Source organism: Synechococcus sp. H55.7 (assembly GCF_047462395.1).
Taxonomy (GTDB): Bacteria; Cyanobacteriota; Cyanobacteriia; order Thermostichales; family Thermostichaceae; genus Thermostichus.
Genome location: NZ_JANSJD010000011.1, coordinates 55,736 through 108,978, shown reverse-complemented (window position 1 = coordinate 108,978; position 53,243 = coordinate 55,736). Strand labels below are relative to the sequence as shown.

The following is a 53,243-nucleotide window of genomic DNA, read 5'->3' as shown; positions in this document are numbered from 1 at the left end:
AATACATCCAGAATCAGTCAGAGGGTGCTATCCATCCCCACCGTATAGACGGTGGGGAATTCCGCACCTTACGTTAAGGCACTTGCCAAGCCCGTCGGTGGTAATCCTCTAATTGAGCCCAGGGATCCGCAGCCGCTGCGGGGGCATGGCCGTGGTTGTGGTGATGGTGATGGGATCCCTGCCCATGGGAATGATGGTCATGATGATGGTGGTGGTGATGGGATCCCTGCGCGTGAGGGTGATCCTGATGGTCATGGTGATGAGTATGCCCCACTCCCAGCTCTGCGCTCACCGCCAGGCGAAACTTGCAGAGGTGGCAGTTCATTGGGGTTTGTCCCTGGAGGGCTTCCTGCTCCAGTTGCTGCAGGCTGTGCAACACCGTATCCACAAGACCCAACTCCGGCAGCATCAGCCACTCGATCTCGGGGTGGCAGCGTCGCCGCTCTTGCACTGCTGCCTCGATTTTTTTCACCAGCACCCCTGTGAAGAGAAAATAGGGCAGCACGATCACCCGGCGCGGCTGCCAGGACAAGGCCCGCTCCAAACCCACCGGCAGGCGGGGGTGGGTGATGCCGATAAAGCAGGTCTCTACGGCGGCCAACCCCGACCCTTCCCAGAGCAGCCGGGCCAGCTTACAGGCTTCGGCGTTGGCTTCGGGATCGCTGGAGCCGCGACCGACAAACAGCAACACCGTTTCCGCCCCTGGGATCTGCCGCGGTTGGGCAGCCAGCAAAGCGGCCAAGCGATCTCGCAGCAGTTGCAAGATCTCGATGCGGATCCCCAGCGGCCCCCCGTAGTGGATGCGCAACTGCGGGTGGAGGGCCTGCAGGCGATCCAGCTCCACGGTCACGTCGAACTTGTTGTGGCGCGCCCCAAACAACAACAGCGGCAGGGCCACGATCTCCTGCCACCCTTGGGCCAAGCATTGTTCCACCCCCTGGGCGATGCTCGGCTGCGCCAGCTCCAAAAAACAAGGGATCACCGGCCGCTGGGGGGTGAGGGATTGGTACGCTTGGGCCAACTCCAGAAAGGCTTGCTGCCCCTCCGGGTCGCGGGATCCATGGCCGATGAGCAAGAGGGGCAATGGAGGAGAAGGAAACTGCCCAACCGCAAGGGGAGGGGAAACAGGGAGGGTATTCAACACAAAAAACTCCGTTCCTTGTGAATCGCAAGGGGTACAGGACAAGGGCAGGTGGGTGTTCTGGCTGAGGGAGGGATCCCATCACAGTTGCGTCACAGTGGCGGATTTGCACCGCGCTTTCCCCAATCTGCCCGAGCCTCTTAGGTTAGCTTGCCGCTTGCTCTTCACCAAGCCCCCCTGGGGGGATAGCCCCGGCCCCCTACCTTGATCCCTAGCTCCCCTCTCCCTCAGGGAGAGGGGCTGGGGGTGAGGGTGCCTCAGGGAGAGGGGCTGGGGGTGGTCGCGCTAGCGGCGCGGAGCGCTTGGGTGCCTCAGGGAGAGGGGCTGGGGGTGAGGGCTGGGAGAGGGGTTGGGGGTGAGGGCCGAAAATGCCGCAGCCGCAGGGCATTAGCCACTACAGAAACAGAGCTCAAGGCCATGGCCGCCCCCGCCAGCATGGGGTTGAGCAACCAGCCGGTGAAGGGGTAGAGCGCCCCGGCGGCAATCGGGATCCCGAGGGTGTTGTAGATAAAGGCGAAGAAGAGATTTTGGCGGATGTTGGCAAGGGTGGCGCGGCTGAGTTGAATGGCGGTGACCACGCCCCGCAAATCGCCGGCTATTAGGGTAATGTCGCTGGCAGCTATGGCCACATCGGTGCCCGTCCCGATGGCGATCCCCACATCGGCTTCTGCCAGTGCCGGCGCATCGTTGATGCCATCTCCCACCATCGCTACCGGGTGTCGGGGCCGTCTGAGCTGGCGAATGTAGGCTGCCTTTTGCTCAGGACGGACTTGGGCGATCACCCGGCGAATGCCTGCCTGCCGAGCAATGGCCTGGGCAGTGGTGGGGTTATCCCCGGTTAGCAGAATCACCTCCAGGCCCATCTCCTGCAGCTGGCGCACCGCGGCGGGGGAGGTGGGTTTGATCGGGTCGGCAATGGCCAACAGCCCCACCAGACGATGGGATTGCGCCACGCCGATCACCGTTTTGCCCTGGCTTTCCCAGGTCTGAACCCGCTCCGACCAAGAGGGATCCCACGGGATCCCCAGCCAGCTCAGCCGACCGATGCGCACCTGCTGCCCCTCCACCCAGGCTTCTGCCCCCTCGCCCACTTTTGCCTGAAAGTGCTGGGCCGACGGGATTGAGATGCCTTCGGCTTTGGCTTTTTGCACCACCGCCTGGGCCAGCGGATGTTCCGAGTATTGTTCCACTGCTGCTGCCAGGCGCAACAGGGCTAGGGGAGAAGAGCCTGGCGTCCAGATATCGGTGACGCTGGGACGGCCCTCGGTGAGGGTGCCGGTTTTGTCCAAGACCACCGTGCGCAAGCGGTGGGCCAATTCCAGGCTATCGGCGCTTTTTACCAGGATCCCCAATTCCGCCCCCCGCCCCGTCGCCACCATGATCGAGGTGGGGGTGGCCAACCCCAGCGCACAAGGGCAGGCGATGATCAGCACCCCAATGGTGTTCACTAAGGCCAGCGTCGGATTGCCCGCCAGCCCCCACCAGAGGACAAAAGTTAGAATGGCTACCCCGATCACCGCCGGCACAAACCAGGAGGTCACCCGATCCGCCACTTGTTGAATGGGGGCCTTGGATCCCTGGGCCTCCTGCACCAGGCGCACGATCTGGGCCAGAAGCGTATCTTTGCCCACCCGCCGCGCTTCCATCACAAAGCTGCCCGTCTGGTTGAGGGTGGCCCCGATCACCTCATCTCCTGCCGACTTGCTCACCGGCAGGCTCTCGCCAGTTACCATCGACTCGTCCAGGCTGGAGGATCCCTCTAGAATGACCCCATCCACCGGCACCTTCTCACCGGGGCGCACCCGGATCCGATCCCCCACCTGCACCGCCGCAATCGGGATATCCTGCTCCACCCCGTCGCGGATGACCCTTGCCGTTTTCGGCTGCAACCCCATCAGCTTGCGAATGGCTTCGGAGGTTTGCCCTTTGGCCCGCTGCTCCATCCACTTGCCCACCAGCACCAGGGTGACGACCACCGCCGCCACTTCGTAATACACATCCGGGTGCAGGCCCTGGCGATGAAAGAAGTCGGGGAAAGTCGTCGCCAAAAGGGAGTAGAAAAAAGCAGCGCTCGTTCCCAAAGCTACCAAGGTATTCATGTCCGCCGAGCGCCGTTGCCAAGCCGCCCAGGCGCCACGATAAAAGTGCTGGCCCACCCAAAACTGCACCGGCGCCGTCAGCAGCAACTGCAACCACGGATCCTGCAGCCAGGGGGGCAGGCCGGGGATCTCCCGTCCCAGCATCATCGGCAGGGATCCGATCAGCAGCACCGTGCTGAGGCCCACTCCTATCGCCACCTTCAGCTTCAATTCCCGTTCCGCCACCCATTGGGCGATCCGTTCTGTGTCGTCCGGATCCGACTGTTGCCAATCGTCTTCGACCAAGCGCGCCCGATACCCCGCCTGCTCCACCACCCGGATCAATGCTTGGGGATTCACCAGCCGGGGATCCCCGCGGACGATGGCCTGCTCGCTGGCAAAGTTGACCGTTTGGGCTGTAACGCCCCGCACGCGACTCAGGGCCTGTTCAACGCCGGCAGCGCAGGAGGCACAGCTCATACCCTGGATGGCCAAGCGCCAAGTGCCGCCAGCAGATGAAGCGGACAGGCCGGGGGCAGCGGAATGGGAACCAGAATCAGACATGGCTGTCCTCAGAGCAAAAATTTAGGTAGTAAAGAAAAAGCGACGCAAAAGCTCTCTTCCCCCCCACAAGGGGAAAACCCCACCTCTGAACTCTGTCCTGCCGACGCCGCCGGGCAGGAAAAAATCGCTAGGCCGGCGGATAGCCCACTTGGGCAAGCACCTGCCGCCAGTCGCTGTCGGCTCGCTCAGACGTAATCCGCACCTGCTTGGTCTTGGGATCCGCTTCCACTTGGGCCTGGGGATCCCGTTGCCGCACCGCCTGCGTGATGGTATCTACACAAGCCGCGCAGGCCAGCTTGGGCACCGTCAAAACAACTTGCATCCTGGGAAGCCTCCCCAACCCACTGCCACCTGCTTGATGCTAAACCTTCCAGTGGGCTGGAAGGTCAAGAGGGTGGCTGAGGTTCCTCTATGTTCCAGCGGTAATCCACCTGATAGCCCCGCTGTCGCCACTCCTCCTCCAGTTGCAACTGTTGGGTCAGGGCTTTGCGCAAAGAGTTGATCAGCTCTTGCGTGCGGGCTCGATTGCCAAAATCCTGTTCCTCCACAGTCGGAAACGTTTGCCGCTCCAGAACCCGCAGCAGAAATTCGTAGTGGACGTGAGCTGGCACAGGAATACGTTTCATCGATCTAGGCCATTCTTGGGATCCATTGACAATCCTGGGTTTACTGGGGTGACAACAGGGAGCGGACGGCTTGGCCGGGATCCGGCTGCGTTACCAGCGCTTCCCCCACCAGCACGGCGCGCACCCCCCAGCTCCGCAACTGCTGCAGATCGGCAGGAGAGTGAATGCCGGATTCGCTGACCACCGGCAGATCGCCCAGGCGATCCCGGTGGGCGGCCAAGAGATCCCGCGTCGTGTTCAAGTCCACCGCAAAGGTTTTGAGATCCCGATTGTTGATGCCGATCAACACCTGACCTTTGGCCTGGTGCAGTTGCGGCAAGCCCAAAACCCGCTGTAACTCTTGGCAAGTGTGCACCTCCAACAGAGCTGCCATGCCCAATTGCTGGATCAGCTTGAGAAAATAGCCCAAATCCGCATCCGAGAGAATGGCAGCAATCAACAGCACCGCATCCGCCCCCAGAGTACGCGCCCAGAGGATTTGGTAAGGGTAGAGGATGAACTCCTTGCACAGGATGGGGATCCCGACTGCCTGGCGGATCTGGCGCAGATACTCGCCGCTGCCCTGAAAAAACCGCTCATCCGTGAGCACCGACAGGCAACTGGCTCCCGCCGCCTCGTAGCTTTGGGCAATGGCCACCGGATCAAAGGGATCGCGGAGAACCCCACGGCTGGGGGAGGCTTTTTTTACCTCGGCAATCAGAGAAACCGGATGAGGAGATTGGGTGAGGGCCGCCACAAAATCCCGCACCGGCGGCGCTTGATCCAGTTGCTGCTGCAATTGCTTCAAGGGGAGCTGCTCCCGCTGGCGCTCCACCTCCTGCTCTTTGTGCCAGATGATCTCCTCTAAAATGTGGCGCGGTTTGGCTTCCGGCGCTGTTGTCTGGTACACCTGAGAGGCGACGACGACCGGCGGGGCAGGAGAACGCCGACGAACGGCCAGCGGCTCACCTTCTAGCTCCATACCACCCCTGAACAGAACTCTACACCTCACCCTAGACTACTCTAGTGCTCTGCGGTCGGTTTGAATAGCTACCCCGAATATCCCCAAACCGCCTCTGGCAAAGGTGTTTCTTTTACCCTATGGTTGAGTGTAGAGCTGAAGCGCTGCCCAGAGCGATGTGGAATCAAAATCAACAGTAAACGTAGTCGAGAAGCTTGACGCAGCCTCTTGCGCTCTGGGGAGTTTTGCTCCGGCAGTCGTTCCGTCCCTCTTTTTTGCCGATCGTGGGCAAAGGCTCGGCTGAGCAGAGTTGGGAAGATTGCTGTCCATGCTGTTTTGAAGGAGTTCAGGCGTGCTGTACCTAGCAGAGCTATCCAAGCCGATTGGGTTTGCTAAGTCATCTCTGCAATTGCTGGCCAAGCAGCAGCAGGACAACACCTGGGTGGCCGTGAACGAAGAATCCATTACCCTGGAAGGCCGCATTGCCCAAGAGGCCGGTCGCTTCAAGGATGGGGCCTTGGTACTGGCGGAAATCTCCGGCAACCGTCAGGTTGCCCGCATCAACGAAGCCGCCCGTCAACTGGTAACCTACCTGCAAAATTTCAGCCGTTTGCAGGACAAAGCCCGCAGCCAGGAAGAGGAGATCGAAGTTTGGAAACAGTCTCTCACTTTTCAGGCGCATGAGCTGACTCGCCGCGAGATGGAATTGGCAGCCCAAGAAGAGGAGGTGCGGCGGCTGTACGAGCAGTACAAGGGCGTGGAGGAAGAGCGCAAGCTCCTGGACAGCCTCAAAGAGGAACTGGCGACCCAGCAAGCCTACCTGGCCGAACAACAGCGCCTGATCGGGGAACAGCGAGAAGCCCTGAACCGGCAGCGGCAAGAGTTGCAAGCTCAGTTGCAAGAGGCCCGCTCCAGCCGTTTGGGGGAAGCAGAAGCAGCCCAGCTCCAGGCTTTGATGCGGCAGCTTCAGGAGAGCCTGCATCCGGCCGGGGATCCCTTGGCGCTTCTGCACAGCCTAAAAAGCCAGGTTCAGCAGCAGCAGGAGCACTTGAATCAAGAGATTGTCCAATTGGAGGCAGAACGTCAGCAGGCCCAAGCCCGGCAAGAGGAGCTGGATCGGGACCACCGCGCTTGGCAAGAACGCCGCACGGCTTGGTGGGGATCCCGACAATCCCTAGAACAAGGTCAAGCGGAATGGCAAGCCCGGCAGGGATCCCTGCGAGCCTATCAAGAGCACCTGCAGAGGATCCTCCAGCAGTTGCAATCCCAAGAGAGCTTGTTCCAAAAAGCCTATCGTCTGGTGCAGGAGTACGACTTCATCGTCGATGGCAGCAGCAATGGCGGGCCAGGTGCCTCAGGGTCGGCGATCTCGGTGGAGGAGCTGGCGGCCTTGGTGAGCCAACTGCGTCGCGATTATGAGCAGCGGGCAGCCCAGGTTAGCCAGCAGCGGGCGGAGCTGGAGCAAAACCGGCAGACCCTGCGGGAGCTGCAAGAGCGGCTGGCCACCGCCTCTCCCGAGGAGCGGTTCGATATTGAAATGGATATTGACTACGCCCAGTCTGCCTGCAGCGCCCTGGAAGAGGCCCTGGCGCCCCAGGAGAAAAACCTGCAGCGGGAATACGAAGAGCTGGCCCGCCAGGAAGCCCGTCTCAGGCAGCTTCAGAATCAGGCTGCCGCCCCGGTTCAAGTGGATATCGGGCCGATCCTGGAGCAGATCGGCAGCCAGAAGCAGGATCTTCTTCAGGAAAAAAACCGTCTGCAAACCCTCGTTCACCAACTGGAATCCTCCCTGGCCTCTCAACAGGAGCAACTGGCCCGCCAAGAGCAGGAATTGCAGCAGCAGTGGCAACAACTGGAGCAGGAGGAGAGATCCCTGCGGGCGCGCACCCAGGCGATGGCCGAAACCTGGGGCCGCCTCAACCACCTGCAGGCCACCCTCTACCCCGAGCGAGATCGCTGGGCGGAGTTGGCAGGAGAGTTGGCGCAGTTGGAGGCGGAGCTGGGCCAACACCAGGCGAGAAACTCCGCGGCCCACGCCCACGTCCAACAGGTCCACTCTCTTTTGGCTGCCCTCACTCAGGCTTGAGAGGGTGGGGAGAGCCGGCTCCAACGGATCCCTTCTGTTTCGGCGCAGGATCTGCAGTCTTAACGAAGAGAACAAATCTGGTAAAATTCGGTAGCATCCTGCAGCCATTGAGGCTCCCAGCTTTTGGGCAGGGGAACTGCAGAGCTTGTTGCGCTTTGCTCCGGTTCTTGCTTGCGGTTGCCAAGGACATTCCAATGTGAGGTCGGCTCGTGCGAATTGCGGTTGATGCGATGGGGGGTGACTATGCTCCCGAGGAGATCGTCAAGGGTGCCTTGCTGGCCCATCGACAGCTTCGGGTCGGGATCGCACTGGTGGGTTGCCCGGATTCCCTGAAGCCCTTTCTGCCCCAGCCCTTGCCCGCCGGGATCACCCTTGTGCCCGCTGAGGACAAGGTGGGCATGGCAGAAGAGCCCTTGATGGTGCGCAAGAAGCCCAAAGCCTCCATCAACGTCTCGATGCAACAGGTGCGGGCCAACCAGGCGGATGCGGTGGTGGCCGCCGGCAACACCGGGGCAGCGATGGCTGCAGCTTACCTCAATTTGGGCCGACTGGGGGGAATCGACCGTCCCGCCATCGGCGCTCTTTTGCCCACTTTGAAGGGCAAGCCGGTGCTGCTTTTGGATGTGGGCGCCAACGTAGACTGCCGGCCCCGCTTTTTGGAACAGTTTGCCCGCATGGGATCCCTTTACTGCCAGTGTGTGTTGGGGATCGAGAAGCCGCGGGTGGGCCTGCTCAACATCGGCGAGGAGCCCAACAAAGGCAACGACTTGGCCCTGGCTACTCACCAGCGCTTGAGCCAGTTGCCAGGGATCCACTTTGCCGGCAATGCCGAGGGGCGGGACGTGCTGACCGGGGAGTTTGACGTGGTGGTGTGCGACGGCTTTGTCGGCAATGCCCTGCTCAAGTTTGCCGAAAGCGTCGGCCAGGTGATCACCCAGGTGCTGCGGGAGGAGCTGCCCCGCGGTTGGCGCGGCAAGCTGGGCTGCTGGCTGCTGCGGCCCAACCTTAAGCAGGTGAAGCGGCGCATGGACTATGTGGAATACGGCGGCGCTCTGCTGCTGGGAGTGAACGGCATCTGCGTCATTACCCACGGCAGCTCCAAGGCGCCGATGGTCTACCATGCCATTCGTTTGGCCAAAGAAGCGGCGGAGCAAAAAATCCTGCAGCGACTGCAAGCGGAAATGGCCGATCCTCGCGAGTCTCATCTCAGTTCCGAGCGGCGCGCCCGGCCTTTTCAGTCTGCCTCTGACTGCAGCTCAGAGGTGCTGCCTCTGCGACCTTTGGATCGGGTGGAAGGATAGCGTCCATGCCCAGCAATGGCCTCCCAACGGTGCGGCTGGTGGGGGTGGGGGCTGCCCTGCCGGAGCCTTGCCTGAGCAACGAAGACCTCAGCCAGATTGTGGAAACTTCCGATGAGTGGATCTGGCCCCGCACTGGTATCCGTCAACGCCGTATTCTCCCTCCCCACTTGAGTTTGGTGGACTTGGCGGCTCAGGCGGCAAGGGCCGCTCTGGATCAAGCCGGGATCCCGCCCCGAGAATTGGATTTGATCCTGCTGGCCACTTCCACCGCCGTCGATCGCTTCGGCTCGGCTCCACAGGTACAGGCGGCGCTGGGGGCAACGGGGGCGGTGGCTTTTGATCTGACGGCAGCCTGCACAGGGTTTGTGTTTGCCGTGGCCACAGCAGCGCAGTTTTTGCAAACCGGTCTGTACCGGCGGGCGCTGGTGGTGGCGGCGGATGTCCTCTCCCGCACGGTGGATTGGGCGGATCGCACCACCTGTGTCCTGTTTGGGGATGGGGCGGGGGCGGTGGTGCTGGAAGCGGGGGAAGCGGGAGCTGGCGGCATCCTCGGCATTGAGCTGCGCAGCGATGGCAGCGGCAGCGAGCTGCTCAGCTTGTCCATGGCCACCGAGGCCAGGCCCCTGGTGGGATCCCTGCAGGTGGGTCAATACCGCTGCTGCCCCATTGCCATGAATGGCCGCGAGGTGTACAAATTTGCCGTCCAGGTGGTGCCGGAGATTATCGAGAAAGCTCTCTTTCGGGCCGGGATCCCGGCGGAGGCGGTGCAGGGGTACTTTATCCACCAGGCCAACCAGCGCATTCTCGATGCCGTGGCCAAGCGCTTGCAGTTGGATCCACAACGGGTGGCCAGCGTCCTGGAACAGTACGGCAACACCTCCGGCGCTTCGGTGCCGATTGCCTTGGCCACCTGGATCGACCAAGGACGGTTTAGCGCTGGCGATCTGGGGGTGATGGCGGGCTTTGGCGCCGGCCTCACCTGGGGAGCGATTGTCTTTCGTTGGGGGAAATGAATTGATGACCGTTGCCTGGATCTATCCCGGCCAGGGATCCCAAGCGGTGGGGATGGGAAAAGACTTACAAGATTGGCCAGGGGCGGCCCAGAAGTTGGCTTGGGCCCGCGAGATGCTGGGATGGGATCCCTTGGCGCTGTCGGAAGCGCAGATCCATCAAACTGTCTACACGCAGCCGGCTTTGTTTACGGTGTCGGCCCTGCTGACGGACTATCTCTATGCCCAGGGGCAGGCTCCCGCCTGCACAGCCGGCCACAGCTTGGGAGAATATAGCGCCCTCTACGCCGCTGGGGTATTTGATTTTGAGACTGGCCTGCGGCTGGTGGCGCTGCGGGGCCGATTGATGGAAGCCGCAGGGGATCCGCCGGGCAGCATGGCGGCGGTGATGGGGTTTGATCGCGACAAGCTGGAGCACCTGTGCCAGATGATCCCTGATGTCACCCTGGCCAACGACAACAGCCTGGATCAGGTGGTGATCAGCGGCTCGGTCGAGGGGGTGCAGGCTGTTTGTGAGCAGTTGCAGGCCAAGCGCACCGTTCCTCTCAAAGTCAGCGGCGCCTTTCACTCGCCCTTGATGCAGGCTGCTGCCGATGAGTTTGCCCATACCTTGCGCGCCGTTGACTTTCGGCCCCCACGGGTGCCGGTCTACAGCAACTGCAACGCCACCCCCAGCCGGGATCCCGCGGTTCTCAAGCAGGCGCTGCTGTCCCAGATGACCGCCCCTGTCCGCTGGCGAGAGACAGTGCTGCAGATGGCTGCCGACGGCATCCAAGAGGTGTGGGAAATCGGCCCCGGCAATGTCCTGACGGGCTTGGTGAAGCGAACAGTGCCCACCCTGGCGCGGCGCAACATCAGCAGCCTCGACCGCTGCTAAGGGATTCCACCGGCAAGCGACCCCGGGCCGGGATCCGCCCCAGCAACACCTGGAGCAGCGCCTGCAGCGAGACAGGGGTAGAGCCATAGCAGGCCAAATAAACCGGGATCTGGGGCAGGGCAAAGGCATCGTAGGGGGATCCCAAAGCCAACCCGATCACCTTTTCGGGAGGAAGGGATCCCAGCAACTCCCTCTGAAGTGGGTAACGAAATAGATCAAGGGAGCCCACCAGCACTTGGTCAGCTCTTGGCGCCCTTTGCAGGGTTGTTTGCCAATCCTCAGGGGTAGGCTCTGGGCTGATCTTGAGAATTTGAGCAGCAGGCCGGGCGTTTTGGAGAAGATCCCCCAGAAGAGGCACAGGAGTGATGAGCAGCGGGTCGGGGGCCAAAGGGGGCAGGGATCCCCGCAGGAGCGTGATGCTGTCTTGAGCGATTTGGCGGGCCAGCGCTTGGTGCTCTTCCAGGTCGGCAGAGGGGAAAGGGGGGCAGGGGGATCCCAGTCCGTAGCGCCGCTTCAAGTTCAAAATCCGCTCCACCGACCGATCCAATTGTTCAACTGACAAACGCCCAGCGCGAAACTGTTGCAGCAGATGGGCGTAGGCTTCTTTTTGGATGGCCGGGCTAAAGCCGGGATCAGCCCCAAATAGGAGCACATCGGCCCCTGCCCGGAAGGCCAGTTCTGCCGCTTTGGGAATGCCATAGCTGCGGGCAACGGCCCCCATGGTCAGGGAATCCGTCAGAACAAGCCCCTTGAACCCCAGCTTCTGCCGCAACCAACCCGACACCACCTCAGGATCCAGCGTCGCCGGCCGCAAAGACTGCGTCCTGCTGTCGCGTTCGCGGAAGCGTCGCGTAGCGCTAGCGGATCCCAGGGCCGGCATCACCACATGCGCCGTCATCATCGCCTCTGTGCCTGCCCGGATCAAAGCCTGGAACGGGCGCAGCTCCGTGGCCTGTAGCGCCTCCAGAGGGCGATCCACCCGCGGCAACCCCAGGTGGGAATCGAGGTCGGTGTCCCCATGGCCGGGAAAATGTTTGGGCGTGCAGAGGATCCCGGCTTGCCGGTAGCCACGCCACAGGGCCAGGCCATAGTCCGCTACCTGTTTCGGATCCGACCCAAAGGCGCGGATGCCGATAATGGGGTTGTGGGGGTTGCTGTTCACATCCACAACGGGGGCGAAGTTGAGGTTAAACCCCAAACTTTTCAGCTCCGTTCCCACCGCACGGGCCATCGCTTCCGCCTTCGCCAGGGATCCCGCCGCTGCCACCGCCATGGCGCTGGGAAACACGGTTACCCCCTCGGTGAGGCGCGCCACCGGCCCCCCTTCTTGATCAATGCCTATCCACAAGGGGATACGGGCTTGTGCTTGAGCTGCGGCAATGAGTTGGGCTACCTGGGGCAACGTTTGAATGTTTCCGGCAATCGAATAGAAGATCAGACCGCCCACGTGGCAGTTCCGGATCATCTCCTCGAGGGCAGGGGAAAACTCGGCTCCCTCAAAATAAACCAGGAACAGTTGCCCAACTTTTTCCTCAAGGCTCCAAGCCCTGGGATCCACTTCGGCGGCAGGAAAAGAGATCGGGCGTGTCAAAGCAGATATCCTTCGACGTCACTGTTAAAGGATCGGGTTTCCAGCCAGGGCTGACAACTGCACACCAGGTGGCGATCTCCGTAGGCGTTGTCGATGCGGCTGACGCTGGGCCAGAACTTACGGTCTTTGACCCACGGGAGGGGATAGGCGGCCAGGGAGCGAGGGTAGGGGCGATCCCAGTGATCGGTGACCACTACCTCGGCGGTGTGGGGGGCAAGTTTAAGGGGGTTGCGCACGGGATCCATCTCGCCCCGCTCAATGGCAGCAATCTCCTGGCGAATGGCAATCATTGCCTCGCAGAAGCGATCCAGCTCTTCTAGGGATTCGCTCTCAGTGGGTTCCACCATCATTGTCCCCGGCACTGGCCAGGAGATGGTGGGGGCGTGGAAGCCGTAGTCCATCAGCCGCTTGGCTACATCCTCGACCTCAATGCCGGCGCTTTTCTTGAGGGGGCGCAGATCCAGGATGCACTCGTGGGCCACCCATCCCCCTGGCCCTTTGTAGAGCACCGGGTAGTAGGGATCCAGCCGCTTGGCGATGTAATTGGCGTTGAGGAGGGCCACTTGGGTAGCTAGGGTGAGGCCGGCGGATCCCATGAGGCGGATGTAGGCCCAGGAGATGGGCAGGATGCTGGCGCTGCCCCAGGGGGCGGCGCTGACCGGGCCGTTGCAACCAGGCAAAAACGGGTGGCCGGGCAAATGCGGCAGGAGATGACGGGCAACGGCAATAGGCCCCACCCCCGGCCCGCCGCCGCCGTGGGGGATGCAGAAGGTCTTGTGCAGGTTGAGATGGCAGACATCGGCTCCCAGCTCCGCAGGACGGCAGAGGCCCACCTGGGCGTTGAGGTTGGCCCCATCCATGTACACCTGCCCCCCGGCCTCGTGGATTATCTGGCAAATCTCGCGGATCCCTTCCTCAAACACCCCATGGGTGGAGGGGTAAGTAATCATCAGGGCAGCCAGCCGTTCCCGGTGCTGCTCCACCTTGGCCCGCAGGTCTTCGAGGTCGATGTTGCCGGCCCTGTCGCAGGCCACGCTCACCACCTGCATCCCGGCCATGACAGCGCTGGCGGGGTTGGTGCCATGGGCGGAGGTGGGGATCAGGCACACCTGGCGCTGGCTTTCCCCGCGGGCCTGGTGGTAGCGACGAATGGCCAGCAAGCCGGCATATTCCCCCTGGGATCCGGCGTTGGGCTGGAGGGAGACGCCGGCAAAGCCCGTGATCTCTGCCAGCATTCGCTCCAACTGGGCAAAGAGGGTTTGATAGCCGCGAGCTTGTTCCAGAGGCGCAAAAGGATGGAGCTGGGCAAACTCCGGCCAGGTTATGGGCAGCATCTCGGCTGTGGCGTTTAGCTTCATGGTGCAGGAGCCCAAGGGGATCATGGAGTGGACAAGGGAGAGATCCCGGCTCTGCAGGCGGTGGATATAGCGCAGCAGCTCCGTTTCCGAGTGGTAGCGGTTAAACACCGGATGGGTGAGGTAGGGGGTGGTGCGCAAGAGCTGAGGCGGCAGGCTTTGGTGGGGATCCGAACTCAGGCCTTCGGGATCCCAGGCTGGCTCCTTGGAGCCAGCGAAGATTTCCCAGAGATCGCGCAGATCTTGAGAGGTTGTGGCCTCGTCCACGCTGATCCCCAGGGTAGTCTCGTCGATCCGCCGCAGGTTGATGCGCCGCTGGGCGGCCCGCTCTTGGATCTGGCCGACCTGTTCGGGGGACTCTGCCTTCACCCAAAAGGTATCGAAGAAATACTCTGGCCCCACCCTGTAGCCCAGATCCCGGATCCCGGCGGCCAGGTGATGGGCCTGGCGATGGATGCGTTCGGCAATTTGCCGCAGGCCGCGCGGGCCGTGATAGACGGCATACATGGAGGCCACCACCGCTAAGAGCACCTGGGCGGTGCAGATGTTGCTGGTGGCCTTGTCGCGGCGGATGTGCTGCTCCCGCGTTTGTAGGGCTAGGCGCAGGGCCGGCCTGCCCTGGGCATCTTGGGAGATCCCCACCAGCCGCCCCGGCAGCAGCCGTTTGTGGGCCTCGCGGGTGGCAAAGTAGGCAGCGTGGGGGCCGCCGTAGCCCAGGGGCACCCCAAAGCGCTGGGTGGATCCCACCACAATGTCTGCCCCCCACTCCCCTGGCGGTTGCAAGAGAGTCAGGCTGAGCAAGTCAGCAGCTACGGCCACCACCATCCCTCTTTGGTGGGCCTGCTCCACCAGCTTGCGGTAATCCCGGATCTCTCCATAGGTGTTGGGATACTGCAAGAGCACGCCAAAGCCGTTCCCAAGCTCAAACTGGGAAGGATCTGCCACGCGCACCTGGATCCCCAAGGGTTCTGCCCGCGTCTGCACGACGGCAATGGTCTGGGGATGGCAGCCGCGATCCACCCAGAAGACCTGGGATCCCTTGCCTGCCAGGGCGTAGGCCAGGCTCATAGCCTCAGCGGCAGCAGTGGCTTCGTCCAGCAGGGAGGCATTGGCGATCTCCATGCCTGTTAGATCGATCACCATCGTCTGGAAATTGAGCAGGGCCTCTAGCCGCCCCTGGGCGATCTCCGCCTGGTAGGGGGTGTACTGGGTGTACCAGCCGGGGTTCTCCAGAATGTTGCGCTGGATCACCGGCGGCGTCAGGCAGTTGGAATAGCCCATGCCCAAAAAGGAGCGCCACACCTGGTTCTGGGCCGCCATTGCCCTCAGTTCTGCCAACACTTGCTGCTCACTGCTGGGGGATCCCAGGTGCAGGGGTCGGCTGCTGCGAATCGCCGCCGGCACCGCCTTATCCACTAATTCCCGTAGAGAGCTCAGCCCCAAGGCCTGCAACATCTGACGGATTTGCTGGGCGTCCGGCCCGATGTGCCGCCAGACGAAGAGTTCTCTTTGCTCTAGCAGCTCCAGCTCTGGATCGACGGCAGAGAGAGAGGGGCTGAGGGGATGGAGGATGGTGGAGTCGGACATGGGGCAAAACAAAAGCGATGAGCAGTTGGTCAGCCGCCAAAAGGCTATTCCCCGATCATAGTTGTTAAAAATTGTTTCTGACGGGATCCAAATCTGAATCTGGGTCTCGATTCGGGGTAGCGGGGATGAGACACTGAATGGTCGGAGAATGTTAGCGACCTATCCCCTGAGCGTTGTCATGACTGCTTTCAACCTTGTCTGCAAAGGTGGTGCTATGCGTCGGCTGTTGTCTGCTTTGGTGTCTATCCTGTTGATGCTCTGTCTGTGCTTGGCCCCCTTGGGGATCCCGGCCGTGGCGGCAGAGCTTCCGCCGGTGAAACATCTTGACACTCCCATCGATGTGAACAACACCATCCTGCGCAACTACCGCCAGTTGCCCGGCTTCTATCCCACCCTGGCCCGTATTCTGGTGAAAAATGCTCCCTACAACAGCCTGGAGGACATGTTGCAGATCCCAGAATTGACGGAGCAGCAGAAGGCCTTGATCAAGGCGAACGCGGAGAACTTCGTGTTTGGGGAGTACCAAGAGGGGGCCAACCAACTGGAAAACCGCATCAACCAAGGCTACTACGGCTGATCCCGGCCAGCCAAGGGATCCCATGGCCTACGACAACGTCTGCAAGTACCTGGTAGAGTGGTTTCCCGACTCCTTTGCCCGCTGGCTACTGGGATCCCCGGTTCCCTTGGCCCAAATCCAGCCAACAGAGCTCTCCAGCGAGCCCATCAGAGCCGATTCCCTCATCCTCTTGAGGGCCCAAAACTTGATCCTGCACCTCGAATTCCAGACCGATCCGGATCCCGAGATCCCCTTTCGCATGGCAGACTACTGCCTGCGCCTGTATCGCCGCTATCCTGCCCAGGAGGTGCGGCAGGTTGTCGTCTACCTGAGAAAAACCCAGTCGGAACGGGTGTACCAAACTTCTTTCCAACGGGGATCCCTATCCCATGGACACCAGAGGAAATTAGCAGGGTGCTGGGAGGTTTGTCTGTGCGGGAATCGGTGATCTACCAGATGTGGCGGGCAGAAGCCCTCCAGGAAGGGCGAGAGGAAGGCCTGAAACAAGGCCTACAACAGGGTCTACAGCAGGGTCTGCAACAGGGTCTGCAGCAGGAGGCAGCTCGGCTGACTTTAAATCAACTGCGGCGCAAACTGGGGCCCTTGCCCGAACACCTATCTGAGACCCTTTGTCACCTGCCCACTGAGCAACTGGAAGCGCTGGCGGAGGCATTGCTCGACTTTCAAACCCTGGCCGATTTAACCCAATGGCTCAGGAGAACCTTATCAAACTAGTCTTGTTAAACTTGCCATCTAGCGATCCCAGGCCAGCTTCTTTCAGCCAAGTGGGCTCGATGAAGCAGCCCCAGGTTTTGATATGTGGCTACCACGGCTACGGTAATGCCGGCGACGAGGCCCTGTTGCTGGCTCTGCTGCAGCAGCTCCGGCAGTTGCCCAACCCCGTACAGCCGGCGGTGCTTTCTCCCTGCCCTGCGGAAACGGCTGCCACCTATGGAGTGATGGCCTGCCCGCGCTTCGATGGATGGGCTTTGCGGCGCTATCTGAGGCAGTCTCAAGCTTTTATCTGGGGTGGGGGCAGCCTGCTGCAGGATCGCACCAGTTGGCGCAGCCCGCTCTACTATCTGGGGTTGATGCTCTGGGCCCAGCGGCGGGGGCTGAAGACCTTGGCGTGGGCCCAGGGGATCGGCCCCTTGCAGCGGGGCTGGATCCGCGAGCTGGCCCGCCGGTCTCTAGCAGGTTGTACGGCCATCAGTGTGCGCGACGCCGTTGCCTCCCAATGGCTGCGAGACTGGGGGATCCCCCATCAGGTGGCCCCGGATCCGGTTTGGGGCCTGCCCGCCAAAACCCTGCCGGAGTGGGAAAGATGGCCTCAGCCCCGCATTGCCGTGGTCTTGCGGCAGCATCCCCAGCTCACTCCAGCGCGACTTGAGACTTTGGCGGAAGGCTTGAGGCGCCTCCAGGTCTCGACGGGGGCCTATCTCCTTTTGCTGCCCTTCCAACTGGCTCCTCCCAGATCCCCCGACCTGGGGCCAGACTACCGCCTAGCGCAACAGCTGCAACAGCGCCTGCCCGGCCCCAGCCAGGTGTTGGAGATTCGGGATCCCCATCTTTTAAAGGGGGTCTTTCGGGGGGTGAAATTGGCAATCGTTATGCGCTACCACGGCTTGGTGATGGCGGCGGCTGAGGGTTGCGCCTGCTTTGGCCTCAGCTACGATCCCAAGGTAAAAACGCTACTCGGGGAATTGGGCATGCCCGGCTGGGATCTCGAGGCGATCCCAGAGGATCCCGAAGCTTTGCACCGGGCTTGGCTGGCTTGCTATGCCGACGGACCGGCCCTCAGCCCTGACCAAGTGGCCGTTTGGGTGGAGCGATCGGCCCAGCACGCCCAGTTGCTGAGGCAGCACTTGCCTTAAGGGAGAGGGGGGATCCCAAGCTCCTACCCCCTTGACCGAGGCAATGGCGGCGCAAACCACGCTCTCTAGAGCTGGGGAGAGCATCAACTGAGAGTCTTCCCCGCTGCCAGTGTGGATTCGGGCAGCCGTTCTTATCGGAATTCGCCCTACGCTGGAAATAGGCTCCTCCCATGAGTGCCAAGATGCAACCCTGTACCCGCCAACAGATCTTGATCGGGATGGGCCTCACCAGCCTGATCCTGGCCCTCATCGCCGGCCTCTGGATGTGGCTGGGATCCCTCCGCGTGCCCTTTTGCTGGGATCCGCTGGCCGTCGCCTGGGGAGCGGCGCTGGGGCTGGGGGTGGCGCTGCTTAGCGGCGGGGCTTACTGGCTTTGGCCGGCCTATCGCCGGGCGGCTTCCGCCTACTTGCACCTGGTGGCGGATCCCTTGCAATGGCGGGATATCTTCTGGGTGGGGGTGCTGCCGGGCTGGAGCGAGGAATGGCTGTTTCGCGGCGTGCTGATGGGATCCCTAGTGGCCAGCCCCTTGGGGTGGACAGGCGGGATCCTCCTGAGCGGCCTCTTGTTTGGGGTTTTGCACTGGCTAGAGTGGCAGGGTTGGCCCTATGCCGTCTGGGCCAGCGCCGTGGGCATCCTCCTGGGGCTGGGCGTGTGGCTATCGGGAAACCTGTTGGTAACCATCGTCGCCCATACTTTGGTTAACTGGATTGGGGTTTGCCTCTGGAAATGTTCTGCCCTGCCAGCCGAATCCTGAAGTGCTCGACGTCGCCGCCCCCCTCTCCCTCTGGGAGAGGGGTTGGGGGTGAGGGGAAGGAGCAATGAGTAAGCCCTTTCTGGGACTGCGGCTGGGGCCATCCTTGCTGCTCATCGGCCTAGGGGTATACGGCTACCTGCTCTGGCTGGGCCGATTTCAATCAGAGCGGCTGATCTTTTTGCCCCGCCCCGCCAGCTACCAGGATGGGGACGCCATTCTCAAGCTCACCACCGCCGATGGCCTGCAGATTTCGGCAGTCTACCTGCCCAATCCCGCAGCCACCTATACCCTCCTCTACAGCCACGGCAACGCCGAGGACTTGGGGGATATCCTGCCGCGCCTGAGGAAGCTGCAGCAGGGGGGGTTTAGCGTCTTGGCCTACGACTACCGCGGCTACGGCACCAGCGAAGGGATCCCTTCCGAGGCCGGCGCCTACAAAGACATTGAAGCGGCCTACGCTTACCTACTAGCTCAGGGGATCCCGCCGGGGCGGATTTTGCTTTACGGACGCTCGGTGGGAGGTGGGCCCTCAGTTTACTTGGCAGCCCAAAAGCCGGTGGGTGGCTTGATCCTGGAATCCACCTTTGTAACCGCTTTTCGCGTCTTGACCCGCATCTCCCTGCTGCCTTTTGATCGCTTCGACAACCTCAGCCGCATTGCCCAGATCAATTGTCCGCTGCTGATTTTGCACGGCACTCAGGATCGCTTGATCCCCTTCTGGCATGCCGAAGCCCTTTACCAAGCAGCACGGGATCCCAAGCGTTTGGTGCCCATCGAGGGAGCCGATCACAACAACTTGCTCCAGGTGGTCGGGGAGCGCTACCTGCCCATCCTGCACCAATTTGTGGCCGATCTGGTGGATCCCAACCTTTTCCTGGACAATCCGTAGATCCCAGCGGGTTTGAATAGCGCTAGCCTAACAGCCTGTCCTGCTCCAAAGACAGAAGTGGACAAGCGTGAGGATTTTTAAGTGACTTTTTGACCCATCAGTTCTTGCAACAGGTTCTGCGCCGTTCCCATATAGCGCAGCACATCGGGATGATGGCTCCAGAGCAGGTCGCTTTCGGGGAAAACCTCCAGCGAGAACATGCCCTGCACGGCTCGCAGATAAGGCAGCAGGACAGTGTAGCTGGCCGGGGTGAGCTGAAAGCGCAGCGCCTCGCCCAAAAGCTCCAGCATCTGCCGCACCAGTTTCCACTCCACCTTCAAAGGGGGGTACAGCATCACACAAAGGGGAAACAGCTCCTGCTGCACAGCCATCACACTGCCTTCTAAGGCACAGAGGCCCAGGTACACCTGGAACATCTCCACATCGCGGATGCTGGAGATCCGCACTTCCAGATCCGCCAAGAGGCCGCTTTCACAGTGATAGTTCGGAAAACGCTGCGCCACCTCAGCACAGATAGACTCTGCCACACCGGTAATCAGGGGCAAGAGCTCTTGCACGGCAGCCAGGGGGGCGGAAAAGGTATCGCCTGCATGGGCGGCGGCATTCTCATACATTCTTTGTAGGGGCATGTACAGGTGGTCGTCCATGACCTTCAAGTAAGGTTGGAAGAGGCCGCGCTCCTGAGGTGACAAGGCTTGCGAGACCATTTGCCCCGTGTAGTGGAATTGCATACTTAAAAAGCCCAGCACCCGCGGATCCCGTTCACTGTAGCGGGCCCGCAGCCGTCCACAGAACGGCGCGATCTTTACCGAAAAGCGGGCCGGGGAGAGGCCCTCCCCCCAACTTTCCGCTGCCTTTTCAAATAACTCGCGGGAATCCTCGGCAATTTGCCAGGGATCGATCAAGTCCGGATCCAGCCGCTGCCTCGGGATTTCAGCAGCCAAGAGCCGCTCCGTCTTGGCCCAGGCCTGGGAGCTGGCAAAGCGCAGGGATCCCTTTACTTTGTCGGCTAATTGGGTACCTGGCAGCTCGCCCAAGGCCGCCTGTGCCCGCAACTTGTCTACATATTTTTGGGCCCACAGGGTGGCCAGGCTGTAAGGTGTAGCTGCTTCTGGGCTTTCCATCGATCCCATGACCTCAGCAGAGAACCTAGATTCTGTTGTCTACAATACCCCTAGCACGCCGCCGTTGCAGCCTGTAAGGAAACTACAGAATGTTAAGACTGCCCACAACAATTGTTCACATTAGGAAAGGGCTTCTCACCTTGCGGACAAGTTGGCGATGATCTTAAAATCACCTAAAATCCGCTCGGAAAAGTGGAGTTTTTGTGGCAAAATAGACAGCAGACGGATCGAGCGCAAGGATCCGGATCCTGACCTCACCGGACTGAACCCTTTACTGAGGAGAAAGAGCGTATGTCTCTCCGACTTGGCGATACGGCTCCCAATTTTACGCAAAAGTCCACCCACGGCGAAATCGACTTCTATTCCTGGGCCGGGGATAGCTGGGTAGTGTTGTTCTCCCACCCTGCCGACTACACGCCGGTCTGCACCACCGAGCTGGGTACTGTTGCCAAGCTGATGCCCGAATTTGAAAAGCGAGGGGTGAAGGTGCTGGCCCTCAGTGTGGACGATGTGGACTCCCACGTTGGCTGGGTGAAAGACATTGAGGAAACCCAGAACGCTACCTTGACCTACCCAATTTTGGCGGACGTTGACCGCAAGGTCTCGCAGCTCTACGGCATGTTGGATCAAACCAACCTCAACCAAGAAGGGCTGCCCTTGACGGTGCGCTCGGTGTTCGTTATCGATCCCAACAAGAAGATACGCCTCATCCTCACCTATCCGGCCAGCACGGGCCGCAACTTCGACGAGCTTTTGCGGGCCATCGATGCTCTACAGTTGACGGATAAGTACAGCGTCGTCACCCCTGCCGACTGGAAAGACGGCGACGATGTCATTATCCCGCCTTCGCTGAAAGATCCGGAAGTGCTCAAAGAAAAGTTCCCGAAAGGCTACAAGGAAATTAAGCCCTACCTGCGGGTCACCCCTCAGCCCAACAAGTAAAAGTCTCGGCAATCCAACCGATTGGTGATCGGCTCGATTGGGATCCCCTCTTGGGGATCTTTTTTTGGCGGGAAACCCCGCACCCTATCCTCAGGATGGCTGTCGGGATCAGAGCCAGGGCGCTGGGGGAATGCCCTATGGGAAGATACGATAAGGGTGACAGTTCCGGCAAGCCCCGCTTCAAGGTACCAAATCACTAGGCGTGAGTCGGGAGTATGTCACATCCGACCAATCTGGATCAGATGACAGCAAGCCGAGGCTGGGCTCGCTTGGGGATCGATGTGGGCGGCACCTTTACCGATCTGGTGCTCTTGCAGGATGGCCAGATTCAGACGGCGAAGGTGCTCTCTACACCTAGCCCTGAGGAGGGGGTCTTGGCAGCGCTGGACAAGCTGGGTGCGCTCAAAGGGGGGCTCTGGGTTGACTTGTTCTGCCATGGCATGACGGTGGCCACCAACGCGCTGCTGGAGCGCAAGGGATCCCCCACCCTGTTTCTGACCACGGCGGGTTTTCGCGATGTGCTGGCCATTGGCCGTCAAAACCGCCCCTCTCTGTATGACTTGACGCAGCCCAAGCCGGAGCCGGTGGTACCCCGCCACTGTTGCCTGGAGGTGAAGGAGCGTTGCAGCGTGGACGGGGTGTTGGAGCCGCTGACCGAGGAGGAGATCCGCCGCGTGATCCAGGCGGTGGGCGAGCGGGTGCGGCAGGACGGGATCCGCGCCGTGGGGGTGGGGTTTTTGTTTTCCTTTCTCTACCCAGAGCATGAGCAGCGGCTGGGAGCCGCTTTGAAAGAGGCTTTCCCTGACTTGCACGTTTCCTTGTCTTGCGAGGTAGCGTCGGAGTTTCGGGAATACGAGCGCTTCAGCACCACCGCCCTCGATGCCTACCTCAGCCCGGCGCTGGCGGGCTACCTGCACCGCTTGGATTCAGGATGTCGAGAGAGAGGGATCCCCCAACCCTTGATCATGCAGTCTTCCGGCGGGGTGACCTCGATTGCCCAGGCGGCGGCCCACGCTTCGGTGGCTTTGCTCTCGGGGCCGGCAGGTGGGGTTTACGGGGCGGCCTATCTGGGTCGCCTGAGCGGCTACCTCCACTTGCTCAGCTTCGATATGGGGGGAACCAGCACCGATGTAGCCCTCATCCAAGATGGGATCCCTCAGGTCAGCCCGTCAGCGGTGGTGTGCGGCCTGCCGGTGCAGCAGCCCCAAATCGATATCCACACCGTCAGCGCCGGCGGCGGATCCCTGGCCTCTTTGTTGCCGGGCGGTGGGCTGCAGGTGGGGCCGGAGAGTGCCGGCTCCAACCCCGGGCCGGCCGGCTACGGCCGAGGGGGAACGGCTCCCACGGTGACCGATGCCAACCTCTGGCTGGGGTACTTGCCGGATGGCGGTCGGTTGGGCGACTCCGTCCAGTTGCGGCGGGAGCTGGCGGAACAAGCCATAGCCACGCTGGCGGATCCCTTGGGCTTGAGCTTGCAGGAAACTGCCGTTGGCATTCGCACCCTGGCCAACGCTGCCATGTCACGGGCCTTGCGGGTGATCAGCGTGGAGCGGGGCTGGGATCCTGCCGATTTTGCCCTGCTGGCCTTTGGTGGAGCTGGGCCCATGCATGCCTGTGCTCTGGCGGAAGAGCTGGGCATCCGCAAGATCTTGATCCCGGCTGCCTGTGGCGTGCTCTCGGCACTGGGCATGGCTTTGGCCGATCTGCGGCGGGACTACCGGCGGGCTATCCTACAACCCTTGCAGCGGCTGGCGTCGGATTCAGGGGGATCCCTGCTAGCCCAGTGGGCAGAACCCCTGATCCGCCAGGCCCAAGCCGACTTACAAGAGCCGGCGCTGCACTTTAGCTTGGACTTGCGCTATCGCGGCCAGTCTTTCGAGCTGGAGATCCCGGTGCACCTGTCAGAGCCGATTGCTCGCCTGGAACAACAGTTTCACCAGGCCCACCGGCAGCGCTATGGCTGGCAGGATTCGGCCCAGCCGGTGGAGGCGATCCAGTTGCGTCTGCGGGCGGTGCAGGCTCTGCCCACCGTGCCTCTGACTGCACCTTGCCCTTTGCCAGGGGATCCCCTCAAGGGGCGGCGAGAGGCCTGGATGGGCGGCCAGATGCGGTCAGTGCCGGTCTACGATCGGCAGCGCATGGGTGTGGGGTTTCAACTGCGCGGGCCGGCGATCGTCGAGATGCCGGAGGCAACTGCGGTAATCGACGCCGGTTGGACGGCTGCCATTGACGCCGTGGGAACCTTGGTCTTGAGCTGCGGATGAACTCATCTCTCACGTTGGGAGAGAGGTGAGGGCTGGCTGGGAAAGGGCGGACGATGGGACTCGAACCCACGAATGGAGGATCCACAATCCTCTGCCTTAACCGCTTGGCTACGCCCGCCAGGATTTCGGGTATCTAGCTTAGCATGGGAAAAACGGGACTGAGCTACAAAGTCGAAGCACCCCAAAATGCTACCCAAAGCCGATTTACTGCAAGGGGCAGAGTATCGAGAAACCCTGGCACGGGTCTTGGATTGGGGAGACCAAGCCCTCAAAACCTGGCAAGTGGTCTGGAGCGACTTCCTTTCCCCACCCGAACTAGCCGAGGTGCAAGCTCGGCTGCGCAACTTGACCGAACTCCAAGTGTGGGCTTGGGGAGGGTACCCCCAGGCAGAGCGCCAACGCTTGGCCCTGGCTCGCTCTGAAGTGAGTCTGGAGGTCGGGGATCCAAAGCCCGATCAAGAAGGGATCCCCTTGGCCGCCCTGCAGATTCAAGGCAACTTCCTGTTCGACCCGGCCACCCACCGGGATTTTCTGGGAGCCTTGTTGGCAGCCGGCATCGCCCGCGAGAAGGTGGGAGACATCCTCGTGTTGGGAGACTCAGGTGCCCAGGCCATTGTGGTGCCCGAACTGGTGGACTATCTCAGCCTCAACCTGACTCAGGTGCGCACGGTGCCTGTCAAAGTGAGCCGGATCCCTCTGAGCCAGTTGAAAGTTCAACCCCCCCGCGTCAAATCCATCACCAGCGTGGAAGCCTCTTTGCGCTTGGATGCAGTGGCCTCAGCCGGGTTCGGCATCTCCCGCAGCAAGATGGTGGAAGAAATCCAACGGGGGGAAGTGCGGGTCAATTGGAAGCCCATTACCCAAGCCAGCTACACCGTTGGCCCTCAGGATTGGATCGCCATTCGTGGCCGCGGCCGGCTGCAAATTGAAGAGGTAGCCGAAACAAAGAAAGGCCGCTTTCGAGTCCAAATGAAGCGGTATCTCTAGGTTTTTTCTGGCCTGAGCTTGGGCAGATCCTTAGCTACAGGAAAATGCTCTAGAAAAAAGAGAAAAAAGCCCAAGGATAAAGCAAATACTCTAAGTAAAACAACTTCCAGATCAGTTGATAATAACCAACGATCGCATCTCGGCGACTGAGATCGAGGTGGACACCATAGCCTAAGAGGATCCCCAGCCCTAACAAATGACCCATCAACAGCCAGAGGCCGTTGCCCGCGAGGGGCAAGGAGATCCCCACCCCGATAAACCCCAGATAGCAAAAGGCCAAAATGGTGATACAAAACCTTGAAATCCGCTCTGGCCCAAAGCGCAATGAGAAGGTGGCAATGGCAAACTGGCGATCCCCCTCCATGTCGGGAATATCTTTAAAAAGGGCGATCACCAAGCCGAAAATCGACATAAATCCCGTTAGCCAAACAATCGGAGCAGAAAGCTCGACCCTTCCTTGCATCACCTGCTGAAAATGGCTGTAAAGGCCCAAATTGACGATCAAACCGCGCACGCTGTAAATGCAAGCCGAGGCCGCCAGCGGAAACCGCTTCAAACGCAAGGGGGGCAACGAATAGGCCGTGCCGATCCCATTGCTCAACAGCACCGTCAGCAACAGGTAAGGGATCCCAGCCGCGGCCAGCAGGAGGGACGCCGCCCCACAAGCCACGACGATCCCCAGCCCCTGTCGCCAACTCAGGCATCCGGCAGCCAAGGGCAAATGGGGTTTGTTGACGCGATCGATTTCCACATCCGTCAGTTGATTCAAGCCGACGATGTAGACGTTGGCCGCCAAACAGGCCGCCCAAGCCAAGCCCAATTGGGGCAGCGCCGAGAGAACCGGTTGCAGGGATCCGGCAGCCACGAACCCCGCCAACAGGTAGAGGCCCAGCACGCTGGCGCTGGTGCCATAGACGGTGTGAGGCCGAGCAAAACGCCAGAGAACTTGTGGACGCAACATTCAAAAAAGCTAGGGAGAATCTTTCAAGAAAGAGGCCAAAGCTGCCCAGCGGGGATCCACCGCCGGCGCGGGAGATTCCACCCCAATGCCCGGACAATCGGGACGGCAGGGCAACTGGCGGGGCATCTGCAGATGTAGGTGCTGGTACATCCAGTCTTCGACATCCAGCTCACCATTGCAGGGCAGGCTCTCCAGCAGATCTGCTTCGTCTTGCAATTCCAGCTCCAAGGGCAGAGGCTCGGAACTGGGCTCCCGGATCAGGATGATCTCCTCAACTGCCAGATGCAGCCGGTGGTTAAACTGCTGTAGGCAACGGTGACAGGTGAGAGTCACAATGGTGTGGGCTTCGGCACTGACCTCGAGAAAGTGGCCCCGATGGCTGACTTCTAGGGATCCCTCGACAGGGGTCAAGCTCTCAAAGCCCGCAAAAAATTGCTTGAACTGCAACGCCTGGGTCTGACCTGGCATCTGCCGCAGATCGGATAGACGAATGGGCCTTAACATCGCGCCCCCTCCTTCGCACGTTTTGGGTAGCAGGGATCCCTGTTGTCAGGGTAGCAAGAGAGCGCAACGGGTCGCGGCCCAAATTTTCAGGACGAGGAAGCCAGTCGGATCACCAGACGACGGTCGGGCTCTTTACCACGGCTGAAGGTTTCCAAATCGGCGTAGGCAGGGTCTTTCAGCAGCGTGTGGATCTGCCGCCGCTCAGCAGCCGAGAGATCTGGAAACTCGTATTCGCGGCCACCGGCTCTCACCTTTTCCACAGCAGCAGCCACCAAAGCCTTCAGCTCCTGCAAACGCCGCTGACGATAGCCGTCCAGATCCAAAATATAGGGCTGCTGCTGGTCTTCCGGCAGGTTGAGGTTGAGAAGGGTGTTGGCCAGGTATTGCAACGCATCCAGCACCACAGGAGAGCGCTCTTCCTCCAGACCGGCCTCTTTGGAAGACGGCAAGGGCGATGCAGACACCTTGGAGAGCAGGAGTTGCTTCTGATCCGAAGTCAAAGAAGCCGCCTCGATTTCCAACACCTCACCCACCACCCGCACCTCCGCGGCGATCCCCATGGCCATCAGCACCTGCTGCAACCACTGCTTGGCTCGCTCTTGGTTGGCCACAAAGGTGGACTTGCTGGGGGAGTCAGATTTCTTAGCGGCAGATCCCGTAGAAGACTTAGGGCGGCTCATCTTGGGCAGCTTCCAACGTTGAAAGTGAGCTATCAACACTCAACAAGTCCACCCCAGCAGCTAGGCTTCCCTAGGGCTCAAAGGGCAGGGATTCACGGCCTTCCTTGGCTGCCCTGGGCTTGCTCGATTTCTCCACTTCCTTGGCCTCCACCGCTATTGTCTGGGCAGCCCGACGGCGCTCCTCTTCCACCAACTGCTGCAAGTTCTCCGGCAATGGCTCCCGCGAGAGCAAGAAAGTCTGCACCGTTTGGAAGATGTTGGAGACGAGGATGTAGAGCAAGACCCCCGCCGGCAACGGGAAAAACAGGAACATCGCCGAGAACAGCACCGGGGTAACACGAGCCATGGAACTCTGGCTGGGATCCTCTTTGCCCATATCCTGTCCGGCGTTCGTCAGGTACTGGTTCAGGTAAATGGACACCCCAAAGATGACGATCATGGCAATGATGTCCCAGTGGATGGTGCCATCCGGGTCAAAGGCTCCCACACGGCCCAACTTGTCGATGAACAGGAAACCGGTATCCGAGGCCAAACCGGGAATCGACACTTGCACAGTCACGTCCCCCGGCTGCAGGGCCAGCAAGGTGCCGTCTGGCTGGATCTGGGCGCGATCTTCCCCTTTGGTGATCTTCCAGGTGGGCTGCAACAGGTTGGGATCCCCACCTGCTTCTGTCACCAACTGCTCAAAGGGCTTGCCCCCCGGCCCCTGCAGCAAAAATTGCACCTCTTCCCCGACGGCGATCTTGGTACCCTTAGGCACCACCAGCACCACCGGCTTATGGAGAGAATCGGTCACAAAAATGTTCTTGCTGGGGCTAACGTAGGGAGCGGGCACCACCTCAGCCGCCACCTCCGCCGGCAGGATCTGCAAGTTGACGTCGTAGGTCACTGCGGCAAAGGGGGATCCCCGCAGCGTGGCAAACAGGGCAAACAGCACCGGCATTTGAATGAGCAGCGGCAGGCAGCCCCCTAAGGGATTGGCCCCCAGCTCGCTGTACAGCTTGGCCTGGGCTTCGCGCAGCTTTTGCGGATCGTCCCGATACTGCTCCTGGATTTCTCGCATCCGCCGCTGCATGACAGGGTTGATCACCTTCATGCGTCGCATGTTGCGGATGGATCCGACATTGAGCGGGTAGAGAGCAAAGCGGATCACCAACGTCAGGAAGATAATGGCCAGTCCATAGCTGGGCACGATCCCATAGAAAAAGTCCAGGATCGGCAGCATGACGTTGTTGGAGAGGAATCCGACTCCGAAGTCCATGAGGGGGTGCTGGCGAATGTCCGTAACCTATTGTAATGGCTTCCGTCCGGTTGACGAGGACGTTTTCCCGGACTTTCCGCTAGAGCAGGGTTGACAAACCCACGCACAATCTGAACTGGGGATCCCAAGGCCACCCAAGAGCTCCTCATCGGCAGTTGCCTAGCGGTGCTTTTTTCTCCTATGATGGAAAACGCTTAATCCTCGGTAGCTCAGCGGTAGAGCGGTCGGCTGTTAACCGATTGGTCGCAAGTTCGAATCTTGCCCGGGGAGTGTGTCCGCAATTGATCGAAAAGCTGGATCGGGATCCCGCATGCTTGGGGGCGAAGGCCAAGTCTTCGGTCTTATCGAGGATGGGGCACCTCCCGATGGGGGGAGAAGGGATGTGAAGGCCGGCTGAGGAGCCTGCCTCGCCGGTTGGCTGCTCCCGGCAAAGCGTCCCTCTATCTTTTGCGGCAGGGAGTATGTCAAAATACCCTCTGGCTGTCTATTCCCACTTTGAGGGTGCCTGCTGTGATCGACCTGTCGCGGATCCCTGCCCAACCGAAGCCCGGCCTGCTCAACATTTTGATTGAGATCCCCGGCGGCAGCAAAAACAAGTATGAGTTCGACAAGGACATGGGGGCGATGGCGCTGGATCGGGTGCTCTACTCCTCGGTGCAGTATCCTTACGATTACGGCTTTGTGCCCAACACGCTGGCCGGAGATGGGGATCCCTTGGATGGCTTGGTGATTATGGATCAGCCCACCTTCCCCGGCTGTGTGGTCACGGTGCGCCCGTTGGGCATGCTGCAGATGATCGACGGCGGGGATCCGGATGAGAAGTTGCTGTGTGTGCCCGCTAAGGATCCCCGCTACGCTTCGGTAACCAAGCTGGAGGACATTGCCCAGCACCGCCTGGATGAGATTGCGGAGTTTTTTGCCACCTACAAGCGCCTGGAAAAGAAGGAAACCCAAATCTTGGGCTGGAAAGGCTTGGCCGAAGCCGAGGCGATCATTGCCAGTAGCATTGCCGCCTACAAACAGCCCAAGTAGGCACCTTCAAGAGCTGCCAACCGAAAAAGCTTCCTGGCGATGTTGTAACAGTCGCTCTGGGGTGAGAGGGCCTTCGATGTGCTGCCAAGGCAGAGGATCCACTGGATCCCAGTCGCTGTGCACGTAGTAGTCCAAGGGCGGCAGTTGTCCCTTGAGCTCTTTGAAGGCGCGGCGGAAGCTGCCCAGAGACTCGCCCCACTGCCGCGCCAACTGCAAGACTCGGGCCACCCGCCGATCCCCCCGCGAGATGAGGGCTTGGATCACCGACCAACTGTAGCTTTCGGGACGGAACTCCACGCCCAGGGGACGCAGATGTTTTTGATACCACTGCAGCTTTTTCTCGGCCTGGGGATCCACCCCCTGCCACTGGAAGGGGGTGTGGGCCTTGGGCACAAAGGTGCTACAGCCCAAAGTCAAGCGCAGGCGGGGAGCCGCCTTCTTGAGCTCCTTGAAAAGAGCAACCGTCGCTTCCAGGTCGGCCTGGGTTTCCGCCGGGATCCCCACCATGCCGTAGAACTTGATCCCCTTCAGTCCGCCGGCCTGGGCGTGGGCGGCCGCCGCCAAGATCTCTTCATTGGTCAGCTTCTTGTTGACGATCCGGCGCAGCCGTTCTGAGCCGCTTTCAATGGCCACGGTAATGGACTGGCTGCCGCGGCGGGAAAGCACTTGCGCCAAGCGAGGCGTGACCGTGCCCGTGCGCACCGAGGCCAGGCTAAGGCGCACCTGCTCAAAGCGATCCTGCGCCAGGTACTCCAGCAACGGCTCAAACTGGGGGTGCTGGGTTACCGAAGCCCCCAAAAGGCCAATCCGCTGGGTAACCTGCAGCCCCCGCTCCACCGCCGGGATCAGATGCCCTTCTACGTCGGCAGCGCGAAAGGGCAAAGTTAGGTAGCTGGCCAGGCAAAAGCGGCACATCTCGGGGCAACTGCGCACCACCTCCACCATGTAGATGCTCTCCCAGGCCGCTTTGGGGGTAACCACGGTGGACACCGAGAGGGTGTTGCCGCGGAAGGTGTGCTTGCGGATGGAGCTGGGGATCCCGTCCCGCTTGGGAATGACCTTTTCCACCGGGCCGTCGGGGCCGCGGTAGTGGACTTCGTAGAGGCTGGGCACGTAGATCCCCGGCACCTGAGCCAGCGCCTGCAGCTTTTCGGCCCGGGATCCCTGCCGCACCTGCTGATAGGTCTGGATCATCTGCTCCACCAGGCCTTCCCCGTCTCCCAGCAGGATCAAGTCAAAGAACGCAGCAAAGGGCTCAGGGTTGGCCGTCAACACCGGGCCGCCGCCAAAAACCAAGGGATGCGCTTCTTCCCGCGCCTCGGCCTGGAGGGGGATCCCCTGTCGTTCCAACAGATCCAGGATATGGACGTAGTCCAGCTCCCAAGACAGGGAAAAACCCACCAGCTCCGGATCCCGCGGCAGCGGCTCGGCCAGGTCGGTAAACAGGCGGGCAACCGCCACCTCGCGGCGGCTGGCCAGCAGGCTCCAGATGACCTGGTAGCCGAGGCTGGTGATCCCTACCGAGTAGGTGTTGGGAAAGGCGTAGATGACCCGCACCGCGTCAGGCGCAGGTGTGGCCGGGGTGAAGAGAAGCTGTTCCAGAGCCAATTCCGAGGTGGCCAAGGCAGTCTAAGAAAGGGGGATGGGCGGCAAGGGCCTACTTTCCCAGCTTAATCGGGGTTTTGTCAGGCTGCGTCCAGGGCCAGCAGGGACGGCCAGATCGTCCAGAATGGAAGGGATCCCGACCCGCTCCTACCTGGATGGCTTCCCCCCTCAACCAACGCATCCGCCGCTTCTACGATGCTTCCTCCGGCCTGTGGGAGCAGGTGTGGGGGGAGCACATGCACCACGGCTACTATGAGCCGGGCCAGACCGGCAAGGATCGCCGCCAAGCCCAGATCGATCTCATGGAGCGAGTGATTCAATGGGGCCAGATCGGGGATCCTAAACCCCCTCAGCACATCCTCGATCTCGGCTGTGGCATTGGAGGGAGCAGCCTGGAGCTGGCGCGGCGCTTTGGCGCCGAGGTAACAGGCATTACCCTCAGCCCTGTCCAGGCCCGACGGGCCACGCAGCGGGCCCAGGAGGCCAGTCTGAGCCACAGGGTGCGCTTTTGGGTGGCCGATGCCCTGGAAATGCCCTTTGGCGACCACACCTTCGATCTGGTCTGGGCTCTGGAAAGCGGCGAGCACATGCCAGATAAGCGGCGGTTTCTGGCCGAGGGCTGGCGGGTCTTGCAGCCGGGCGGGCAGATGATGGTGGTGACCTGGTGCCACCGCGAGGGATCCCTGAGCCGCCAGGATCAGCGGCTTTTGCAGCAGATCTACGACGTGTACTGCCTGCCCTATGTCATCAGCTTGTCGGAGTATGAAGCACTGGCCCAAGAGGTGGGGTTCGAGCAGTTGCGCACCGCCGACTGGTCGGAGCGGGTGGCCCCCTTTTGGGATGAGGTAATTGCCTCGGCTCGCGATTGGCGGTGGATCCCGGCTTTGGTGCGCAGCGGCTGGGTCACCGTTCGTGGGGCGCTGGGGCTGGGCCTGATGCGGCGGGCCTATGCCACCCGCTTGCTGCGCTTTGGCTTGCTGAGCGGCTTCAAGCCTGCAAGTTAGGGATCCCATACCCCCCTCTCCCTTGGGAGAGGGGCTGGGGGTGAGGGCAGCAGCGCTGGCCACGTAAGCGACAGGGAAAGTGGGCTCAAAAGTCCTGCTGGGGTGGCGTTGCGCCAGCAAGTTCTAGGTACTTCTGCTTCACCGCCTGAATATCCTGCCACATCAACCACTTGGGGCTGCCGGGGGTGCGGTCAGGGTTGCGCAGCAAGTAGGCGGGGTGGAAGATGGGCATGCACCAGCGCCCCTGCCACTGGATCCACTCGCCGCGGATCTTGGTAATGCCCCGCTTATCCCCCAAAAGGGAGCGCACCGAAGTGGCCCCCGTCAACAAAATGATCCAGGGATCCACCAGGCGAATCTGCTCCAAGAGATAGGGTCGGCAGGCGTCCATCTCCGCCTGGGTGGGTACGCGGTTGTTGGGGGGGCGGCATTTGACCACATTGCAGATGTAAGTATCCCGCTCGGGATCGAGCCCCACCGAGGCCAGGATCTTGTCCAGCAACTGGCCGGACTTACCCACAAAGGGCAGGCCTTGCAGATCTTCGTTTTCCCCCGGCCCCTCGCCAACAATCACGATCTTGGCTTTAGGGTTACCTCGGTGCACCACCACATGGGTACGGTTGGCCGCCAACTCACAGCGCTGGCAGACCCGGCAGTGCTGCTCCAGTTGTTCTAGATCCCGATAGGTGCCGGGGGGAATGGGCACCTGAGCCGAGAGCGGGATCTGATCCCATTGGGGAAGCGTCTCCGTTGCAGAGGCAGGTGGCTCTAGGGGATCGTCAAATAGGCTGGGCTGAAGCTCCGAGGGTCTTTTCTTGGCAGCCATTGCAAGGTGAGGGATCCTTGTGCAGCGATCTTCGGCCGCTCCTCTGCCCTTGTCAAGCTTGGAGTCTCTTTCCCCAAAAGGGCAGCCTTTACGTCTTGTTAAACTGAGGGAGCAAAAGATGGCGGCATCTAGCCTGCCCTTTCCCTCTTTTGAGTGCTCTCGGCCTACTATGCTGCTTTTATCCAAAGAACTGCCCAACCTCGACTACCGCCCCACCCTGCAGCGCTTTGACGAGGACTGGCGGGATCCCCTTGCAACTCTCTTGGGCTGGGGGCGGGCTGCCGGCGCCGATCTGGTGGAGATCTTCCTGGAGCGGGCTAACTCCATCAGTTGCCTGGCGGAAGACGACACCCTCACCAGCATCACCCCTCGACTTTCCACCGGCGCGGGGGTGCGGGTGTTTCGCGGCCTGGCCGACTGCTACGTCAGCACCAACGATCTCTCCTTTGCCGGCCTCAAAGCTGCCCTAGAAAAAGGCCTGCTCTTGATGGGCCTCACCCCCCCTGGCCCTGCTGCTTTGGTCTCCACCGTCAACCTAGGGCTGCTCCAGGACTACGCCGAGCGCCGCGGTAAAGACGGCTGGCTCAAGGAATGCAGCTCCCTTGCCGAGATGGGGGAGATCCTGCTGCGGGCCAACGCAGAGCTGAAGCGGCAAGCTCACCATGTTCAGTCCCGCCGCACCAACTACTTCCGTGACTGGCAGGAGATCCTGGTGGCCTGCAGCGACGGCACCTTTGTGCGCGACATCCGCCTTACCCAGTCGGTTAGTTCTACCCTGCTCTGTGCCGATGGGGATCATCGCGCTTCCGTTAGCCAGCGCGCAGGGGGCACCAGGGATCCCGACTTTTTGCGCCGCTGGGATCTCGTAGCCCACAGCCAGGAGCTGGCAGAAGCCGCCCGCCAGATGCTCTATGCCGACTATGTGGAATCGGGCACCTACCCGATTGTAATGTCCAACGCCTTTGGCGGCGTCATCTTCCACGAGGCCTGTGGGCATCTCTTGGAAACGACCCAGATCGAGCGCAAAACCACTCCCTTTGCCGACAAAAAAGGCCAGAAAATTGCCCACAAAAACCTCACCGCCTGGGACGAGGGGCTTTCCGAGGGGGCCTTTGGCAGCCTGGACGTGGACGACGAGGGCATGCCCGTCCAGCGCACCCTGCTCATTGAAAAGGGCATTTTGAAAAACTTCCTGGCCGACCGGGCCGGCTCCATGCGCACCGGCCATCCCCGCACCGGCAGTGGTCGCCGGCAAAACTACACCTTTGCCCCTGCCAGCCGCATGCGCAACACCTACATCGCCCCCGGCGACGCCGAACTGGACGACCTGTTTGCCTCTATTGACAAAGGCATCTACTGCAAGCGCATGGGGGGCGGCAGTGTCGGCCCCACCGGCCAATTTAACTTTGCCGTGGAAGAAGCCTATCTCATCCAAAATGGCAAAATCACCAAGCCTCTCAAGGGAGCCACGCTGATTGGAGAAGCCAAGGATATCTTGACCAAGATCTCTATGTGCTCCAAGGATCTCCGCCTGGCACCTGGCTTTTGCGGTTCTGTCAGCGGCAGCATCTACGTTACTGTGGGCCAGCCCCACATCAAGGTGGACTCCATCACCGTGGGCGGGCGCTAGTTTCAGGGATCCCCCATGGCCTACGACAACATCTGCAAGTACCTGGCGGAGCGCTTTCCGGAGCAGTTTGCCCGTTGGCTGATGGGAGAGGTAGCTCTGCCGGTACAGCTTCTGCCCACAGAACTGTCGGAGGAGCCCATGCGAGCCGATTCGGTCATTCTGCTAGGGCTACAGCAGGGCATTTTGCATCTGGAATTTCAAACAGATCCGGATCCTGAAATCCCCTTTCGCATGGCCGACTATCGGCTCCGCCTCTATCGGAAATATCCCCAGCTATCGGTGCGGCAGGTGGTCATTTATCTTCGCAAAACGCGCTCGCAGCGGGTCTTCCAAACCTCTTTTCGCCTAGAAAGGCTAAGCCATGAGTTTGAAGTCGTTCGCCTCTGGGAGTGTAACTTGCCAGCCAGGGTCGATTGGCCAGCGCTGCTGCCTTTTCGAGTCTTGAGCCAGGTGGAGGATCCTGGAGAAACCTTACGAGAAGTCGTTGCTGAGCTGGAGCGCTTGCCAGAGTCCAGCGAGCAGCGGGAATTGGCAGCGGCAACAGCCGTTTTGGCAGGACTAGCATTGGATCGGGGCTTGATTCAGCAAATCATGAGGTCCTTGGATATGAGGGAATCGGTGATCTACCAGGAATGGCGGGCAGAAGCTCTGCGGGAGGGGTTGGAAGCAGGGCGCAAAGAAGGCCTGCAACTGGGCTTACAACAGGGCTTACAACAGGGCTTGCAACAGGGTTTGCAACACGGGGAAGCAACACTGGTTTTGCGGCTTTTGCGGCGGAAGCTGGGATCCCTTGACCCGGCCTTGGAAAACCAGATTTGGGCCTTGCCGCCGTCGCAGCTGGAGGCGCTAGGGGAAGCTTTGTTGGATTTCCACAGCGTGGAGGACTTGACCGCCTGGCTGGCCCGTCGGTAGGGAAGGAGTAGCGATGCTGCAAGTTGAGGCCTTGGCCGAACAGGCGCAAAGCTGTGCCAAACGTTTGGGGATCCCCCAGTTTGATCTCTACGGAGCCGAGGTGGACGAGACCAGCGTGCAGGTGGAGCAGGGGGAGCCCCGTCAGGTAAAAGCCTCTCACCGCTGCAGTGTGACGGTGCGGGCCTGGAACGACCAGGGCCAGGTGGGGGTGACTTCCACCACCGCTGTGGACGAGGCAGGGCTGGAACTGGCTCTGCAGACGGCCTTGGAAGCCAGCCACTTCGGCGTGCGGGAACACGCACCCGAATTGAGTCCAGAAGCGAAGCTGCCCATTCTCCAGCCCTGTAACGACAAAAGGCCGCTGGCGCTGGCCAGCGAGCTTCTGGAGCAACTGCTGGCCGCTGAGAAGGCTTTACTGGGATCCCATCCCGCCATCCAGGGGGTACCCTACAACGGCCTGGCCCAGCGGCAGATCGACCGCTTTTACCTCAACAGCGACCAGGCTCTGCGACAGGAGGGCCACACCCTGACCTCGGTCTTTCTCTACGGCAAGGCAGAACAGGAGGGTCGCAAACCCCGCAGCGCCGGCGCTATGCGGGTAGCCCGCAGCCTGGAGGAGTTGGATATCCAGGGCTGCGTCAAGGAAGCAGCCGAGAAACTCATCAGCCACCTGGAGTACGAGCGGATCCCTTCGGGGAAATACACAGTGGTTTTTTCCGGGGAAGCTTTTTTAAGCCTCTTGGGCGCTTTCTCCAATCTCTTCAACGCCCAAAACATCCTGGACAACCAAAGCCTGTCCACTCCCGACTCACTGGGCAAGCAGATTGCCTCGCCGCTGCTCTCGGTGTGTGATGACGCCTTGCACCCTACCAACGTGAGCGCAATTAGCTTCGACGGTGAAGGCACTCCCACCCGCCGCGTTCCCCTCATCACCAATGGAGTTCTGACCCACTTTTTGCACAGCGCCGGCACCGCCAAACGCCTGGGGGCCCAGCCCACGGGACATGCCAATATCGGCGCCAAGGTGACGGTGGCGGCCCACTACTACCACGTCTTTGCCGGGGCTCCACCAGAGAGCACCTACGACCTGGCCACGGCTGAGAATGTGGTCTGGATTGACGAGCTGCAGGCTCTCCATGCCGGAGTCAAGCCTCTGCAGGGATCCTTTTCCCTGCCCTTTCAGGGCTGGTGGGTGCGCCAGGGAGAGCGCATCAGTATCGAGGCGGCAACGGTAGCGGGGGATTTTCTAGGACTCTTGCAGTCGATTTTCTACGTCGAGCCGGAGCCCCAAATCACCCCTGCTGGTTTGTGTCCTCGCATTTGGGTAGCCGATCTCTCCATCACCGGGCAGTAGCACCATGAAACTCACCCGCATCGACCTCAACAGTTGGCTAATCCATACCCAGACCCAGACTTTTCTGCTGGATCCGTGGCTGGTGGATCCCTTGGTGTTCTTTGGCCTGCCCTGGTTCATCCGCCTGGAGCACCGCCAGGTGCCGCCCTTCACACCAGAAACCCTGCCCAAACTCGACGCCATCCTCCTCAGCCAGGGCCAGCCGGATCATTGCCACCCCCCCACCCTGCAGCGGCTGAACCGGCAGATCCCGGTTTTCGCTGCGCCGACAGCCGCCCGCGTGGCACGGAGCCTTGGCTTTAAGAGGGTGCAGGCCCTGGATCCCTGGCAGTCAGTGCAGTGGGGAGATCTGCGCATCACAGCGGTTCCGGGAGCACCTCTAGGGCCGGTGCGGGAGCTGGGCTTTTTGCTGGAGGAGCTGCCGACCCAGACGCGGCTTTACTACGAGCCCCACCTCTCCCAACCGGATATCCGCCCGCGGCTGCAGCAGGAGTTTGCCCCCATCCACACCCTGCTGATCCCGGTGGTAGGCCAGATCTTTCCCCTCTTGGGCGAGGTGATCATGGGGCCGGAGCGGGCCCTGCAGGTGGTGGCCGCCCTGCGCCCACAGCAGGTGATTCCCACCGCTATGGGAGAGGTAGATTACCACGGCTGGTTTGCCGCCCAGATCCGCCCTCTGGGGAGCCTAGAGGAGTTCCGGGAAAAGCTGGGATCCCTGAACGCCGCCACTGGCCAATCCATCCGGCTGTGCTGTCCTGCCCCAGGGGAGACGGTATCCCTTCCCGCTGAGGTCAGAGCATGAGCCACCCTTCTCAGCCCAGCCTCGACCTGGTGGCCATCCTGCGGGCCGATTACGCCCGCTTTCCTCGGGATCAAACCTACTCCATCTACGACCCCCAGGTTTATTTCCGGGATCCCCTCAACGAGTTTCGCGGCCTGGATCGCTATCGAGCTATGATCGCCAGCCTAGAGCGCTGGCTGCAGGATATCCATCTTGAGCTGCACGACATCCACCAGAGCGGCAACCACATCCGCAGCGAGTGGACGCTGAGGGGATCCCTGTCTTTTTTGCCCTGGCGTCCCCGCCTGTGCATCCCCGGCTGGACAGAGATGCGGCTTAACCCCGCAGGTCTCATCGAATCCCACGTTGACTACTGGCGCTGCTCCCGCTGGAAGGTGATGCGGCAAATGTTTCGGCCTGGGGATGCCAAAGGATCCTCTTAGTGACCGCCATCCTTTGCTAGGATCACAAAGCTGACTTTTTAGCTCTGCTGGAAAGTCATTAATCTGTGCGCTGGAGAGATGGCCGAGTGGTCGAAGGCGCAGCACTGGAAATGCTGTGTGGGGCAACTCACCGTGGGTTCGAATCCCACTCTCTCCGTTATCAGGTAGTCCACTGGTATCCACCCAAGTCCAGAAAGTTCTTATCTGGTGAGGCTTCTGGGCTTTTTGGTGTCCAGGGAAGTCTGGCCAAGTCCACTGAGATCCAGGCTACAGTGGGACACGGCAAGCGGGGTCGGGCATGGACCTAACGGAGTTGGCCATCAGAAGTGCCAAACCCAGTTCGAGCTCTGCACAACCAATGCCACTGATCCAAACCTCATTGTCAGCTTCATCGGACGGATCCCTGATTCAATGTAGTCAATTTCTTCTCTTCTTGGATTAGCCAACATTTAGCGTAAAGTTTAGCTCTACGAATTAGTTAATGTATAGTTCGGGTTACCTTCCTCTCGTCAGTCTTTCAATCAGAACATCTATTGATCCGACGCAATGATGGTTTGCTGGAATGGAGTAATACTTTTCTTCTGCTCCACGAATTTTAGGGTTAACGATTGGAAACTCTCCATCTTGCAAGGCATTAAAAAATTCAGTGTCGAGCGCTACCGTACGTAACAAGTCGTTCCGAGGCAAGTGATGCACTAACCAAACCTCATGTTCTCCTTCTCTTTTTCTTTGAGCATTTTGAACCTTGTCAGGTCTAATCCACAGAGGCTGATATTCGTCGACCGAGGTTGTCAATGGCCCAGTAATTTCAAGGTACACGTTTGTTCCAACGACAAAGATATCTGGATCACCTTTCTCGTGACCATGCTGTGTTGCGTTCCCAGGTAGGTACTCTGACTGGCCTGTCCCTAAACCTCTAAATTCAACTTGAATTCTGCCATCAGACATAGACTCCAGAAGCTTTGCAACCTTATGCTCTCGCTTTGCAGACTCCTCCCAGGAATGTTTGTACTTATCTTTCCAATAGTTGAAGTCAGGCACGTTGTACTCACCTCATTTTCTTAACTCTGATAAAGCCCAAAGGCTTTTTTCCCAGATAGAGTATCATCCATGAACACCCCTGGAATCTGTCCAGCAGCTCAATCACTTCTGAAGACTTTGAAGTATGATTACACTGGGGTTGGTCAAAAGGTTAGCAGCTAGGCTTTCTGCAAACAGTGGCATAGCTACACTTGTGTCCCTGAAAAAGAGAAAGTCAGTAATTCTAGTTCTAGATCAGCTCGCTGACCGGGAAGCGATCCAGCATCTTTTGGGCTTCGCGGGCATTTTCCCGCAACTCTGACGGCAGATGGGGGACATAGGGGATCTGAGAAAGCAAATCCAACGTGCGACGGATCAGGCGCACCAAGTCGCCGGCATCCAGGTTGGTACTGGCCTCTAAGGTTTTCCAAGGAGTCCCTTGCGCCCAGTGTTCCACGATCCCGGCCAAGCTGGGCTCAAACCCAATCGGCACATGAAACACCTGGTGTTGCCGCTGGCTGCGGAACAGTTGCCGCCGCAGGCCCCGTAACCCATGCAACACATCCTCCACCAGCCCCGAGGTGCGCAGCCGGCTGTAGGTACCTGAACGGGGAGGCTCTGAAACCAAGGCAGCCACAACTCCGGCCAGATGATGAGGAGCACAGCCTTGACATTCCCCAGAGAGCAGAGCCAGCGCCAGCCAGAGCTCGTTATCCCCTCGCAGAGCGGCCACCACCTCTCCGCTGGCGGTAGGTTGATACTCCCGCAGACAGTCGAACTCCTGCAACACCCCCACCAAGGCCATAAATTGCTGCCAGCGCAACTCCTGCACCGAATCGCTTTGCCGCTCCAGATGCTCAAGGCGCTTGAGCAAGCGCTGCCGTTTTTCTCGTAGGCCCAGCAGTTTTTTCCCCACTTGGTGGGCGGGATTCTCTCGGATTTGAGCTTCCAGGGCGCGGATCTTTTCCTCTTGGGCTTGGATGTGGGGAAAAGCCAACAGGCGCAGGGTGGGATCCGGCTCGGCTTCTCGCTGTTTGAGTAGGTAGCGCAAGATGCGCCGTTCTTCCCGCCGCTGCGCCTGCATTTTCTCATAGCGGGCGATATCTTCAGCAGAAATATCTCCCAGGAGGCGGTCGATCTCTTCCAGCTCGGCGCGCGTCTGCTGCAGTTCTTGTTGTTCGGGCAGCTTTTGCAGCGAGAGCAAATACTGGCCAAAGCTGCGGTTAATGAGATCCCGCGCCGCTTCCAAAGAGTGCTTTTGCAGCAGGTTCAGCACCATGCCATAGGTGGGGGTAAACTGGCTCACCAAGGGATCCGCCCCCGCCGTGGCCAGCCGCGCCGCCTCTTGCGCCCCTTCAAAAGGCGATTGCAAGGTCACCACATGCCCGATCACATCTTTGCCCCGTCGCCCGGCCCGGCCCGACATTTGCATAAACTCAGAGGCGGTCAAGAGGCGGTGGCCGTTATCGGTGCGCTTGGAAAGAGAAGAGATGACCGTGGTGCGGGCGGGCATGTTGATCCCGGCGGCCAAGGTCTCGGTGGCGAAGACCAGCTTCACCAATCCCTGCTGAAACAGGTGCTCCACCAAGCCCTTCCAGGCGGGCAACATGCCGGCATGGTGGGCGGCAATACCCCGGTAGAGGGCATCCAGTTGATCCCGACGCACAGCTTCCGGCGTTTCCCGGCAAAAGCAGTCGATCTGCTCGGCCAACTGCTGCCGTTCTGCCTCGCTGGCGACTAAGTCCAAGTTCCCCACACCGGCCACCGCCAGGTCGCAACCTTTGCGGCTGAAAATGAAATAGATGGCCGGCAACATATCTCGCTGGCGCAAGTTTTCCACCACCTGCACCATATCTGGCACCCCCCCATAGGAGGACTGGCCGGACTTGGAGGGTTTGCTTTTTAGGCGGCGATTGCGAACCCACTGGCCCGACTCCGTTTGCTCCAGCAGGGGGAACAGTCCTTTGCGATTGGCAAAGTGAAATTGCAGCGGCACCGGGCGATGGCTGGAGTCGATCAGGCGGGTGGGACCATGCACCTGGTTCATCCAGTCGGCGAGCTGGTCGCTGTTGGCCAGGGTGGCCGAAAGGGCGATGAGCTGGATTGTGGGGGGGCAATAGATGATCGCTTCTTCCCAGACGGTGCCCCGCTGCTGGTCGTTCATGTAGTGGCATTCGTCCAGGATCACCGCCTGCACATCCCGCAAGGGATCCCGGTTCAGGGCCTCCGCATCCTCCCAAGGTTCCATCTCACTGACGTAGGCCCCTCTCTGAACCGCCAGAGAGAGCGGCGTGCCGTAGAGCATGTTGCGGAAGATCTCGGTGGTCATCACCAAGATCGGCGCCTCCCGGTTGATGGAGATGTCGCCGGTGAGGAGGCCAACCCGCTCCGGGCCGAATTGCTGGCCGAAATCGCGAAACTTTTGGTTGGAAAGAGCCTTCAGAGGGGTTGTATAAAAAGCCCGCTTGCCCTGGGACAAGGCCCGATAGATAGCATATTCTCCGATCAGGGTCTTGCCGGATCCAGTGGGAGCACAGACCACCACCGATTCCCCTGCCGCCAGAACCTGAATGGCCCGGATCTGAAATTCGTCCAGCTCGAAGGGGAAAAGCTGCCGCAACTCGTCCAGCAAATCGGTTGCCGGGGAGAGAAGCGCATTCATGGGATCCAAGAAGTCGGCATTGACATCTGGAAAGCCAGCCAACTCGCTGCTGCTTATGTGTTATACCTTCCAGAATACAAGCTTCCTCAGGGTATTGGCTCTAAATGCCGAGCCGAGGGTTAGCAGCCTCCTGGGCAATGATAAAATGGGGTCTCGTCGCCGGATGCTATCGTGCTGGTCGTTATTGACAACTACGACAGCTTTACCTATAACCTGGTGCAATACCTGGGGGAACTGGGGGCGCAGGTGCGGGTTTTTCGCAATGACCAGCTCTCGGTTGCCGAGCTGTGCCAGCTACAGCCAGAGGGGGTGGTCATTTCCCCCGGGCCGGGACGGCCAGAGGATGCTGGCATCTCGCTGGAGCTGATTCGGGAGCTGGGGCCAAGGCTGCCCATTCTGGGCGTCTGCCTGGGCCACCAGTGCATCGGCCAGGTCTACGGTGGCCAGATCGTGCGCGCCTCTGAGTTGATGCACGGCAAAACTTCCCTGATTTACCACCAAGGGGTGGGGGTGTTTGAGGGGCTAAGCCGGCCTTTTGCGGCAACTCGCTACCACAGCTTGGTCATTGAGCCCTCCACCTGTCCTGAAGAGCTAGAGGTGACGGCTCAAACGGACAGTGGGATCATCATGGGGGTGCGCCACCGCCGCTATCCTCACGTTCAGGGGGTGCAGTTTCACCCAGAAAGCATCTTGACCCTGGAGGGCAAGCGCCTGTTGGGCAACTTCCTGCGCCTGGCTCAGCTCCATGTCTCGGGATCGTCCCAGCCAGCGGCTGCCGCCGTCGCGTCAGGGATCCCGTGCCCATGAAGCGTCGCCAGCTTTTGCAAGCCAGCGCCAGCCTGGTGGGATCCCTCGCCGTAGGGGGTCAATGGGCGGTTGCCCAAACGGCCCCTTTCCCAGGGGGATCCCTGGAGTTCACCTCCCAGAGCCTGCAACTGACCTGGCTGCACCACAGTTGCGTTTTGTTCGAGGGGGAGGGCAAGCGCTTTCTGGTCAACCCCTTTCGGCCTGGGGGCTGTACAGCCGGCTACCCTGCTCCCAGCGTTAATGCCGATCTGGTGCTGCTCAGCAGCCGCCTTCTCGACGAAGGGGCCCTGGACGTCGTGCCCGGCAACCCCAGGGTGTTGTTTCAGCCCGGGGACTACGTCATCGATGGGATCCGCGTGCAGGGGGTGCGCATGCCGCGGGGCCCCCGCTTTGGCCTCAACGTGGGCTGGCGCTGGCGCATGGCCGGGATCGACATTGTCCATTTGGGGGGGGCCCTGCAGCCCATTGGCCGGGAACAGTACATCCTGCTGGCTCGCCCTGACCTCTTGCTGGTGCCGGTGGGGGGTGGGCCGAAAAACTACGATCCCGCCGGGGCCAAGGCAGCCATCGAAGCGCTGCAGCCCAAGTTGGTCATCCCGACTATGTATCGCACCGCCGCCGAGGCGTCCCAATGCGAGCTGCAACCTTTAGAAGCGTTTTTGCGCCTCTTTCCCGCTGCTGCCGCGCAACCTGCCCTCAGCAACCCGTTGCTGCTTTCGGCCCAGGCCCTGCCCAGCCAAGGGATTGCCATCCTGTTCTTTGAGGAGTAGGGCCATGGAGCGTAGGTGGTGGGCTGTGGGTGTCGGGCTGGGATCCCTGCTGCTGGGAGGGCTGGGGGTCTACGGGTACTCCCTGCCAGAAGATCCTCAAGTCCTGGCCACCGCCAACCCGCTGCGGCTGCAACTGGCTCTCTGGCTGGGGAAAGACGCCAATGTCGTCGAGGAGCGGGGCAAGACGGCTCTGTTCTTCGTCGAAAGCGGCCTCAACACCCGCCTTTTGCTGGCCGCTGGGGCGGATCCCAACCGGTTAGATCGCGGCGGAGCCAGCCCCCTGCACCAAGCTGCCCGCCTGGGCAATCCTGAAGTGACCAAGGCTTTGCTCGAGGGAGGTGCCGAAGTGAACGCCCGCTTCGGGGCCGGCGGCCTGCCCCTGCATTTTGCCGCTTGGTCGGGCAACCCCGCGGTGGTGCGGCTGCTGCTGGAGCATGGCTCCGAGATTGACGAGCCGGACGGCTACGGCCTTACCCCCCTGCGCATTGCCCAGGACATGAGGCGCTGGGAAGCTGCGATTCTGCTCTCCCAATGGCCCCGCCCCGAACCATAAGGACAATCGCTGACCCTCAGCAACCCCTCTCTCCTTGTGTTGGGAGTGGGGGGCGAAATGTCTTCATCCCGTTTGAAACAGCTGTACCTTCCCCTGGCTGCCGCTCCAGGGACGACCGAGCGGGAGGTGCCCTGAGACGGCCCTACCACCCCAGCACCCAGGCGAAGATCAAAGGCGCCACGATGGTGGCATCCGACTCGATGACGAACTTAGGTGTGTCAACCCCCAGCTTGCCCCAGGTGATCTTCTCGTTGGGGACTGCCCCCGAGTAGGAGCCGTAGCTGGTGGTGGAGTCGCTGATCTGGCAGAAATAGCCCCACAGGGGGATCCCTTTGCGGCCCAGGTCTTGGTGCAGCATGGGCACCACGCAGATGGGAAAATCGCCAGCAATGCCGCCGCCAATCTGGAAGAAGCCGATGGAGCACTCTGCCGAGGTGCGCGTGTACCAGTCCGCCAGTTGGATCATGTACTCAATGCCCGTGCGGACGGTATGGACATGGCGGATCTCACCGGTAATGCAGTGGGCAGCGTACATGTTGCCGGTGGTGGAGTCCTCCCAGCCCGGCACGTAGATGGGCAAGTTGGCCTCCATGGCCGCGTAAACCCAGGAATCCCGCGGATTGATCTGGTAGTAGGGCTCCAGCCTGCCGCTGCGCAGGATGCGGTAGATGAACTCGTGGGGGAAGTGGCGTTCCCCGGCCCGGTCGGCAGCCATCCACTCTTCCAGCAGAGCTTTTTCCAGGCGCCGCATCGCCTCTTCTTCGGGAATGCAGGTGTCGGTTACCCGGTTCAGGTGCCGCTCCAGCAGCTCCTGCTCCTGCTGCGGGCTGAGGTCGCGGTAGTTGGGCACCCGCTCGTAGAAGTCGTGGGCGATGAGGTTGAAGATGTCTTCCTCCAGGTTGGCGCCGGTGCAGGAGATGGCGTGCACCTTGTCCTGGCGGATCATCTCGGCCAGGGAGAGCCCCAGCTCCGCCGTACTCATGGCGCCGGCCAAGGTCACCATCATCTTGCCGCCTTTTTCCAGGTGAGCAGAGTAGCCCTTGGCGGCATCCACCAGGGCGGCGGCGTTGAAGTGGCGAAAGTGATGCTCAACAAATTGGCTGATAGGGCCTTTGGCCACTGCTTCTGCGGTTATCATTGTTGAGTTTCTAAGCGAGACGGGTTCGCCTTCTCAAAGCACAGACCCCTTATCCTAACCAAACCTAAGAGCGCTGGCAAGCTTTTAGGGAGTTTTGGACATTGCCGGCATGGCCATTGCTCTGGAGTACGTTCGCGAAATCTACCACCGGCCGCTGCTGCAGTTGGTGTTCGAGGCGCAGGCGGTGCACCGACAGCACCACCCTCCCAACCGGGTTCAACTCTGCGCCCTTGTCAACATCAAGTCGGGCGGCTGCCCGGAAGACTGCGCCTATTGCCCCCAAAGCGCCCGCTACTCGACAGGGATCGAGACCTACCCCTTGATCTCCCTGGATTCGCTGCGCGAGCAGGCCATGGCTGCTCAAAAAGCCGGTGCCACCCGGCTATGTATGGGCGCTGCTTGGCGGTCAGCCCCGGAAGGGGAGGTGTTTGAGCGGGTGCTGGAGATGGTGCGCACGGTGCGCGAGCTGGGGATGGAAGCCTGTGTCACTTTGGGGATGGTGTCGGCTGCTCAGGCGCAGCAGTTGGCGACGGCAGGGCTGACGGCCTACAACCACAATCTGGACACCTCGCCGGAGTTCTACCCCCGCATCATCACGACGCGCACCTACCAGGATCGCCTGGAGACTCTGGCCCATGTGGGGGCAGCCGGCCTGCAGATCTGCTGTGGCGGCATTGTCGGCCTTGGGGAGACCGACGAAGACCGCATCGCCCTGCTGCACGTTTTGGCCAACCTGACGCCGCCGCCCACTTCGGTACCCATCAACGCGCTGGTGCCGGTGGCTGGCACGCCCCTGGGCCAGCTTCCCCCTCCCGATCCGCTGCTGCTGGTGCGCACCATCGCCACGGCTCGGCTGCTGCTGCCCAGAGCCCAGATCCGGCTCTCGGCAGGGCGGAAAAACCTGTCCGAGAGCGACCAGGCGCTGTGCTTCTCGGCAGGCGCCAATTCCATCTTCACCGGCGAAAAGTTGTTGACCACGCCTAACCCAGGCTCGGCCGCCGATGCGGCTTTGCTCGAGAAGCTAGGCCTGCAACCCCTCTAGAAGCATTTCCTTTTGCGCCTTTAGGATCCCTAGTTGGATCTAGGCGTGTCCCTTCTGTTGTAACAATCTTTTCAGAAAATCTAACCCTTTCTTAACCCTGTCGGCAGCCATGTCAGAATGGTGGCGACAGTGTTCTCCAGGGTTGTTACGTCGGGTTCATGTCTCCTGTCAGCACTGCCGAGCCCCTTGCCGAAGTCCAATCCCCTGAGGCGGCTGCTTCTTCTCCTCCAGAGCTCTCGCTTGGGGAGACTGCGGAGCCGACAAGGGGAGGGGGCTTTTGGGGATCCCTGCGGCGCTGGTGGGCGCGCTGGAAACAAAAGCTGCGCCTGGAGACCCAGTTGCTCTTTGTGGCCACGCTGGTGGTCTCGCTGGTGGTGAGCAGCTTCACCTTCTGGGCCGTCAGCACCGTGCAGCAGAATGCCCGCTTTAACGAGGCCCGCTTTGGCCGGGATCTGGGATTGCTATTGGCAGCCAATGTCGCCCCCCTGATCGCAGAAGATCGCATCGGCGAAGTGGTCCAACTGTCGCGGCAATATTTTGAGAGCACCAGCAGCATTCGCTATTTGCTCTACGCCGACCCGGAGGGGAACATCTACTACGGGATCCCGTTTTCCAACCAGGAGGTGAAAACCTCCCTCAGCCTTACCCGCCGCATGCAACTGCCGGACAACCGCCCGCCTGCCGAGGGCCAGCCGCTGGTGCGCACCCACCTCACCCCTGCCGGGCGGGTGACGGACATTTTTGTCGGCATCTATCATCAGGGCCGCTTTTTGGGCACCCTTGGCCTCGGCATCAACCCCAACCCCGCCCTTGTGCGCTCCACGCAACTGGCGCGGGAGGTCTCGATTGGGGTGTTTTTGGCAGTGTGGGTTCTGGCCATCCTGGGATCCGTGGTCAACGCCCTCACCATCACCTATCCCATCAAAGAACTGGTCAAGGGCGTCCAGGAGATCACCAAGGGCAACTTCAAGCAGCGCATCGACCTGCCCTTTGGGGGAGAGCTGGCCCAGCTCATCGACAGCTTTAACGAGATGGCGGAGCGGCTGCAGAGCTACGAAGAGCAGAACATCGAAGAACTGGCCGCCGCCAAAGCCAAGTTGGAGACGTTGGTTTTCTCTATCGTCGATGCCGCCATTTTGCTGGATGCCGAGTTTCGGGTGCTGCTGCTCAACCCGGCGGCCTCTCGCATGTTCGGCTGGGAAGGGGATCCCGTCTTGGGCAAGCCCTTGCCGGAGCTGTTGCCGGAGGATCTACGGCAGCAGTTGGCCCGCCCCCTGATGCAAATTGCCCGCGGGGATCAAGAGGCAGAGGAAATTCGCGTCAACCTCAGCGGCCCCATCAAGCGCGTCGTTCGCATCCTGCTGTCGCCGGTATCCGACCCGCGGCGGCAAAACCTCAAGGGGATTGTAATGACGGTACAGGACATCACCCGCGAGGTGGAGCTCAACGAGGCCAAGGCCCAGTTCATCAGCAACATCAGCCACGAGCTGCGTACCCCCCTCTTTAGTATTAAGTCTTTTATCGAGACCCTCTACGAGTACGGCGAGCAGATGTCGCCAGAGGAGCGGCTGGACTATCTGGAAATTGCCAACCGCGAAACCGATCGCCTCACCCGCTTGGTCAACGATGTGTTGGATTTGTCGCGTCTGGAGTCGGGCAAGCAGTACCACTTCGAGGCCGTCGATATCGCGGCGGTGATCGAGCAAACCTTGCGCACCCACCACCTGCAAGCCCGCGACAAAGGGATCCAGTTGCGCAAGTTTGTCGATCCGGATCTGCCCCTGGTGTGGGGCAACTACGATCTGCTGCTGCAGGTGATGACCAATCTTTTGGGCAACGCTCTCAAGTTCACGCCGTCGGGAGGTCTGGTGACGGTGCATGCCCACCTGGTGGTACAGGCGGATGGATCCCCGCAGGCGGTGCGGGTGGCGGTGGCCGATACGGGCATTGGCATTGCGCCCGAGGATCAAGAGCGGATCTTCGACCGCTTTTTCCGCGTCGAGAACCGCGTCCACACTTTGGAGGGCACCGGCCTGGGCCTGGCCATTGTGCGCAACATCCTCGAGAAACACCACACCCGCATCTGCCTAGAAAGCAAGCTGGAACAGGGATCCACCTTCTGGTTCGACCTGCACCTATACACCGAAAACGGGCCGCTGGAGTTTGCCGCCCAGCCCGGCGAAACGGATCCCCCCAGTTGCCGCTGGCGGGAGCATCCCCAGCAAACCTCTTAAGGAGCAAAAAGCCCGTACGGCTGCAGGGATCCCTGGTGGTGGCTTGTTCTACACTGGAGAAGGTTTTGAGTTGTGAGGGGTTGCTGCCATGCCGCCTCGCTGGCCCCGGAAGCCCTCCCGTCGGGATCCCGAGTTTCGCAAGCTGGATGACCGCTACACCTACGCGGCCCACCTGGCCGTTTTTCTCTGCAGCGCGTCGGGACTGGTGTTTTTCCAGCAGTTGTACCGGGCGGATTGGCCGTGGCTGGTGCCGCTGCTGGGCTGGTGGGGCCTAGGCCTGGGGATCCACAGCTTCTCGATCTTTTTTGTGGCCCGCTACCCTGCCGATCCAGGTTTTGTGGAGCTCCCCCCCGAAGCCAACGAAGACTCTGTAGAAGCCGGCTAGCGGCCTCCCTCAAGGGGAGCCAGGGGAGGAGGGGCGCTGTCGTCGTTGTCGCTGCAGCAGCAGGGGGGAGAGATCGCTTTCGTCGTAGATATCTCCCACCAGCTCTTCCAAAATGTCCTCCAGCGTGATCAGGCCGGTGGTGCCGCCAAACTCATCCACCACGATCCCCAGGTGTTGGCGGGAGCGCAGCATCTCTTTGAGTAACAGGCTGACGCGCTTGGTATCGGGCACAAAAAAAGGCGGGGACATGGCCTTGGTCACCTCGGCATTGCCCTTTTGCTCCAGGTGGCGCAGGGCCTGCTTGAGGTGGATGACGCCGACGATCTCGTCCTTAGATTCCCCCTGCACAGGGATGCGGGAGTAGCCCGTCTCCAGGCAGAGCTTCACCACATCCTGCAGGGTTTTATCGTGGGAGATGGTCTCCATTTTTACTCTAGGTTTGGCCACATCTCCCGCCTGGAGCAAATCCAACGCCAGCGCCCCGCGAAACAGGCGCCGTTTTTGCCAATCCAGCAGCCCCCGCTGCCCCAGCACGTCGATCAACAGCTCCAAATCCTTGAGGGAAGCGGTGGCCGTCAGCGGCGAGAGCTCCAACAGGTTGAACAGGCGGCTGACAATCCATTCAAAGGCGTCGGTAAAAGGGCGCAGCAGCACCGAGAGGATATGGACAGGCCGCACCACCCAGCGGAACACCCCCAGGGGATGACTCACCGCCAGGGACTTTGGGGCTACTTCTCCAAACAGGAGCACCAGGATCGTGGTGGGCACAGTGGCGGCCAAAGCTCCAAACTGGGATCCCAGCAGCTCGATGGAGAGGGCTGTGGCCAGGGCAGCAATGCCGATGTTGACAAAGTTGTTCACCAACAACAGGGTGGTGATCAGCCGTGAGCGCTGTTGTTGGGCCAGTCGATACAAGCCTTGCGGATCCCCTTGTTCCTCGATCAGGGATTCCAGGCGCAAGTTATCCATGGCCGTGATGGCCGTTTCGGCCCCAGAGCAAGCTCCCGAAAGGAGAAGCAAAAAGGCTAAGAGGAAGACATTAACCATAGCGCTCCGTCCGCAACAGCGGAACGGGATCCAGATCCATGTTGCCCAGAGCAGAAAATGGGTAGCTTCGGCCAATGCAAAGAAAAGCGGGTCGGCACATTTTCATCACCAACGGGATCCCATCCGGCACCTCGACACCTGAGCGGTTTTACCAAAGTTCAGCACTCAACCCAAGGCTCAGAATCCCTAAACACCCACCAACTCCATCTTTTGCGATGAGAGTCTTCATTGAGCAACGAGAGAGCACTCAAGCTGTTCAAACCGACTAGCTTGCTGAAGATCTTGGAAGATCTTGTGAAAAGCTTAACTTATCCTGTGTTGATCCCTAACCGGTTGCTCAAAGCTATTGATCAAAACGGGCTTGGCCGGATCGATCCAAAAGTTGTCGGTACAACATCACAATTTTGTCTTGCACCTCGGATTGGCTCAGGTGATCTGTGTCGATCAGGATGGCGTCGGGGGCAGGCCGCAAGGGAGAGATAAGCCGTTCGCTGTCGCGGCGATCCCGCTGCTCGATTTGGGCTTTCAATTCTTCGAGGGGCACCATTTGCCCTTGGGCTTGGAGTTGCTGTTGCCGGCGTTGGGCTCGTTCGCCCACCGAGGCGGTCAAAAAGACTTTCAGCTCAGCATCGGGAAAGACATAGGTGCCGATATCTCGCCCCTCCAAGACGGCCCCCCCATCCCGGCCAATGCTGCGTTGCCGCTTCACCAGCTCCTGCCGCACCCCCGGCACTGCCGCCACCTGAGAGACCCAGCGGGTCACTTCTGGGGAGCGGATGGCCTGGGTGATTTCTTCGCCATCGGCCCAGATGCGGGTCGGCTCTGCCGAAGAAGTGCCACTTTGCAGGGTGAGCTGGGTTTGGGCGGCCAGTTGGGTCAATTGCTCGGCGTCGTCCAACGGGATCCCCCGCTGCAGCGCCAGCCAGGTGATAGCCCGATACATGGCCCCTGTGTCCAAGTACAAAAGCTGCAGTTGGGCGGCCACTGCCCGCGCCACGGTGGATTTTCCGGCTCCTGCCGGGCCGTCGATGGCAATCAGCGGGCGACGTGGGGTAGAAGCCACCTCCGAGGAAGGCGGTGCCGCGTTTTGTGCTTTCTCGGCCCAGGGATCCCCTTGTGCCGGAGAGAGGAGCAGATTGTCGATCAGGCGAGTTTGCCCCACATAGGCGGCGATGGCCAGCAATCCCTTGTCTTTCACCTCGGCCAGCGGCTGGAGGGTTTGCGGATCCACCAGTTCCAAGTATTGCACCCGCAGTTCAGGGGTGTGCTCCAGCTCGGCACGGGCGGCAGCCAGGATCCCTTCTGCCGAGGGATCCCCCGCCTGCCAATGGTTATACCCCCGACACAAGGCCCGGTACAGGCTGGTGGCCACCTGTCTCTCTTCAGGAGAAAGGTAGCGGTTGCGGGAGCTGCAGGCGAGGCCATCGGCTTCTCGCACGGTGGGGCAGGGGACAATGGTGGTGGGGATCTGCAGATCTTGGACCAGCCGTTGGATGATCGCCAGTTGCTGGGCGTCTTTCTGGCCAAAGTAGGCCCGCTGCGGCTGCACCAAGTTCAGCAGTTGCAGCACGATGGTGGCTACGCCGCGAAAATGCCCCGGTCGGTGGGGGGCACAGAGGGTTTGCAAAAGGGACTCGGGAGGCATGACCCAGGTGCGGTCGCTGCCGGCTGCCGGGCTGGCGCCCATCTCCTGCGGGTCGGGGGCAAACACCACATCCACGCCCGCCGCTTCACACAGGGCCCGATCCCCCTCCTCGTCGCGGGGGTAGCGATCCCAGTCTTCGTTGGGCCCAAATTGCAGCGGGTTGACGAAAATGCTGACCACCGTGCGGTCGCACTCTTGGCGGCAGCGGCGGATCAGGCTGAGATGGCCCTCGTGCAGGGATCCCATCGTGGGCACCAAGCCGATGGTGGATCCCCGCCAGCCAGTTACCTGCTCCCGCAAAGCAGCAACGGTGCGCAGCCAGTGCATCGCCATGCCACCTCACTTCTTCTCCGCCTAACCTACCCAGGGCAACTTTCAAAGACCGATCTTGTTGCCCCGTTGATACTGCCTGTAGGCGGCCACAAACAAGCCCGCCAAGGTGACCAACACCATCCCCAAAACGATCCCCAACAAAATCGGCTCGATCACAACCCCGACCTCCTAGTTCAAACCTAGATCATGTTGACATACTCCCTGTCTTTTAGGGCAGGGATCTTTGACGCTTCACCGACCGACGCCGGCAAACCAGTCCTACAGGGTCTCCACATCGGTTTTGGAGTCAGGCCTTCCATCCCGACTTGGTTGATGTTACTTGAGATATCGATTGGCGCCAGTCGGGACGAAGTCCTCTGCCTGTGACGGATCCCTAGCCCAAAGCAACGCTGAAGAACTCCACCGCTTCTGCCAACACTTCCAAGAAGCGATCTACCTCCGCCAACGTGTTGTACAGGTAAACGCTGGCCCGGGCGGTGGATTGGACTCCCAAATAGCGATGCAGGGGCTGAGTGCAATGGTGCCCCGCTCGAATGGCGATGCCCTGCTCATCCAGCAAGGTAGACAAGTCATGCGGATGGACGGCCTCTACCGAAAAGCTGACCAGCCCTGCCCGTCGCGTCGGATCCTTGGGGCCGTAAACCGTGATACCCGCTATGTTTTGGATCCCGTCCAACAAATGGGCGATCAACCGTTGTTCATGGGCGTGAACCCGCTCCAAGCCGATCTGGCTCAAGTAATCCACGGCTGCCCCCAACCCCACCGCCTGGGCAATCGCCGGCGTGCCGGCCTCAAATTTGTGGGGGATATCCGCATAGGTGGCGTGATCCCAGTACACATCGGCGATCATCTCTCCCCCACCCAAAAAGGGTGGCATCCCTCGCAACAGCTCCCGCCTGCCGTAGAGGATGCCAATCCCCGTTGGGCCACACATCTTATGCCCTGAAAAGGCCAACCAATCGCAATTCAACGCCTGCACATCCACAGGCATGTGAGGCACACTCTGACAAGCATCCAGCAAAACCTTGGCCCCGTAGCGATGGGCCAGCTCCGTGATCTCCTGGACGGGGTTGATGGATCCCAGCATATTGGAAACCTGGGTTACCGCCACCAGGCGGGTGCGGTCGCTGAGCAAAGACCGGTAGTGCTCCAGATCCAACTCTCCTGCTGGCGTGATCTGGATGAACTGGAGGCAGGCTCCCGTCTTCTGGGCCACGAGCTGCCACGGGATCAGGTTGCTGTGGTGCTCCATCACCGAAAGGACGATCTCATCCCCTCGTTCCAAATTGCTCAAACCCCAACTGTAGGCCACCAGATTGATGGCTTCGCTGGCATTGCGGGTGTAAACGATCTCCTGTGGCGAAGCGGCGTTGATAAAACGAGCGATCTTTTCCCGCGCCCCCTCATAGGCATCGGTGGCTTCGTTGCTCAGCGTATGAACCCCACGATGCACGTTGGCGTTGGAGCACCGATAGTACCGATCCATCGCCTGCAAAACTGCCAGTGGCTTTTGAGAAGTGGCAGCGTTGTCAAAGTAGATCAGGGGGTGGCCGTTGACCTGGCGCTGCAAAATCGGAAAGTCCGACCGCACCTGGGCAGCTAGGTCGAAAGAATGGTCCAGCCTAAGAGAAGAAGGGGTGGATACCGCCATAGTCTGCGCAAAAAGCCCGTTTCCCTCAGTATGACATCGCTCTGGGCCAGCCCTCGGAAAACCCATCTGGGATCCCTTCAGTCCTACCCACTCTGCCGTCAGGGCTTGGAAGCCAAAACTTGTCACAAACTGTAATCTTATGTTAAGTTTGTTTACGTACAGTAATAAAGGTATTCACAATGCAATCGTCTCCTAGGATTCCTTCGCGCCTGGATTCCGCATCCGTTGCCCAGTACTATGACACCAGCAACGACTGGATCCCCGGCTGGACGGAGCAAGCGGAGCGTTGGAATGGACGCTTGGCCATGTTGGGCTTCGTGATCAGCATGGTTACAGAAGCGGCGCTGGGCCACAGTGTTTTTGCCAGCACTCTCGCTCAGTGGCTGGGTCTGCAATAATCTGCAATAATCCGGTAG

The 53,243-nt window shown here is 60.6% G+C and carries 48 protein-coding genes, 3 tRNA genes and 1 riboswitch; of the genes, 29 read left to right on the top strand and 22 right to left on the bottom strand.

Features of this window, described 5'->3' with window-relative positions; translation table 11 throughout:
• Positions 1-73: 73 nt before the first annotated feature.
• The 5 genes from NW851_RS07410 to trpC form a co-directional block, all read right to left on the bottom strand.
• Positions 74-1,144 (bottom strand): sirohydrochlorin chelatase, encoded by a 1,071-nt coding sequence (locus NW851_RS07410; protein WP_414337481.1) that lies wholly within the window; start codon positions 1,142-1,144, stop codon positions 74-76.
• A gap of 29 nt (positions 1,145-1,173) precedes the next feature.
• Positions 1,174-1,310, bottom strand: a riboswitch (cobalamin riboswitch).
• Positions 1,311-1,452: 142 nt separating this feature from the next.
• Positions 1,453-3,783 (bottom strand): heavy metal translocating P-type ATPase, encoded by a 2,331-nt coding sequence (locus NW851_RS07405; protein WP_414337478.1) that lies wholly within the window; start codon positions 3,781-3,783, stop codon positions 1,453-1,455.
• Between the two features lie 127 nt (positions 3,784-3,910).
• Positions 3,911-4,105, bottom strand: a complete 195-nt coding sequence (locus tag NW851_RS07400; RefSeq protein ID WP_414337475.1) for a heavy-metal-associated domain-containing protein — start codon at positions 4,103-4,105, stop codon at positions 3,911-3,913.
• 64 nt (positions 4,106-4,169) lie between these two features.
• Positions 4,170-4,409, bottom strand: a complete 240-nt coding sequence (locus NW851_RS07395) for a DUF5340 domain-containing protein (protein ID WP_414335099.1) — start codon at positions 4,407-4,409, stop codon at positions 4,170-4,172.
• A gap of 40 nt (positions 4,410-4,449) precedes the next feature.
• Entirely contained in the window at positions 4,450-5,349 is a 900-nt protein-coding gene (gene trpC / locus NW851_RS07390; RefSeq protein ID WP_414337498.1) for an indole-3-glycerol phosphate synthase TrpC, read from the bottom strand.
• Between the two features lie 352 nt (positions 5,350-5,701).
• Here trpC and hmpF point away from each other — a divergent pair, with 352 nt between their 5' ends.
• The 4 genes from hmpF to fabD all read left to right on the top strand — a co-directional run bounded on the left by hmpF (position 5,702) and on the right by fabD (position 10,623).
• Positions 5,702-7,435, top strand: a complete 1,734-nt coding sequence (hmpF, locus tag NW851_RS07385; protein WP_414335100.1) for a pilus motility taxis protein HmpF — start codon at positions 5,702-5,704, stop codon at positions 7,433-7,435.
• A gap of 209 nt (positions 7,436-7,644) precedes the next feature.
• On the top strand, positions 7,645-8,736 hold the full coding sequence (plsX, locus tag NW851_RS07380) for a phosphate acyltransferase PlsX (protein ID WP_414335101.1): 1,092 nt from the start codon (positions 7,645-7,647) through the stop codon (positions 8,734-8,736).
• Between the two features lie 5 nt (positions 8,737-8,741).
• Positions 8,742-9,749 carry a beta-ketoacyl-ACP synthase III gene (locus NW851_RS07375; RefSeq protein ID WP_414337471.1) on the top strand — a complete coding sequence of 336 codons (1,008 nt, stop codon included), beginning with the start codon at positions 8,742-8,744 and terminating at the stop codon, positions 9,747-9,749.
• A gap of 4 nt (positions 9,750-9,753) precedes the next feature.
• Entirely contained in the window at positions 9,754-10,623 is an 870-nt protein-coding gene (gene fabD, locus NW851_RS07370) for an ACP S-malonyltransferase (RefSeq protein ID WP_414337468.1), read from the top strand.
• Here fabD and NW851_RS07365 read toward each other — a convergent pair.
• On the bottom strand, positions 10,601-12,214 hold the full coding sequence (locus NW851_RS07365; protein ID WP_414337466.1) for a glycoside hydrolase family 3 protein: 1,614 nt from the start codon (positions 12,212-12,214) through the stop codon (positions 10,601-10,603). The two genes, fabD and NW851_RS07365, sit on opposite strands and share 23 nt — an antisense overlap.
• Positions 12,211-15,156, bottom strand: coding sequence for an aminomethyl-transferring glycine dehydrogenase (gene gcvP / locus NW851_RS07360; RefSeq protein WP_414337463.1), 2,946 nt, complete (start codon positions 15,154-15,156; stop codon positions 12,211-12,213). Before gcvP ends, NW851_RS07365 begins: the two co-directional genes overlap by 4 nt.
• Before the next feature lie 214 nt (positions 15,157-15,370).
• On the opposite strand from gcvP, the gene psbU reads away from it, so the two are divergent.
• The 6 genes from psbU to NW851_RS07330 all read left to right on the top strand — a co-directional run bounded on the left by psbU (position 15,371) and on the right by NW851_RS07330 (position 19,230).
• Complete coding sequence (psbU, locus tag NW851_RS07355; protein ID WP_414336235.1) at positions 15,371-15,733, top strand: photosystem II complex extrinsic protein PsbU; 363 nt, start codon at positions 15,371-15,373, stop codon at positions 15,731-15,733.
• A gap of 22 nt (positions 15,734-15,755) precedes the next feature.
• On the top strand, positions 15,756-16,160 hold the full coding sequence (locus NW851_RS07350) for an Rpn family recombination-promoting nuclease/putative transposase (protein ID WP_414337460.1): 405 nt from the start codon (positions 15,756-15,758) through the stop codon (positions 16,158-16,160).
• Complete coding sequence (locus NW851_RS07345) at positions 16,145-16,447, top strand: DUF4351 domain-containing protein (RefSeq protein ID WP_414337457.1); 303 nt, start codon at positions 16,145-16,147, stop codon at positions 16,445-16,447. Before NW851_RS07350 ends, NW851_RS07345 begins: the two co-directional genes overlap by 16 nt.
• A gap of 59 nt (positions 16,448-16,506) precedes the next feature.
• Positions 16,507-17,586: a polysaccharide pyruvyl transferase CsaB gene (gene csaB / locus NW851_RS07340; protein WP_414337454.1), complete on the top strand. Its 1,080-nt coding sequence runs from the start codon at positions 16,507-16,509 to the stop codon at positions 17,584-17,586.
• A gap of 170 nt (positions 17,587-17,756) precedes the next feature.
• Positions 17,757-18,341, top strand: a complete 585-nt coding sequence (locus NW851_RS07335) for a lysostaphin resistance A-like protein (RefSeq protein WP_414337452.1) — start codon at positions 17,757-17,759, stop codon at positions 18,339-18,341.
• 64 nt (positions 18,342-18,405) lie between these two features.
• Positions 18,406-19,230 (top strand): alpha/beta hydrolase, encoded by an 825-nt coding sequence (locus NW851_RS07330; RefSeq protein ID WP_414337450.1) that lies wholly within the window; start codon positions 18,406-18,408, stop codon positions 19,228-19,230.
• 77 nt (positions 19,231-19,307) lie between these two features.
• Here the strand turns inward: NW851_RS07330 and NW851_RS07325 are convergent, their stop codons facing one another.
• Positions 19,308-20,363: a hypothetical protein gene (locus tag NW851_RS07325; RefSeq protein ID WP_414337448.1), complete on the bottom strand. Its 1,056-nt coding sequence runs from the start codon at positions 20,361-20,363 to the stop codon at positions 19,308-19,310.
• 282 nt (positions 20,364-20,645) lie between these two features.
• Between NW851_RS07325 and NW851_RS07320 the strand changes: the two genes are divergently transcribed.
• Positions 20,646-21,296 (top strand): peroxiredoxin, encoded by a 651-nt coding sequence (locus NW851_RS07320; protein ID WP_414332679.1) that lies wholly within the window; start codon positions 20,646-20,648, stop codon positions 21,294-21,296.
• Between the two features lie 215 nt (positions 21,297-21,511).
• Positions 21,512-23,560 (top strand): hydantoinase/oxoprolinase family protein, encoded by a 2,049-nt coding sequence (locus NW851_RS07315; RefSeq protein ID WP_414337446.1) that lies wholly within the window; start codon positions 21,512-21,514, stop codon positions 23,558-23,560.
• A gap of 45 nt (positions 23,561-23,605) precedes the next feature.
• Here the strand turns inward: NW851_RS07315 and NW851_RS07310 are convergent.
• Positions 23,606-23,678 (bottom strand) — tRNA-His (locus tag NW851_RS07310).
• Positions 23,679-23,746: 68 nt separating this feature from the next.
• Between NW851_RS07310 and NW851_RS07305 the strand changes: the two genes are divergently transcribed.
• Positions 23,747-24,547 carry a photosystem II S4 domain protein gene (locus tag NW851_RS07305; RefSeq protein ID WP_414332675.1) on the top strand — a complete coding sequence of 267 codons (801 nt, stop codon included), beginning with the start codon at positions 23,747-23,749 and terminating at the stop codon, positions 24,545-24,547.
• 49 nt (positions 24,548-24,596) lie between these two features.
• On the opposite strand, the gene NW851_RS07300 is transcribed toward NW851_RS07305, so the two are convergent.
• The 4 genes from NW851_RS07300 to yidC form a co-directional block, all read right to left on the bottom strand.
• Positions 24,597-25,508: a homogentisate phytyltransferase gene (locus NW851_RS07300; RefSeq protein ID WP_414337444.1), complete on the bottom strand. Its 912-nt coding sequence runs from the start codon at positions 25,506-25,508 to the stop codon at positions 24,597-24,599.
• A gap of 9 nt (positions 25,509-25,517) precedes the next feature.
• Complete coding sequence (locus NW851_RS07295) at positions 25,518-26,012, bottom strand: YceD family protein (RefSeq protein WP_414332671.1); 495 nt, start codon at positions 26,010-26,012, stop codon at positions 25,518-25,520.
• A gap of 86 nt (positions 26,013-26,098) precedes the next feature.
• Complete coding sequence (locus NW851_RS07290) at positions 26,099-26,692, bottom strand: protein jag (protein WP_414332669.1); 594 nt, start codon at positions 26,690-26,692, stop codon at positions 26,099-26,101.
• Positions 26,693-26,762: 70 nt separating this feature from the next.
• Positions 26,763-27,953: a membrane protein insertase YidC gene (yidC, locus tag NW851_RS07285; protein ID WP_414332667.1), complete on the bottom strand. Its 1,191-nt coding sequence runs from the start codon at positions 27,951-27,953 to the stop codon at positions 26,763-26,765.
• A 198-nt stretch (positions 27,954-28,151) separates the two neighbouring features.
• On the opposite strand from yidC, the gene NW851_RS07280 reads away from it, so the two are divergent.
• Together NW851_RS07280 and NW851_RS07275 are read left to right on the top strand one after the other, a co-directional pair.
• Positions 28,152-28,223, top strand: a tRNA-Asn gene (locus NW851_RS07280).
• A 243-nt stretch (positions 28,224-28,466) separates the two neighbouring features.
• A complete protein-coding gene (locus NW851_RS07275; RefSeq protein WP_414332700.1) occupies positions 28,467-28,985 on the top strand; it encodes an inorganic diphosphatase in 519 nt (172 codons plus the stop codon).
• Positions 28,986-28,991: 6 nt separating this feature from the next.
• Here NW851_RS07275 and NW851_RS07270 read toward each other — a convergent pair whose 3' ends face one another.
• Complete coding sequence (locus NW851_RS07270; protein ID WP_414332665.1) at positions 28,992-30,608, bottom strand: B12-binding domain-containing radical SAM protein; 1,617 nt, start codon at positions 30,606-30,608, stop codon at positions 28,992-28,994.
• A 137-nt stretch (positions 30,609-30,745) separates the two neighbouring features.
• Here NW851_RS07270 and NW851_RS07265 point away from each other — a divergent pair, with 137 nt between their 5' ends.
• A complete protein-coding gene (locus tag NW851_RS07265) occupies positions 30,746-31,594 on the top strand; it encodes a methyltransferase domain-containing protein (protein WP_414337440.1) in 849 nt (282 codons plus the stop codon).
• Positions 31,595-31,679: 85 nt separating this feature from the next.
• Here the strand turns inward: NW851_RS07265 and NW851_RS07260 are convergent, their stop codons facing one another.
• Positions 31,680-32,300: a uracil-DNA glycosylase gene (locus NW851_RS07260; RefSeq protein ID WP_414337495.1), complete on the bottom strand. Its 621-nt coding sequence runs from the start codon at positions 32,298-32,300 to the stop codon at positions 31,680-31,682.
• Between the two features lie 289 nt (positions 32,301-32,589).
• Here NW851_RS07260 and NW851_RS07255 point away from each other — a divergent pair, with 289 nt between their 5' ends.
• The 6 genes from NW851_RS07255 (at position 32,590) to NW851_RS07230 (ending at position 37,697) form a co-directional block, all read left to right on the top strand.
• Complete coding sequence (locus NW851_RS07255; protein ID WP_414337438.1) at positions 32,590-34,050, top strand: TldD/PmbA family protein; 1,461 nt, start codon at positions 32,590-32,592, stop codon at positions 34,048-34,050.
• Positions 34,051-34,065: 15 nt separating this feature from the next.
• Positions 34,066-34,962 carry an Rpn family recombination-promoting nuclease/putative transposase gene (locus tag NW851_RS07250; RefSeq protein WP_414337435.1) on the top strand — a complete coding sequence of 299 codons (897 nt, stop codon included), beginning with the start codon at positions 34,066-34,068 and terminating at the stop codon, positions 34,960-34,962.
• A gap of 13 nt (positions 34,963-34,975) precedes the next feature.
• Positions 34,976-36,316 (top strand): TldD/PmbA family protein, encoded by a 1,341-nt coding sequence (locus NW851_RS07245; RefSeq protein ID WP_414337432.1) that lies wholly within the window; start codon positions 34,976-34,978, stop codon positions 36,314-36,316.
• Between the two features lie 4 nt (positions 36,317-36,320).
• Positions 36,321-37,118, top strand: a complete 798-nt coding sequence (locus NW851_RS07240) for an MBL fold metallo-hydrolase (protein WP_414332651.1) — start codon at positions 36,321-36,323, stop codon at positions 37,116-37,118.
• Positions 37,115-37,540: a DUF2358 domain-containing protein gene (locus NW851_RS07235; protein WP_414337429.1), complete on the top strand. Its 426-nt coding sequence runs from the start codon at positions 37,115-37,117 to the stop codon at positions 37,538-37,540. Before NW851_RS07240 ends, NW851_RS07235 begins: the two co-directional genes overlap by 4 nt.
• 72 nt (positions 37,541-37,612) lie before the next feature.
• Positions 37,613-37,697: transfer RNA gene (locus NW851_RS07230), tRNA-Ser, on the top strand.
• Between the two features lie 338 nt (positions 37,698-38,035).
• Here the strand turns inward: NW851_RS07230 and NW851_RS07225 are convergent.
• Both NW851_RS07225 and NW851_RS07220 read right to left on the bottom strand, forming a co-directional pair.
• Complete coding sequence (locus tag NW851_RS07225) at positions 38,036-38,581, bottom strand: hypothetical protein (protein ID WP_414337428.1); 546 nt, start codon at positions 38,579-38,581, stop codon at positions 38,036-38,038.
• A 229-nt stretch (positions 38,582-38,810) separates the two neighbouring features.
• On the bottom strand, positions 38,811-41,222 hold the full coding sequence (locus NW851_RS07220) for a DEAD/DEAH box helicase (protein WP_414337493.1): 2,412 nt from the start codon (positions 41,220-41,222) through the stop codon (positions 38,811-38,813).
• Between the two features lie 171 nt (positions 41,223-41,393).
• Here NW851_RS07220 and NW851_RS07215 point away from each other — a divergent pair, with 171 nt between their 5' ends.
• The 3 genes from NW851_RS07215 to NW851_RS07205 are packed head-to-tail and all read left to right on the top strand — an operon-like array spanning position 41,394 to position 43,352.
• Positions 41,394-42,029: an anthranilate synthase component II gene (locus tag NW851_RS07215; protein WP_414332645.1), complete on the top strand. Its 636-nt coding sequence runs from the start codon at positions 41,394-41,396 to the stop codon at positions 42,027-42,029.
• Positions 42,026-42,799, top strand: a complete 774-nt coding sequence (locus NW851_RS07210) for an MBL fold metallo-hydrolase (RefSeq protein WP_414337426.1) — start codon at positions 42,026-42,028, stop codon at positions 42,797-42,799. The genes NW851_RS07215 and NW851_RS07210 overlap by 4 nt, the downstream gene beginning before the upstream one ends.
• A 4-nt stretch (positions 42,800-42,803) precedes the next feature.
• A complete protein-coding gene (locus tag NW851_RS07205; protein WP_414332641.1) occupies positions 42,804-43,352 on the top strand; it encodes an ankyrin repeat domain-containing protein in 549 nt (182 codons plus the stop codon).
• A gap of 142 nt (positions 43,353-43,494) precedes the next feature.
• On the opposite strand, the gene NW851_RS07200 is transcribed toward NW851_RS07205, so the two are convergent.
• On the bottom strand, positions 43,495-44,490 hold the full coding sequence (locus tag NW851_RS07200; RefSeq protein WP_414332639.1) for a deoxyhypusine synthase family protein: 996 nt from the start codon (positions 44,488-44,490) through the stop codon (positions 43,495-43,497).
• A gap of 109 nt (positions 44,491-44,599) precedes the next feature.
• On the opposite strand from NW851_RS07200, the gene bioB reads away from it, so the two are divergent.
• The 3 genes from bioB (at position 44,600) to NW851_RS07185 (ending at position 48,151) form a co-directional block, all read left to right on the top strand.
• On the top strand, positions 44,600-45,532 hold the full coding sequence (bioB, locus tag NW851_RS07195) for a biotin synthase BioB (protein ID WP_414337425.1): 933 nt from the start codon (positions 44,600-44,602) through the stop codon (positions 45,530-45,532).
• Between the two features lie 158 nt (positions 45,533-45,690).
• Positions 45,691-47,766 carry an ATP-binding protein gene (locus NW851_RS07190; protein ID WP_414337423.1) on the top strand — a complete coding sequence of 692 codons (2,076 nt, stop codon included), beginning with the start codon at positions 45,691-45,693 and terminating at the stop codon, positions 47,764-47,766.
• Between the two features lie 88 nt (positions 47,767-47,854).
• On the top strand, positions 47,855-48,151 hold the full coding sequence (locus NW851_RS07185; protein ID WP_414332633.1) for a 2TM domain-containing protein: 297 nt from the start codon (positions 47,855-47,857) through the stop codon (positions 48,149-48,151).
• A 9-nt stretch (positions 48,152-48,160) separates the two neighbouring features.
• On the opposite strand, the gene NW851_RS07180 is transcribed toward NW851_RS07185, so the two are convergent.
• The 4 genes from NW851_RS07180 to NW851_RS07165 form a co-directional block, all read right to left on the bottom strand.
• Positions 48,161-49,198, bottom strand: a complete 1,038-nt coding sequence (locus NW851_RS07180; protein WP_414332631.1) for a hemolysin family protein — start codon at positions 49,196-49,198, stop codon at positions 48,161-48,163.
• A 343-nt stretch (positions 49,199-49,541) separates the two neighbouring features.
• A complete protein-coding gene (locus tag NW851_RS07175; RefSeq protein WP_414332695.1) occupies positions 49,542-51,170 on the bottom strand; it encodes a bifunctional pantoate--beta-alanine ligase/(d)CMP kinase in 1,629 nt (542 codons plus the stop codon).
• 48 nt (positions 51,171-51,218) lie between these two features.
• A complete protein-coding gene (gene petG, locus NW851_RS07170; RefSeq protein ID WP_414332627.1) occupies positions 51,219-51,332 on the bottom strand; it encodes a cytochrome b6-f complex subunit V in 114 nt (37 codons plus the stop codon).
• Between the two features lie 217 nt (positions 51,333-51,549).
• Complete coding sequence (locus tag NW851_RS07165; RefSeq protein ID WP_414332625.1) at positions 51,550-52,827, bottom strand: SufS family cysteine desulfurase; 1,278 nt, start codon at positions 52,825-52,827, stop codon at positions 51,550-51,552.
• A 179-nt stretch (positions 52,828-53,006) separates the two neighbouring features.
• Here NW851_RS07165 and NW851_RS07160 point away from each other — a divergent pair, with 179 nt between their 5' ends.
• The gene (locus NW851_RS07160; RefSeq protein ID WP_414332623.1) at positions 53,007-53,225 is read left to right on the top strand and encodes a chlorophyll a/b-binding protein; all 219 of its coding nucleotides are present in this window, start codon (positions 53,007-53,009) and stop codon (positions 53,223-53,225) included.
• The last annotated feature ends 18 nt before the right edge of the window (positions 53,226-53,243 follow it).

What these genes read in the sequence shown, in the direction of transcription:
- NW851_RS07405 (WP_414337478.1), bottom strand. Translation starts at nt 3,783, where the DNA reads ATGTCTGATTCTGGTTCCCATTCCGCTGCCCCCGGCCTGTCCGCTTCA.
- NW851_RS07400 (WP_414337475.1), bottom strand. Translation starts at nt 4,105, where the DNA reads ATGCAAGTTGTTTTGACGGTGCCCAAGCTGGCCTGCGCGGCTTGTGTA.
- NW851_RS07395 (WP_414335099.1), bottom strand. Translation starts at nt 4,409, where the DNA reads ATGAAACGTATTCCTGTGCCAGCTCACGTCCACTACGAATTTCTGCTG.
- NW851_RS07375 (WP_414337471.1), top strand. Translation starts at nt 8,742, where the DNA reads ATGCCCAGCAATGGCCTCCCAACGGTGCGGCTGGTGGGGGTGGGGGCT.
- fabD (WP_414337468.1), top strand. Translation starts at nt 9,754, where the DNA reads ATGACCGTTGCCTGGATCTATCCCGGCCAGGGATCCCAAGCGGTGGGG.
- gcvP (WP_414337463.1), bottom strand. Translation starts at nt 15,156, where the DNA reads ATGTCCGACTCCACCATCCTCCATCCCCTCAGCCCCTCTCTCTCTGCC.
- psbU (WP_414336235.1), top strand. Translation starts at nt 15,371, where the DNA reads ATGCGTCGGCTGTTGTCTGCTTTGGTGTCTATCCTGTTGATGCTCTGT.
- NW851_RS07350 (WP_414337460.1), top strand. Translation starts at nt 15,756, where the DNA reads ATGGCCTACGACAACGTCTGCAAGTACCTGGTAGAGTGGTTTCCCGAC.
- csaB (WP_414337454.1), top strand. Translation starts at nt 16,507, where the DNA reads ATGAAGCAGCCCCAGGTTTTGATATGTGGCTACCACGGCTACGGTAAT.
- NW851_RS07335 (WP_414337452.1), top strand. Translation starts at nt 17,757, where the DNA reads ATGAGTGCCAAGATGCAACCCTGTACCCGCCAACAGATCTTGATCGGG.
- NW851_RS07330 (WP_414337450.1), top strand. Translation starts at nt 18,406, where the DNA reads ATGAGTAAGCCCTTTCTGGGACTGCGGCTGGGGCCATCCTTGCTGCTC.
- NW851_RS07325 (WP_414337448.1), bottom strand. Translation starts at nt 20,363, where the DNA reads ATGGGATCGATGGAAAGCCCAGAAGCAGCTACACCTTACAGCCTGGCC.
- NW851_RS07320 (WP_414332679.1), top strand. Translation starts at nt 20,646, where the DNA reads ATGTCTCTCCGACTTGGCGATACGGCTCCCAATTTTACGCAAAAGTCC.
- NW851_RS07315 (WP_414337446.1), top strand. Translation starts at nt 21,512, where the DNA reads ATGTCACATCCGACCAATCTGGATCAGATGACAGCAAGCCGAGGCTGG.
- NW851_RS07305 (WP_414332675.1), top strand. Translation starts at nt 23,747, where the DNA reads ATGCTACCCAAAGCCGATTTACTGCAAGGGGCAGAGTATCGAGAAACC.
- NW851_RS07300 (WP_414337444.1), bottom strand. Translation starts at nt 25,508, where the DNA reads ATGTTGCGTCCACAAGTTCTCTGGCGTTTTGCTCGGCCTCACACCGTC.
- NW851_RS07295 (WP_414332671.1), bottom strand. Translation starts at nt 26,012, where the DNA reads ATGTTAAGGCCCATTCGTCTATCCGATCTGCGGCAGATGCCAGGTCAG.
- NW851_RS07290 (WP_414332669.1), bottom strand. Translation starts at nt 26,692, where the DNA reads ATGAGCCGCCCTAAGTCTTCTACGGGATCTGCCGCTAAGAAATCTGAC.
- yidC (WP_414332667.1), bottom strand. Translation starts at nt 27,953, where the DNA reads ATGGACTTCGGAGTCGGATTCCTCTCCAACAACGTCATGCTGCCGATC.
- NW851_RS07265 (WP_414337440.1), top strand. Translation starts at nt 30,746, where the DNA reads ATGGCTTCCCCCCTCAACCAACGCATCCGCCGCTTCTACGATGCTTCC.
- NW851_RS07255 (WP_414337438.1), top strand. Translation starts at nt 32,590, where the DNA reads ATGCTGCTTTTATCCAAAGAACTGCCCAACCTCGACTACCGCCCCACC.
- NW851_RS07250 (WP_414337435.1), top strand. Translation starts at nt 34,066, where the DNA reads ATGGCCTACGACAACATCTGCAAGTACCTGGCGGAGCGCTTTCCGGAG.
- NW851_RS07245 (WP_414337432.1), top strand. Translation starts at nt 34,976, where the DNA reads ATGCTGCAAGTTGAGGCCTTGGCCGAACAGGCGCAAAGCTGTGCCAAA.
- NW851_RS07240 (WP_414332651.1), top strand. Translation starts at nt 36,321, where the DNA reads ATGAAACTCACCCGCATCGACCTCAACAGTTGGCTAATCCATACCCAG.
- NW851_RS07235 (WP_414337429.1), top strand. Translation starts at nt 37,115, where the DNA reads ATGAGCCACCCTTCTCAGCCCAGCCTCGACCTGGTGGCCATCCTGCGG.
- NW851_RS07220 (WP_414337493.1), bottom strand. Translation starts at nt 41,222, where the DNA reads ATGAATGCGCTTCTCTCCCCGGCAACCGATTTGCTGGACGAGTTGCGG.
- NW851_RS07210 (WP_414337426.1), top strand. Translation starts at nt 42,026, where the DNA reads ATGAAGCGTCGCCAGCTTTTGCAAGCCAGCGCCAGCCTGGTGGGATCC.
- NW851_RS07205 (WP_414332641.1), top strand. Translation starts at nt 42,804, where the DNA reads ATGGAGCGTAGGTGGTGGGCTGTGGGTGTCGGGCTGGGATCCCTGCTG.
- NW851_RS07200 (WP_414332639.1), bottom strand. Translation starts at nt 44,490, where the DNA reads ATGATAACCGCAGAAGCAGTGGCCAAAGGCCCTATCAGCCAATTTGTT.
- bioB (WP_414337425.1), top strand. Translation starts at nt 44,600, where the DNA reads ATGGCCATTGCTCTGGAGTACGTTCGCGAAATCTACCACCGGCCGCTG.
- NW851_RS07190 (WP_414337423.1), top strand. Translation starts at nt 45,691, where the DNA reads ATGTCTCCTGTCAGCACTGCCGAGCCCCTTGCCGAAGTCCAATCCCCT.
- NW851_RS07185 (WP_414332633.1), top strand. Translation starts at nt 47,855, where the DNA reads ATGCCGCCTCGCTGGCCCCGGAAGCCCTCCCGTCGGGATCCCGAGTTT.
- NW851_RS07180 (WP_414332631.1), bottom strand. Translation starts at nt 49,198, where the DNA reads ATGGTTAATGTCTTCCTCTTAGCCTTTTTGCTTCTCCTTTCGGGAGCT.
- NW851_RS07175 (WP_414332695.1), bottom strand. Translation starts at nt 51,170, where the DNA reads ATGCACTGGCTGCGCACCGTTGCTGCTTTGCGGGAGCAGGTAACTGGC.
- NW851_RS07165 (WP_414332625.1), bottom strand. Translation starts at nt 52,827, where the DNA reads ATGGCGGTATCCACCCCTTCTTCTCTTAGGCTGGACCATTCTTTCGAC.
- NW851_RS07160 (WP_414332623.1), top strand. Translation starts at nt 53,007, where the DNA reads ATGCAATCGTCTCCTAGGATTCCTTCGCGCCTGGATTCCGCATCCGTT.